This window comes from Klebsiella ornithinolytica, from assembly GCF_030505655.1.
Classification (GTDB): domain Bacteria; phylum Pseudomonadota; class Gammaproteobacteria; order Enterobacterales; family Enterobacteriaceae; genus Klebsiella; species Klebsiella ornithinolytica.
Map to the genome: position 1 here is coordinate 5,487,822 of NZ_CP130153.1, position 57,671 is coordinate 5,545,492.

The 57,671-nt window shown below is 53.4% G+C and carries 49 protein-coding genes, 2 tRNA genes and 3 rRNA genes (2 of these 54 cut by a window edge); 28 read left to right on the forward strand and 26 right to left on the reverse strand.

Annotated elements, in window-relative coordinates:
* Window positions 1-1,666 carry the 5' portion of a DNA polymerase I gene (gene polA / locus Q1L34_RS25935; RefSeq protein ID WP_004869269.1) on the reverse strand. It extends 1,121 nt beyond the left edge of the window, so 1,666 of the gene's 2,787 nt are visible here — the first part of the coding sequence; its start codon is at window positions 1,664-1,666; the stop codon falls past the left edge of the window.
* Window positions 1,667-2,062: 396 nt separating this feature from the next.
* Between polA and yihG the strand changes: the two genes are divergently transcribed.
* Window positions 2,063-2,971, forward strand: a complete 909-nt coding sequence (gene yihG, locus Q1L34_RS25940; protein WP_015585452.1) for a 1-acylglycerol-3-phosphate O-acyltransferase, YihG family — start codon at window positions 2,063-2,065, stop codon at window positions 2,969-2,971.
* 75 nt (window positions 2,972-3,046) lie between these two features.
* Here yihG and dsbA read toward each other — a convergent pair whose 3' ends face one another.
* The 3 genes from dsbA to Q1L34_RS25955 form a co-directional block, all read right to left on the reverse strand.
* On the reverse strand, window positions 3,047-3,670 hold the full coding sequence (gene dsbA, locus Q1L34_RS25945; RefSeq protein WP_004869264.1) for a thiol:disulfide interchange protein DsbA: 624 nt from the start codon (window positions 3,668-3,670) through the stop codon (window positions 3,047-3,049).
* 27 nt (window positions 3,671-3,697) lie between these two features.
* Window positions 3,698-4,684 carry a serine/threonine protein kinase gene (locus Q1L34_RS25950; RefSeq protein ID WP_211843877.1) on the reverse strand — a complete coding sequence of 329 codons (987 nt, stop codon included), beginning with the start codon at window positions 4,682-4,684 and terminating at the stop codon, window positions 3,698-3,700.
* A gap of 75 nt (window positions 4,685-4,759) precedes the next feature.
* Entirely contained in the window at window positions 4,760-5,029 is a 270-nt protein-coding gene (locus Q1L34_RS25955) for a YihD family protein (RefSeq protein WP_004869260.1), read from the reverse strand.
* Between the two features lie 71 nt (window positions 5,030-5,100).
* On the opposite strand from Q1L34_RS25955, the gene mobA reads away from it, so the two are divergent.
* Both mobA and mobB read left to right on the forward strand, forming a co-directional pair.
* The gene (gene mobA / locus Q1L34_RS25960; RefSeq protein ID WP_015585454.1) at window positions 5,101-5,682 is read left to right on the forward strand and encodes a molybdenum cofactor guanylyltransferase MobA; all 582 of its coding nucleotides are present in this window, start codon (window positions 5,101-5,103) and stop codon (window positions 5,680-5,682) included.
* The gene (gene mobB, locus Q1L34_RS25965; RefSeq protein WP_069476347.1) at window positions 5,679-6,194 is read left to right on the forward strand and encodes a molybdopterin-guanine dinucleotide biosynthesis protein MobB; all 516 of its coding nucleotides are present in this window, start codon (window positions 5,679-5,681) and stop codon (window positions 6,192-6,194) included. Before mobA ends, mobB begins: the two co-directional genes overlap by 4 nt.
* A gap of 127 nt (window positions 6,195-6,321) precedes the next feature.
* Here the strand turns inward: mobB and rrf are convergent.
* From rrf to Q1L34_RS25990, 5 genes are all read right to left on the reverse strand, one after another.
* Window positions 6,322-6,437 (reverse strand): 5S ribosomal RNA (gene rrf / locus Q1L34_RS25970).
* A gap of 93 nt (window positions 6,438-6,530) precedes the next feature.
* Window positions 6,531-9,436, reverse strand: a 23S ribosomal RNA gene (locus tag Q1L34_RS25975).
* A 206-nt stretch (window positions 9,437-9,642) separates the two neighbouring features.
* Window positions 9,643-9,718 (reverse strand) — tRNA-Ala (locus tag Q1L34_RS25980).
* A gap of 111 nt (window positions 9,719-9,829) precedes the next feature.
* Window positions 9,830-9,906, reverse strand: a tRNA-Ile gene (locus tag Q1L34_RS25985).
* Between the two features lie 71 nt (window positions 9,907-9,977).
* Window positions 9,978-11,517, reverse strand: a 16S ribosomal RNA gene (locus Q1L34_RS25990).
* Together the 16S, 23S and 5S rRNA genes with 2 tRNA genes alongside form the textbook arrangement of a ribosomal RNA operon.
* A gap of 477 nt (window positions 11,518-11,994) precedes the next feature.
* Here Q1L34_RS25990 and Q1L34_RS25995 point away from each other — a divergent pair.
* Complete coding sequence (locus tag Q1L34_RS25995; RefSeq protein ID WP_004869256.1) at window positions 11,995-12,696, forward strand: FadR/GntR family transcriptional regulator; 702 nt, start codon at window positions 11,995-11,997, stop codon at window positions 12,694-12,696.
* A 12-nt stretch (window positions 12,697-12,708) separates the two neighbouring features.
* The gene (gene mdtD / locus Q1L34_RS26000; protein WP_004869253.1) at window positions 12,709-14,106 is read left to right on the forward strand and encodes a multidrug transporter subunit MdtD; all 1,398 of its coding nucleotides are present in this window, start codon (window positions 12,709-12,711) and stop codon (window positions 14,104-14,106) included.
* Here the strand turns inward: mdtD and rbsR are convergent.
* The 7 genes from rbsR to kup all read right to left on the reverse strand — a co-directional run bounded on the left by rbsR (window position 14,103) and on the right by kup (window position 22,009).
* Window positions 14,103-15,086 (reverse strand): ribose operon transcriptional repressor RbsR, encoded by a 984-nt coding sequence (gene rbsR, locus Q1L34_RS26005; protein WP_004869251.1) that lies wholly within the window; start codon window positions 15,084-15,086, stop codon window positions 14,103-14,105. The two genes, mdtD and rbsR, sit on opposite strands and share 4 nt — an antisense overlap.
* A 12-nt stretch (window positions 15,087-15,098) precedes the next feature.
* A complete protein-coding gene (gene rbsK, locus Q1L34_RS26010; protein ID WP_004869249.1) occupies window positions 15,099-16,028 on the reverse strand; it encodes a ribokinase in 930 nt (309 codons plus the stop codon).
* Between the two features lie 102 nt (window positions 16,029-16,130).
* Window positions 16,131-17,021, reverse strand: a complete 891-nt coding sequence (rbsB, locus tag Q1L34_RS26015) for a ribose ABC transporter substrate-binding protein RbsB (RefSeq protein ID WP_004869247.1) — start codon at window positions 17,019-17,021, stop codon at window positions 16,131-16,133.
* Between the two features lie 27 nt (window positions 17,022-17,048).
* Entirely contained in the window at window positions 17,049-18,014 is a 966-nt protein-coding gene (gene rbsC / locus Q1L34_RS26020; RefSeq protein ID WP_004869245.1) for a ribose ABC transporter permease, read from the reverse strand.
* 5 nt (window positions 18,015-18,019) lie between these two features.
* Window positions 18,020-19,525 carry a ribose ABC transporter ATP-binding protein RbsA gene (gene rbsA / locus Q1L34_RS26025; protein WP_004869243.1) on the reverse strand — a complete coding sequence of 502 codons (1,506 nt, stop codon included), beginning with the start codon at window positions 19,523-19,525 and terminating at the stop codon, window positions 18,020-18,022.
* A 10-nt stretch (window positions 19,526-19,535) separates the two neighbouring features.
* Complete coding sequence (gene rbsD / locus Q1L34_RS26030; protein ID WP_163980659.1) at window positions 19,536-19,955, reverse strand: D-ribose pyranase; 420 nt, start codon at window positions 19,953-19,955, stop codon at window positions 19,536-19,538.
* A gap of 185 nt (window positions 19,956-20,140) precedes the next feature.
* A complete protein-coding gene (gene kup / locus Q1L34_RS26035) occupies window positions 20,141-22,009 on the reverse strand; it encodes a low affinity potassium transporter Kup (protein WP_004869240.1) in 1,869 nt (622 codons plus the stop codon).
* Between the two features lie 217 nt (window positions 22,010-22,226).
* On the opposite strand from kup, the gene ravA reads away from it, so the two are divergent.
* Together ravA and viaA are read left to right on the forward strand one after the other, a co-directional pair.
* Complete coding sequence (gene ravA, locus Q1L34_RS26040; protein WP_004869239.1) at window positions 22,227-23,726, forward strand: ATPase RavA; 1,500 nt, start codon at window positions 22,227-22,229, stop codon at window positions 23,724-23,726.
* Window positions 23,723-25,171, forward strand: a complete 1,449-nt coding sequence (viaA, locus tag Q1L34_RS26045) for an ATPase RavA stimulator ViaA (RefSeq protein WP_071359054.1) — start codon at window positions 23,723-23,725, stop codon at window positions 25,169-25,171. The genes ravA and viaA overlap by 4 nt, the downstream gene beginning before the upstream one ends.
* A 17-nt stretch (window positions 25,172-25,188) precedes the next feature.
* Here the strand turns inward: viaA and asnA are convergent, their stop codons facing one another.
* On the reverse strand, window positions 25,189-26,181 hold the full coding sequence (asnA, locus tag Q1L34_RS26050) for an aspartate--ammonia ligase (protein WP_327204323.1): 993 nt from the start codon (window positions 26,179-26,181) through the stop codon (window positions 25,189-25,191).
* Window positions 26,182-26,333: 152 nt separating this feature from the next.
* Between asnA and asnC the strand changes: the two genes are divergently transcribed.
* The 13 genes from asnC to Q1L34_RS26115 all read left to right on the forward strand — a co-directional run bounded on the left by asnC (window position 26,334) and on the right by Q1L34_RS26115 (window position 37,830).
* The gene (gene asnC / locus Q1L34_RS26055; protein ID WP_004869233.1) at window positions 26,334-26,792 is read left to right on the forward strand and encodes a transcriptional regulator AsnC; all 459 of its coding nucleotides are present in this window, start codon (window positions 26,334-26,336) and stop codon (window positions 26,790-26,792) included.
* Between the two features lie 91 nt (window positions 26,793-26,883).
* A complete protein-coding gene (mioC, locus tag Q1L34_RS26060; RefSeq protein WP_004869231.1) occupies window positions 26,884-27,324 on the forward strand; it encodes an FMN-binding protein MioC in 441 nt (146 codons plus the stop codon).
* 381 nt (window positions 27,325-27,705) lie between these two features.
* On the forward strand, window positions 27,706-29,595 hold the full coding sequence (gene mnmG / locus Q1L34_RS26065; RefSeq protein WP_032718450.1) for a tRNA uridine-5-carboxymethylaminomethyl(34) synthesis enzyme MnmG: 1,890 nt from the start codon (window positions 27,706-27,708) through the stop codon (window positions 29,593-29,595).
* Window positions 29,596-29,710: 115 nt separating this feature from the next.
* Window positions 29,711-30,334 carry a 16S rRNA (guanine(527)-N(7))-methyltransferase RsmG gene (gene rsmG, locus Q1L34_RS26070; RefSeq protein WP_004869227.1) on the forward strand — a complete coding sequence of 208 codons (624 nt, stop codon included), beginning with the start codon at window positions 29,711-29,713 and terminating at the stop codon, window positions 30,332-30,334.
* Window positions 30,335-30,948: 614 nt separating this feature from the next.
* A complete protein-coding gene (gene atpI / locus Q1L34_RS26075; protein ID WP_004869225.1) occupies window positions 30,949-31,329 on the forward strand; it encodes a F0F1 ATP synthase subunit I in 381 nt (126 codons plus the stop codon).
* An 8-nt stretch (window positions 31,330-31,337) separates the two neighbouring features.
* Entirely contained in the window at window positions 31,338-32,153 is an 816-nt protein-coding gene (gene atpB, locus Q1L34_RS26080) for a F0F1 ATP synthase subunit A (RefSeq protein ID WP_004869223.1), read from the forward strand.
* A gap of 47 nt (window positions 32,154-32,200) precedes the next feature.
* A complete protein-coding gene (gene atpE / locus Q1L34_RS26085; protein ID WP_000429386.1) occupies window positions 32,201-32,440 on the forward strand; it encodes a F0F1 ATP synthase subunit C in 240 nt (79 codons plus the stop codon).
* Window positions 32,441-32,494: 54 nt separating this feature from the next.
* Window positions 32,495-32,965 (forward strand): F0F1 ATP synthase subunit B, encoded by a 471-nt coding sequence (atpF, locus tag Q1L34_RS26090; protein WP_004869221.1) that lies wholly within the window; start codon window positions 32,495-32,497, stop codon window positions 32,963-32,965.
* Between the two features lie 14 nt (window positions 32,966-32,979).
* Complete coding sequence (gene atpH / locus Q1L34_RS26095; protein ID WP_004869220.1) at window positions 32,980-33,513, forward strand: F0F1 ATP synthase subunit delta; 534 nt, start codon at window positions 32,980-32,982, stop codon at window positions 33,511-33,513.
* A 12-nt stretch (window positions 33,514-33,525) separates the two neighbouring features.
* The gene (gene atpA / locus Q1L34_RS26100; protein ID WP_004869219.1) at window positions 33,526-35,067 is read left to right on the forward strand and encodes a F0F1 ATP synthase subunit alpha; all 1,542 of its coding nucleotides are present in this window, start codon (window positions 33,526-33,528) and stop codon (window positions 35,065-35,067) included.
* A gap of 50 nt (window positions 35,068-35,117) precedes the next feature.
* The gene (gene atpG / locus Q1L34_RS26105; RefSeq protein ID WP_004869218.1) at window positions 35,118-35,981 is read left to right on the forward strand and encodes a F0F1 ATP synthase subunit gamma; all 864 of its coding nucleotides are present in this window, start codon (window positions 35,118-35,120) and stop codon (window positions 35,979-35,981) included.
* A 26-nt stretch (window positions 35,982-36,007) separates the two neighbouring features.
* The gene (gene atpD, locus Q1L34_RS26110; RefSeq protein ID WP_004869217.1) at window positions 36,008-37,390 is read left to right on the forward strand and encodes a F0F1 ATP synthase subunit beta; all 1,383 of its coding nucleotides are present in this window, start codon (window positions 36,008-36,010) and stop codon (window positions 37,388-37,390) included.
* A 20-nt stretch (window positions 37,391-37,410) separates the two neighbouring features.
* Window positions 37,411-37,830: a F0F1 ATP synthase subunit epsilon gene (locus tag Q1L34_RS26115; RefSeq protein WP_004869216.1), complete on the forward strand. Its 420-nt coding sequence runs from the start codon at window positions 37,411-37,413 to the stop codon at window positions 37,828-37,830.
* A 406-nt stretch (window positions 37,831-38,236) separates the two neighbouring features.
* On the opposite strand, the gene Q1L34_RS26120 is transcribed toward Q1L34_RS26115, so the two are convergent.
* Window positions 38,237-40,408 carry a right-handed parallel beta-helix repeat-containing protein gene (locus Q1L34_RS26120; RefSeq protein ID WP_071359052.1) on the reverse strand — a complete coding sequence of 724 codons (2,172 nt, stop codon included), beginning with the start codon at window positions 40,406-40,408 and terminating at the stop codon, window positions 38,237-38,239.
* 345 nt (window positions 40,409-40,753) lie between these two features.
* On the opposite strand from Q1L34_RS26120, the gene glmU reads away from it, so the two are divergent.
* The 7 genes from glmU (at window position 40,754) to phoU (ending at window position 49,099) form a co-directional block, all read left to right on the forward strand.
* Window positions 40,754-42,124, forward strand: coding sequence for a bifunctional UDP-N-acetylglucosamine diphosphorylase/glucosamine-1-phosphate N-acetyltransferase GlmU (gene glmU / locus Q1L34_RS26125; RefSeq protein WP_004869214.1), 1,371 nt, complete (start codon window positions 40,754-40,756; stop codon window positions 42,122-42,124).
* Between the two features lie 185 nt (window positions 42,125-42,309).
* Window positions 42,310-44,139: a glutamine--fructose-6-phosphate transaminase (isomerizing) gene (glmS, locus tag Q1L34_RS26130; protein WP_015585459.1), complete on the forward strand. Its 1,830-nt coding sequence runs from the start codon at window positions 42,310-42,312 to the stop codon at window positions 44,137-44,139.
* Window positions 44,140-44,478: 339 nt separating this feature from the next.
* Window positions 44,479-45,519, forward strand: coding sequence for a phosphate ABC transporter substrate-binding protein PstS (pstS, locus tag Q1L34_RS26135; RefSeq protein WP_004869206.1), 1,041 nt, complete (start codon window positions 44,479-44,481; stop codon window positions 45,517-45,519).
* 134 nt (window positions 45,520-45,653) lie between these two features.
* On the forward strand, window positions 45,654-46,613 hold the full coding sequence (gene pstC / locus Q1L34_RS26140) for a phosphate ABC transporter permease PstC (RefSeq protein ID WP_004869204.1): 960 nt from the start codon (window positions 45,654-45,656) through the stop codon (window positions 46,611-46,613).
* Entirely contained in the window at window positions 46,613-47,503 is an 891-nt protein-coding gene (gene pstA / locus Q1L34_RS26145) for a phosphate ABC transporter permease PstA (RefSeq protein ID WP_004869202.1), read from the forward strand. Before pstC ends, pstA begins: the two co-directional genes overlap by 1 nt.
* A gap of 45 nt (window positions 47,504-47,548) precedes the next feature.
* Window positions 47,549-48,322 carry a phosphate ABC transporter ATP-binding protein PstB gene (gene pstB, locus Q1L34_RS26150; RefSeq protein WP_004869200.1) on the forward strand — a complete coding sequence of 258 codons (774 nt, stop codon included), beginning with the start codon at window positions 47,549-47,551 and terminating at the stop codon, window positions 48,320-48,322.
* Between the two features lie 51 nt (window positions 48,323-48,373).
* The gene (gene phoU / locus Q1L34_RS26155; RefSeq protein WP_004869199.1) at window positions 48,374-49,099 is read left to right on the forward strand and encodes a phosphate signaling complex protein PhoU; all 726 of its coding nucleotides are present in this window, start codon (window positions 48,374-48,376) and stop codon (window positions 49,097-49,099) included.
* A gap of 97 nt (window positions 49,100-49,196) precedes the next feature.
* Here the strand turns inward: phoU and yieH are convergent, their stop codons facing one another.
* Entirely contained in the window at window positions 49,197-49,862 is a 666-nt protein-coding gene (gene yieH / locus Q1L34_RS26160; protein ID WP_004869197.1) for a 6-phosphogluconate phosphatase, read from the reverse strand.
* Window positions 49,863-50,030: 168 nt separating this feature from the next.
* On the opposite strand from yieH, the gene Q1L34_RS26165 reads away from it, so the two are divergent.
* Window positions 50,031-51,368 (forward strand): NCS2 family permease, encoded by a 1,338-nt coding sequence (locus Q1L34_RS26165; protein WP_004869195.1) that lies wholly within the window; start codon window positions 50,031-50,033, stop codon window positions 51,366-51,368.
* A 46-nt stretch (window positions 51,369-51,414) separates the two neighbouring features.
* Here the strand turns inward: Q1L34_RS26165 and Q1L34_RS26170 are convergent, their stop codons facing one another.
* The 7 genes from Q1L34_RS26170 to yidC form a co-directional block, all read right to left on the reverse strand.
* Complete coding sequence (locus Q1L34_RS26170; protein WP_004869193.1) at window positions 51,415-51,981, reverse strand: NADPH-dependent FMN reductase; 567 nt, start codon at window positions 51,979-51,981, stop codon at window positions 51,415-51,417.
* 37 nt (window positions 51,982-52,018) lie between these two features.
* Complete coding sequence (locus Q1L34_RS26175; protein WP_463675789.1) at window positions 52,019-52,603, reverse strand: 4'-phosphopantetheinyl transferase family protein; 585 nt, start codon at window positions 52,601-52,603, stop codon at window positions 52,019-52,021.
* 308 nt (window positions 52,604-52,911) lie between these two features.
* A complete protein-coding gene (yidZ, locus tag Q1L34_RS26180) occupies window positions 52,912-53,871 on the reverse strand; it encodes an HTH-type transcriptional regulator YidZ (protein ID WP_327204324.1) in 960 nt (319 codons plus the stop codon).
* Window positions 53,840-55,024 carry an MFS transporter gene (locus Q1L34_RS26185; protein WP_327204325.1) on the reverse strand — a complete coding sequence of 395 codons (1,185 nt, stop codon included), beginning with the start codon at window positions 55,022-55,024 and terminating at the stop codon, window positions 53,840-53,842. The genes yidZ and Q1L34_RS26185 overlap by 32 nt, the downstream gene beginning before the upstream one ends.
* Before the next feature lie 118 nt (window positions 55,025-55,142).
* Window positions 55,143-55,547, reverse strand: a complete 405-nt coding sequence (locus Q1L34_RS26190) for a GNAT family N-acetyltransferase (RefSeq protein ID WP_004869184.1) — start codon at window positions 55,545-55,547, stop codon at window positions 55,143-55,145.
* A 181-nt stretch (window positions 55,548-55,728) separates the two neighbouring features.
* On the reverse strand, window positions 55,729-57,093 hold the full coding sequence (gene mnmE, locus Q1L34_RS26195) for a tRNA uridine-5-carboxymethylaminomethyl(34) synthesis GTPase MnmE (RefSeq protein WP_327204326.1): 1,365 nt from the start codon (window positions 57,091-57,093) through the stop codon (window positions 55,729-55,731).
* A gap of 83 nt (window positions 57,094-57,176) precedes the next feature.
* Window positions 57,177-57,671, reverse strand: partial view of a membrane protein insertase YidC gene (gene yidC, locus Q1L34_RS26200; protein WP_004869180.1) — the 3' portion only. 1,152 nt of this gene lie beyond the right edge of the window; the window shows 495 of its 1,647 coding nt (coding positions 1,153-1,647); its start codon lies off the right edge, out of view; the stop codon is at window positions 57,177-57,179.

The window sequence follows — 57,671 nt, forward strand, 5'->3', positions numbered from 1 at the left end:
AATGAGCGTGCAGTACAGCCGGATCAATGTTGACGCCGTTACGTTCCACGCGAGAGAGCACCGGTACCAGCGGCATCTCAATATGCTTAAAGATATTCAGCGGACCTTCATGCTGCTGCAGCTTCGGCCACATCTTCAGGTGCAGCTGCAGAGTGACGTCGGCATCTTCCGCCGCGTAGCGGCCGGCTTCTTCCAGCGCGATCTGGTTAAAGGTGAGCTGATTTTTACCTTTGCCTGCAATCTCTTCAAAGGTAATCGTTTTATGCTTCAGCCAGCGGTCGGCAAGGCTGTCCATATCATGGCGGCCCGCCACGCTATCAAGAATGTAGGATTCCAGCATGGTGTCAAAAGCGATGCCGCGCAGCTCAATATCATAGTTCGCCAGAATTCCGCGGTCATATTTCAGGTTTTGCCCGACCTTCAGCAGATTCTCGTCTTCCAGCAGAGGTTTCAACAACGTCAGTACGCGTTCGCGGGAGATCTGATCCGGTGCATCGAGATAATCATGCGCAACCGGTACATAGGCTGCAACGCCGGGCTCAATGGCAAACGACAGGCCGACCATATTGGCGGAGATATTATCCAGGCTGTCCGTTTCGGTATCAAACGCAAACAGCGGCGCTTTTTTCAGCTTCTCGATCCATTCGATCAGCGTCTGCTCATCAAGAATAGTGACGTAGTTTTCCGCAGACAGTGTCGCTACCACCTCGGCTTCTTCTTCCGCTACTGCCGCCGCTTCAGCCGGTTTTGCAGCTGGCTTAACGCCTTTTGACTGCATCCATTTGCCGGATTCAACATCGGTGATCCAGCGCTTAAATTCATATTTTTTGAACAGAGCCAACAGGTCATCCGCCGCCGGCGGCAGCACGTGCAGCTCTTCACAGCTCAGATCCAGCTCGACGTCGGTTTTAATCGTCGCCAGCTGATACGAGAGGTAGGCCACCTCTTTATTCTGCTCCAGTTTTGCCGCCATCGTTTTGGCGCCGCGGAAAGTCAAACCGGCAATTTTTTCTGGCTCAGCGTACAACGTATCCAGCCCACCCAGCCCCTGCAGCAGCGCCTGGGCCGTTTTCTCGCCCACGCCGGGTACGCCTGGAATGTTATCGGAGGAGTCGCCCATCAGCGCCAGGAAGTCAATAATCAGCTCTGGCGGAACGCCGTACTTCGTCACTACTTCTTCCGGGCCAAGAATGGTATTGGTCATGGTATTAATCAGGGTAATTCCCGGCGTGACCAACTGCGCCATATCTTTATCACCGGTACTGATGAGCACCGGGCGGCCCGCTTTTTCTGCTTCGCGCGCCAGAGTTCCGATCACATCGTCCGCTTCGACGCCAGGCACAGCCATCAGCGGCAGCCCCATCGCTTTCACCATAGTATGCAGCGGTTCGATCTGCGCCCGCAGATCGTCCGGCATCGGCGGACGATGGGATTTGTAATGCTCAAACAGTTCGTCACGGAAAGTTTTCCCTTTGGCATCAAAAACCACAACGGCGTGCGTGGGTTGATACTGGAGGATCAGGCTTCGCAGCATATTCAGCACGCCATACATAGCGCCTGTCGGTTCTCCGGCGCTGTTAGTCAGCGGCGGGAAAGCGTGATACGCCCGGTAGAGGTAAGAGGAGCCGTCAACGAGGATAAGTGGGTTTTCTGGGATCTGAACCATAATTTCCGTGCCTGTTTATCAGATTATGGGTAAAGGATGCCACAGACAGGCCTGAAAACCTGAATTTTTCCCGCATTTCACCAAAAAGATTCGTTGATCCGGTCGATCGTGCGGCAGTAATATCTGTGGATAACTTTGTGCATAGTTTTATAAGGATAGCTGTCTGGTCTGAAATAAAATAACAAAAAACATAATTTAAGTTTATTTATCATAAAGTTAATGATTGATCCTTGCTTTTAATACCTTTCTAATGACTCAATGTTCCATGTGGATATAAGATCCGCCGTTTTTTCTGTTCTGGTAAGACCCGTCATTTGCTGCGTTTTCTGGTAAAATCAGCCTCTTGCACGGTTTAACTGCGCTCTTTATCAGCCTAACTTTCTGAATAAACTAACTATGTCGAGATTACTCGCTGCAATAACACTTCCGCTGAGTATCGCCCTTACCATCTTAGTCACCATTATCTGTTCCGTACCGATAATCATCGCCGGGCTGATTAAACTTCTTGTCCCCATCCCCGCGGTATGGCGTGCGATTTCCCGTTTCTGCAATTTCATGATGTATTGCTGGTGCGAAGGGTTGGCACTGCTGCTCTATCTGAATCCCAGACTGACGTGGGACGTGCAAGGTCTTGAAGGGCTGAGCAAGAAAAACTGGTATCTGCTTATCAGCAATCATCACAGCTGGGCGGATATCGTGGTGCTCTGCGTGTTGTTTCGCAAGCATATCCCTATGAATAAGTACTTCCTTAAGCAACAGCTGGCGTGGGTACCTTTTATCGGGCTTGCCTGCTGGGCGCTGGATATGCCCTTTATGCGTCGCTACTCGCGAGGCTATTTAATTCGCCATCCTGAGCGTCGCGGTAAAGATGTTGAAACCACTCGCCGCTCCTGCGAGAAATTTCGCTCGCATCCGACGACCATCGTCAATTTTGTAGAAGGTTCGCGTTTTACCGAAGATAAGCAGCGGCAAACTCGTTCACCTTATCGTAATTTATTGCCACCGAAGGCCGCAGGTATCGCGATGGCGTTGAACGTGCTCGGTGCTCAGTTCGATAAGCTGTTGAACGTCACGCTTTGCTATCCGGAGAACAACCAGAGGCCATTTTACGATATGTTAAGCGGCCGACTGACGCGTATTGTTGTTCGCGTTAATCTCATTCCCGTGGCGGAAGATCTGCACGGCGACTACGTGAATGACAAAAACTTTAAGCGCCGTTTCCAGCGTTGGTTGAATGAACTGTGGGAAGAGAAAGACTGTCAGCTGACGGAAATCATGCGGACAAAAGGACGCGAAGAGCATTGAACCTGATAACCATGCCACCTCCACTGGCGGTTTAAGAGAGATATGAAAAAAGCCGGTCAGTGACCGGCTTTTTTTTTACTTCTTCTCAACCAGCTGCTTAACGCTATCCGCATACTGGGCGACAAAGGCGTCCATATTGCTGGTATCCATTCCCTGCGGGTTCAGCTGATATTTGCCGTCGACGTACATTGCCGGTACGCCCTGCAGCTGGAAGTCAGCAGCCGCTTTTTCCTGCTGAGCAACCAGGGATTTCACGACAAAGCTATTCCATGCCGCATCGTAGTCTTCGCCTTTCACGCCAGCGTCAACGAAGACTTTACGAATATCCGCCACGGTCTGCACGGTCTGGGTCTTCTGTACCGCTTCAAACATCGGCACGGTGATCTTATCTTCAACGCCCAGCGCCATCGCGACGGCCCATGCCTGGGTTAAGTCTTTACCCAAAGGTCCGAGGAATTCAACGTGGTACTTGGTCATTTTGGCGCCTTCCGGCAGCTTTTTCTTCACGTTATCAGAAACGTGCAGCACTTCTTCAAACTGATAGCAGTGCGGGCAGTAGAACGAGAAGAACTCAAGAACCTGAGGCGCGCCGGCTACGGGCTTATCAAGGGTGATGTACTGCTTACCGTCGGTGATCTGGGCCGCAGAAGCACTAAAAGCCAGAATCATACCAGCCAGCGCCAGCCAAATTTTTTTCATGTTTACGTCTCTCCTGGAAATATCTGATTAATACATTGGCGTTAACTGAAGAGGGGGTTCTTGCAGAACCTTCACCTGCTCAAGAAAAGTTGCTGTCTGCCCCCGCCAGTAATCTTCCCCGGTAAGCCAGGGGAAATTAATAGGGAAAGCAGGATCGTCCCAGCGCCTGAGCAACCATGCCAGATAATAAACTAACCGCATGGCGCGTAAAGGTTCGATAAGGGCGATTTCGTCTGAATTGAACGGACTGAATTCTTCATAAGCTTCAACAATCATCTCCAGCTGCATTCGCTGCTCGGCTTTATCACCGTTCAGCAGCATCCACAGATCCTGGATGGCCGGACCGTTGCGGGCATCATCTAAATCAACAAAAAGCGGACCATCGCGCCAGAGAATATTACCGGCATGACAATCGCCGTGCAGACGCAGAATGTCCGCGTTGCCGTGCCATTGAGCGATAACGGCAGCAATCAGCTTATCTGCGGCGCGGAGGAAGTCCTTCTTCAGAGCTGAGGGGATCAGCGTTGAGTGTTCAAAAACGTCCCGCGGCGCGAACAAATACTCATTCACGCCTATCTCAGGGCGCGCGACAAAACGCGCTTTGCGCCCGGTCTGGTGCAAGCGCCCCAGATAACGGCCGACGGACTCCATTTGATCGAGGTTATCCGATTCAAACTGGCGCCCACCTAAGCTGGGGAACACGGCAAAATAGAAGCCCTGATGCTGATGAAGAGTACTGTCATTGAAAAATAATGGCGCAGCAACAGGAACATCATCCTGCTTGAGCTGAAGGGTAAACAGGTGTTCCTCGAGGATCTGTTCGGCAGACCAACGTTCAGGACGATAGAACTTCACCACATAGCGATGGCGGTCTTCGTCCTGAAACTGGTAAACGCGGTTTTCATAGCTGTTAAGCGGAGTGAGCCCGGAGTCCACTCGCATCCCCAGATCGAATAGCCCATCGATGATGGTATCCGGGTTTAGCGTCTGAAAATTAAAAGCCTTATCGTGCATCCTGACATCCGATAATCTTAGGAATAGTTCAGGATATCATCTCATAACTCGTTCCGCGGCAGCACTTACAACCTTTTACTCTTTAATCACGCCGCGAGCGCGCAATAAGGCCGTTTTGAAATCCTCTTCGTAATCTTTCTGAATACCAGGAATAACGGCTTCTTTTGCCGAATCACGCATTTTCAGATGATAAATCAGGATATCGTCGGAAAGATCGACCAGCTCGCCGTCGTAACCGGCCTCTTTTGCGAGTTTCTGCAAAAATTGCATCAGGTTCAGCTCCGGCTCTTTCTGCCAGGCTGGCTGGAGGAGTTCAATTACTTCATTCAGACGTTTACATTTCATGGTCATGCTCCTTACTCTTGATAGCGACAACTTAACAGGGTCAATCCCACAATGAAAGAGGCGATATTGATATGCAAGGCGAGGTCATAACCGGCGTTATATTAGCAGGCGGAAGGGCCACGCGGATGGGAGGTGCGGATAAGGGATTGCAGCTACTCGATGGTAAGCCATTATGGCGCCATGTTGCAGATGCGTTGTCTCCTCAGGTGACCCACCTGGTTATCAGTGCCAACCGTAATCTGGAACGCTGGTATGAAAGCGGGTATCCGGTGTATTCCGACAGTCTCTCTGACTTCCCGGGGCCATTAGCCGGTATGCTATCCGTGATGCAGCAGACACAGAGCGAATGGTTCCTCTTCTGCCCCTGCGATACCCCCTTTATCCCCTCATTCCTGGCTGAGCGCTTTATACAGCAGAAACAGACCGCTCCCGTCGTCTGGGTTTACGACGGAGAACGCGATCATCCCGCTATTACCCTGATGCATCGATGTTTAATGCCCGATCTGGCGGCATATCTTGCCGCAGGCGAACGACGCGTGATGGCTTTTATGCGCAACAGCGGCGGGCATCGCGTTGATTTCAGCGATGTCCGCCCGGCCTTTATTAACGTCAATACCCTTGATGACTTGCAGGGTATACAGGAGCAATCATGATCCCCGTTCTCGCCATTTCCGCCTGGAGTGGTACCGGTAAAACAACGCTGTTAAAAAAATTAATCCCCGCATTGTGTGCTGCTGGCCTGCGTCCGGGTTTGATCAAGCATACCCATCATAATATGGATGTCGATCTGCCGGGTAAGGACAGCTATGAATTGCGTAAAGCCGGGGCAGCTCAAACGATTGTCGCCAGTTCACAACGCTGGGCGCTAATGACTGAAACGCCGGATGAAGAAGAGGTGGATTTAGCCTGGCTGGTTAGCAGGATGGATGCATCAACGCTGGATTTGGTTCTGGTTGAAGGGTTTAAGCATGAGCCGATAGCGAAGCTCCTGCTTTTTCGGCAACAGGGTGGGCATCGTGTCGAGGAGCTCGTCCTGGATGAGCATGTGATTGCGGTAGTCAGCGATACTCCATTAGAGACATCACTCCCGCAGTTAGATTTAAACGATATTCCGCAGATCGCGGCGTTTATTCTACGCTGGTTGGCAGAAGCGCAATGGCAGTGAGTATTTCAGCAATGGGCGTAATATAGCGCCCGTTCTGCGTTATTCCTGCGAGATTAGGCGTTGCGGATAAATAACGATAAAAACGCAAAAAGCCCATCCGTCAGGATGGGCTTTTTACTGATTTGATGCCTGGCAGTTCCCTACTCTCACATGGGGAGACCCCACACTACCATCGGCGCTACGGCGTTTCACTTCTGAGTTCGGCATGGGGTCAGGTGGGACCACCGCGCTATCGCCGCCAGGCAAATTCTGTTTTCACCCCGCATTCCTGCGTGATGATGAATCTGTAATCAAGCTGAACATTTCGTCTCTTCGCCAAAACAGCTTCGGCGTTGTAAGGTTAAGCCTCACGGTTCATTAGTATCGGTTAGCTCAACGTATCGCTACGCTTACACACCCGACCTATCAACGTCGTCGTCTTCAACGTTCCTTCAGGACCCTTAAAGGGTCAGGGAGAACTCATCTCGGGGCAAGTTTCGTGCTTAGATGCTTTCAGCACTTATCTTTTCCGCATTTAGCTACCGGGCAATGCCATTGGCATGACAACCCGAACACCAGTGATGCGTCCACTCCGGTCCTCTCGTACTAGGAGCAGCCCCCCTCAATTCTCCAGCGCCCACGGCAGATAGGGACCGAACTGTCTCACGACGTTCTAAACCCAGCTCGCGTACCACTTTAAATGGCGAACAGCCATACCCTTGGGACCTACTTCAGCCCCAGGATGTGATGAGCCGACATCGAGGTGCCAAACACCGCCGTCGATATGAACTCTTGGGCGGTATCAGCCTGTTATCCCCGGAGTACCTTTTATCCGTTGAGCGATGGCCCTTCCATTCAGAACCACCGGATCACTATGACCTGCTTTCGCACCTGCTCGCGCCGTCACGCTCGCAGTCAAGCTAGCTTATGCCATTGCACTAACCTCCTGATGTCCGACCAGGATTAGCTAACCTTCGTGCTCCTCCGTTACTCTTTGGGAGGAGACCGCCCCAGTCAAACTACCCACCAGACACTGTCCGCAACCCGGATCACGGGTCTACGTTAGAACATCAAACATTAAAGGGTGGTATTTCAAGGTTGGCTCCACGCAGACTGGCGTCCACGCTTCAAAGCCTCCCACCTATCCTACACATCAAGGCTCAATGTTCAGTGTCAAGCTATAGTAAAGGTTCACGGGGTCTTTCCGTCTTGCCGCGGGTACACTGCATCTTCACAGCGAGTTCAATTTCACTGAGTCTCGGGTGGAGACAGCCTGGCCATCATTACGCCATTCGTGCAGGTCGGAACTTACCCGACAAGGAATTTCGCTACCTTAGGACCGTTATAGTTACGGCCGCCGTTTACCGGGGCTTCGATCAAGAGCTTCTCCTTACGGATAACCCCATCAATTAACCTTCCGGCACCGGGCAGGCGTCACACCGTATACGTCCACTTTCGTGTTTGCACAGTGCTGTGTTTTTAATAAACAGTTGCAGCCAGCTGGTATCTTCGACTGATTTCAGCTCCACGAGCAAGTCGCTTCACCTACCATCAGCGTGCCTTCTCCCGAAGTTACGGCACCATTTTGCCTAGTTCCTTCACCCGAGTTCTCTCAAGCGCCTTGGTATTCTCTACCTGACCACCTGTGTCGGTTTGGGGTACGATTCGTTGTTACCTGATGCTTAGAGGCTTTTCCTGGAAGCAGGGCATTTGTTACTTCAGCACCGTAGTGCCTCGTCATCACACCTCAGCGTTAACAGAAGTCCGGATTTACCTAAACTTCCCGCCTACATGCTTAAACCGGGACAACCGTCGCCCGGCTAACATAGCCTTCTCCGTCCCCCCTTCGCAGTAACACCGAGTACAGGAATATTAACCTGTTTCCCATCGACTACGCCTTTCGGCCTCGCCTTAGGGGTCGACTCACCCTGCCCCGATTAACGTTGGACAGGAACCCTTGGTCTTCCGGCGAGCGGGCTTTTCACCCGCTTTATCGTTACTTATGTCAGCATTCGCACTTCTGATACCTCCAGCAACCCTCACAGGCCACCTTCAACGGCTTACAGAACGCTCCCCTACCCAACAACACATAGTGTCGCTGCCGCAGCTTCGGTGCATGGTTTAGCCCCGTTACATCTTCCGCGCAGGCCGACTCGACCAGTGAGCTATTACGCTTTCTTTAAATGATGGCTGCTTCTAAGCCAACATCCTGGCTGTCTGTGCCTTCCCACATCGTTTCCCACTTAACCATGACTTTGGGACCTTAGCTGGCGGTCTGGGTTGTTTCCCTCTTCACGACGGACGTTAGCACCCGCCGTGTGTCTCCCGTGATAACATTCTTCGGTATTCGTAGTTTGCATCGGGTTGGTAAGTCGGGATGACCCCCTAGCCGAAACAGTGCTCTACCCCCGAAGATGAGTTCACGAGGCGCTACCTAAATAGCTTTCGGGGAGAACCAGCTATCTCCCGGTTTGATTGGCCTTTCACCCCCAGCCACAAGTCATCCGCTAATTTTTCAACATTAGTCGGTTCGGTCCTCCAGTTAGTGTTACCCAACCTTCAACCTGCCCATGGCTAGATCACCGGGTTTCGGGTCTATACCCTGCAACTTAACGCCCAGTTAAGACTCGGTTTCCCTGCGGCTCCCCTATACGGTTAACCTTGCTACAGAATATAAGTCGCTGACCCATTATACAAAAGGTACGCAGTCACCTAACAAGTAGGCTCCCACTGCTTGTACGTACACGGTTTCAGGTTCTTTTTCACTCCCCTCGCCGGGGTTCTTTTCGCCTTTCCCTCACGGTACTGGTTCACTATCGGTCAGTCAGGAGTATTTAGCCTTGGAGGATGGTCCCCCCATATTCAGACAGGATACCACGTGTCCCGCCCTACTCTTCGAGTTCACAACGTGTGCATTTTAGTGTACGGGGCTATCACCCTGTACCGCCGGACTTTCCAGACCGTTCCACTAACACACGCGCTGATTCAGACTCTGGGCTCCTCCCCGTTCGCTCGCCGCTACTGGGGGAATCTCGGTTGATTTCTTTTCCTCGGGGTACTTAGATGTTTCAGTTCCCCCGGTTCGCTTCGTTAAGCTATGTATTCACTTAACGATAGTGTGACGAATCACACTGGGTTTCCCCATTCGGAAATCGCCGGTTATAACGGTTCATATCACCTTACCGACGCTTATCGCAGATTAGCACGTCCTTCATCGCCTCTGACTGCCAGGGCATCCACCGTGTACGCTTAGTCGCTTAACCTCACAACCCGAAGCTGTTTCGTAAAACAGTCCGCGTTGCGAAAATTTGAGAGACTCGAACACACCGCTTTTCCTTTCTTATTACGGAGAAAGGAAACAGTGTGTCGTTTCAATTTTCAGCTTGATCCAGATTTTTAAAGAGCAAAACTTCGCAGCATACCTTTTCAGGTACACTCTGAAGTTTTCTTGTTGTGCAGCAGTAAAGGATGGTGGAGCTATGCGGGATCGAACCGCAGACCTCCTGCGTGCAAGGCAGGCGCTCTCCCAGCTGAGCTATAACCCCATCGTAATGCTAAATCTCTTGTACCGGTAATTCAGACTGAGACAAGGCGTGGAAGGACGAAGCATACTGAAGTATGCGAGTCGTTTCACAACGCAGTATTCAGGATGAATTTGGTAGGCCTGAGTGGACTTGAACCACCGACCTCACCCTTATCAGGGGTGCGCTCTAACCACCTGAGCTACAAGCCTGCAGAGATTTTTTACTGCTTATTTTTCATCAGACAATCTGTGTGGACACTACAAAGGCAGGTTCTTTCAGGTAAGGAGGTGATCCAACCGCAGGTTCCCCTACGGTTACCTTGTTACGACTTCACCCCAGTCATGAATCACAAAGTGGTAAGCGCCCTCCCGAAGGTTAAGCTACCTACTTCTTTTGCAACCCACTCCCATGGTGTGACGGGCGGTGTGTACAAGGCCCGGGAACGTATTCACCGTAGCATTCTGATCTACGATTACTAGCGATTCCGACTTCATGGAGTCGAGTTGCAGACTCCAATCCGGACTACGACATACTTTATGAGGTCCGCTTGCTCTCGCGAGGTCGCTTCTCTTTGTATATGCCATTGTAGCACGTGTGTAGCCCTACTCGTAAGGGCCATGATGACTTGACGTCATCCCCACCTTCCTCCAGTTTATCACTGGCAGTCTCCTTTGAGTTCCCGACCGAATCGCTGGCAACAAAGGATAAGGGTTGCGCTCGTTGCGGGACTTAACCCAACATTTCACAACACGAGCTGACGACAGCCATGCAGCACCTGTCTCAGAGTTCCCGAAGGCACCAAAGCATCTCTGCTAAGTTCTCTGGATGTCAAGAGTAGGTAAGGTTCTTCGCGTTGCATCGAATTAAACCACATGCTCCACCGCTTGTGCGGGCCCCCGTCAATTCATTTGAGTTTTAACCTTGCGGCCGTACTCCCCAGGCGGTCGACTTAACGCGTTAGCTCCGGAAGCCACTCCTCAAGGGAACAACCTCCAAGTCGACATCGTTTACAGCGTGGACTACCAGGGTATCTAATCCTGTTTGCTCCCCACGCTTTCGCACCTGAGCGTCAGTCTTTGTCCAGGGGGCCGCCTTCGCCACCGGTATTCCTCCAGATCTCTACGCATTTCACCGCTACACCTGGAATTCTACCCCCCTCTACAAGACTCAAGCCTGCCAGTTTCAAATGCAGTTCCCAGGTTGAGCCCGGGGATTTCACATCTGACTTAACAGACCGCCTGCGTGCGCTTTACGCCCAGTAATTCCGATTAACGCTTGCACCCTCCGTATTACCGCGGCTGCTGGCACGGAGTTAGCCGGTGCTTCTTCTGCGAGTAACGTCAATCGCCAAGGTTATTAACCTTAACGCCTTCCTCCTCGCTGAAAGTACTTTACAACCCGAAGGCCTTCTTCATACACGCGGCATGGCTGCATCAGGCTTGCGCCCATTGTGCAATATTCCCCACTGCTGCCTCCCGTAGGAGTCTGGACCGTGTCTCAGTTCCAGTGTGGCTGGTCATCCTCTCAGACCAGCTAGGGATCGTCGCCTAGGTGAGCCATTACCCCACCTACTAGCTAATCCCATCTGGGCACATCTGATGGCATGAGGCCCGAAGGTCCCCCACTTTGGTCTTGCGACGTTATGCGGTATTAGCTACCGTTTCCAGTAGTTATCCCCCTCCATCAGGCAGTTTCCCAGACATTACTCACCCGTCCGCCGCTCGTCACCCGAGAGCAAGCTCTCTGTGCTACCGCTCGACTTGCATGTGTTAGGCCTGCCGCCAGCGTTCAATCTGAGCCATGATCAAACTCTTCAATTTAAGTTTGATGCTCGTGAATTAAACTTCGTAATGAATTACGTGTTCACTCAGAGACTTGGTATTCATTTTTCGTCCGAGGACGTTAAGAATCCATGTCACTTTGAGTGCCCACACAGATTGTCTGATAAATTGTTAAAGAGCAGTGCGACGGCGCTGAGCGCTCTGTCGCGAGGTCCCGTATAATACGTTTTCCTCATTCAGAGTCAAGCATTTATTTTTGCTTTTCTCTGCCGGCGTTCATCGCTGAACCCCGCTAACCCGGCGGCCTGTAAGCCGTTGTTCCGTGTCAGTGGAGGCGCATTATAGGGAGTTCTGAGACGTTGACAAGCCCTGTTTTAAAAAAACTTTTCAACCGTCTCTTTTTTCACCAAATCAGCCCGTGACGTGGCAAAAAACCAGCGTTTTGCTGTTTTAACCAACGAAATAGTCCACCAGATGGCATACTGATACAGATAAAAAGAGAAAGGAACGGCATATATGTCTTTAAGCGCACAGCAACTGGCGGCACAAAAGAACATCTCCTGGGTATTAGCAGAGAAACTGGCTCAAAAAATCCTGACCGGCGAATACCCGCCGGAAAGTATTCTTCCAGGCGAAATGGAATTGGGGGAACAGTTTGGCGTGAGTCGCACCGCGGTACGCGAAGCGGTTAAGACGCTTACCGCCAAAGGGATGCTGTTGCCGCGCCCGCGTATCGGCACCCGAGTCATGCCACGCAGTAGCTGGAACTTCCTCGACAAGGAGCTGCTCTCATGGTGGTTAACGGAAGATAACTTTGAAGAGGTGGTGAGCCATTTCCTGGTTATGCGCAGTAGCCTGGAGCCTCAGGCCTGTTTTCTGGCAGCCACCTTCGGTAACGCGGAGCAAAAGGCCGAGCTCAATACCTTAATGGAAGAGATGGGCCAGTTAAAAAAACGCTTTCTGCGCGAACGCTGGATAGAAGTCGATATGGCCTGGCATGAGCACATCTATGAAATGAGCGGAAATCCGTTCCTGATCGCTTTCGCATCTCTGTTTCATTCGGTCTACCACACCTATTTCACCTCTATTACTCAGAACGAAGTGGTTAAGCTGGATCTCCACCAGGCCATTGTCGACGCTATCCAGGATAGCGATGGCCCGCGCGCGCTAAGCGCCTGCCAGACGTTATTGAGCGCACCAAACCATTCAGGCAAGTAACAAGGGTTCCGCATGAGCGAAAAAAAAGGGCGCAGTATGGCCGGACTGCCGTGGATTGCAGCCATGGCTTTTTTTATGCAGGCGCTGGATGCCACCATTCTCAACACCGCCCTTCCCGCCATTGCGCATAGCCTTAACCGTTCACCGCTGGCCATGCAGTCCGCCATCATCAGCTACACATTAACGGTCGCTATGCTTATCCCGGTCAGCGGCTGGTTAGCTGACCGCTTCGGCACCCGTAAGGTGTTTATCATTGCCGTCGGCCTGTTTACGCTCGGATCACTGGCCTGCGCCCTCTCCAGTTCATTAATGGAGCTGGTTATCTTTCGCGTGATTCAGGGGATAGGCGGCGCCATGATGATGCCGGTGGCGCGCCTGGCATTATTAAGAGCCTACCCGCGCAGCGAACTGCTCCCCGTACTGAACTTCGTCACTATGCCCGGCCTTGTTGGCCCTATTCTTGGGCCGGTGCTCGGCGGCGTGCTGGTTACCTGGGCCAGCTGGCACTGGATTTTCCTCATTAATATTCCTATCGGCATTATCGGGATACTTTACGCGCGCAAATATATGCCGGATTTCACCACCCCGCGCCGGCGTTTCGATACCACCGGTTTTCTGCTGTTTGGATTGAGCCTGGTACTGTTTTCCAGCGGCATCGAACTGTTTGGCGAGAAAATCGTCGCAACCTGGATAGCCCTTTCGGTCATTGCCCTCAGCGTCATCCTGCTGCTGGCCTATATCCGCCACGCACGCCGCCACCCGACTCCGCTGATCTCGCTTTCTTTATTTAAAACGCGCACCTTTTCGGTCGGTATTGCCGGTAATCTGGCGACGCGTCTGGGAACCGGCTGCGTGCCGTTTCTGATGCCCTTGATGTTGCAGGTCGGTTTTGGCTATCCGGCGATCGTCGCAGGCTGCATGATAGCCCCCACCGCCATCGGGTCGATTATCGCGAAATCGACCGTGACGCAGATTTTACGCTGGCTCGGCTATCGGAAAACCCTGGTCGGCGTCACCATTTTTATCGGACTGATGATTGCCCAGTTCTCATTCCAGTCTCCGGCAATGCCTGTCTGGATGCTCTTGCTACCGCTGTTTGTGCTGGGGATGGCGATGTCTACCCAGTTCACATCGATGAATACCATCACGCTGGCCGATTTGACCGATGATAACGCCAGCAGCGGCAATAGCCTGCTGGCCGTGACGCAGCAGCTATCCATTAGCCTCGGCGTCGCCATTAGCGCCGCAGTGCTACGTTTTTATGAAGGGTTCGACAGCGCCAGTACCGTTGAGCAGTTCCACTATACCTTTATTACGATGGGGGCGATTACCGTGGTTTCGGCGCTGACATTTATGCTGTTAAGAGCGAAAGACGGCCGCAACCTGATTAAGGAGCGGCACAAGCGTTAGACGGAGCCGCGAACGACCAGTTCCGGGGTGAGCTGAACGCGCTGCTGCTTCTGACCCGGATCGGCCATGCGATGAATCAGCACATCGATGGCCAGTTCGCCCAGTTCATCTTTCGGCTGATGGATAGTGGTCAGCGGCGGCGTCATATAGCGCGCCAGTTCGATATCGTCATACCCCACCAGCGCCATATCCTGCGGAATTCGTAACCCGGCCTGATACAGCGATTGATAGGCTCCAACGGCCATCGCGTCGTTGCCGACGAACACCGCCTGCGGCCGCTCGGGTAAGGCGAGCAGCTTTTGCATAGCGCTAAATCCGCCGCCAAATTCGAAATCACTGGTAATGACATAACCTTCCATCACCGGAAGCCCGGCGCGCGCCATTGCCGCGTGATATCCCTCCAGGCGCAGGCGCGACGGCGTTTTATCCAGCGGCCCGGCAATGCAGGCCACGCGGGTATATCCTTTATCAATCAGATATTGGGTTGCCATATCGCCGCCCAGCAGCGAATTGTCCTGAATCAGATCGCTATCGCCGTCGAACGGCGCCCAGTCCATCATCACCGTAGGGACTGACGGGTAGCGCTGCATAATTTCCGGTGAAGGTTGATGCGTTTCGGTACACAGCAGCAGCAGACCGTCGACGCGTTTTTGCATCAGCGTCTCAAGATTGCGGTTCATACGCTGCTCATCGCCTTCGGTATTACACAGCACCAGACTATAACCACGCTCAAAACAGCTGCGCTCCACGCCGCGCACCAGTTCCGAATAAAACGGATTGGTACTGGCGGTGATCAGCATGCCAATGGTCCGGGTCTGGTTTAATTTGAGGCTACGCGCCAGCGCAGACGGCGCATAGTTAAGGTTTTTAATCGCCGCATCAACTTTGGCGGTAATCGCCTCGCTGACGAAGCGATCTTTATTAATGACGTGAGAAACTGTTGAAGTGGAAACGCCCGCCTCGCGGGCTACATCCTTCATGGTAGCCAAACGTTACCCCTGTTGACGTAAAAACTCGTCGATTTCTTCGCGCCATGGTACGGAAGGCTGTGCGCCTTTGCGGGTAACGGCAATCGCTGCCGCGGCATGGGCAAAACGGATCGCTTCGTCCAGCGCGGTTCCTTCCAGTAAGGCCGTCACAAAGGCGCCATTAAAGGTATCGCCAGCGGCAATGGTATCGACGGCCTGAACTTTAAAACCGGGAACCCGACGGCCTTGACCGTCATGGCTGACCCATACGCCCCGGCTGCCAAGCGTAATCATCACGATACCAATGCCTTTTTCATGCAGCACACGGGCAGCTTTAGCCGCATCGTCATCGTTTTCAACGCGGATGCCGGTCAGCTTCTCTGCTTCGGTTTCGTTAGGCGTAATAATATCTATCAGCGAAAGCAACTCATCTGGCAGGTCACGCGCCGGTGCCGGGTTGAGCACAACGGTGGTCTGATGCTGATGGGCGATTTTTGCCGCCGCCAGCACGCTTTCCAGCGGTGACTCCAGCTGCATCAGCAGCGCCTGAGCACCCGCAATACGCGCTTTTTCCGCCTCAACCTGCTCGACAGAGAGCGCGGCGTTAGCTCCGGCATGAATACCGATGACATTCTCACCTTCGGCGTTAACAAAAATCAGCGCCACGCCGGTCGATTGAGCGTTGACCGCACGCACCGGCGCAACATCGATACGATCGCGCTCCAGCTGGCGGCGAACGCGTTCGCCGATATCGTCATCACCGGTACAGGCAATAAACGCAATATCCGCGCCGCTTCGCCCGGCGGCGACGGCCTGGTTAGCCCCTTTACCGCCGAAAGCCACCTGATAATGATGACCGGTGACGGTTTCGCCCGGCGTCGGGAAAGATTCAAGGTTAAGAATGTGATCGGCATTGATGCTGCCAAGGACGACGAGTTTGCCTGCGGTTTTCATTATTTCTGTTCCCGGGAAAGCGCGCCACCGGACTCCGGTGGCGCATGCCCTGCTTTTCTTTTTTATATTGTCCCTCGGATCGTTTCCGAGCCGAATCGCATATTACTGCTTAATGACCAGCTTCAGCTCAACCGGATAGCTGGCATCCACTTTCTCACCCTTCAGCACTTTATCAGCAGTCTCCACGCCTTTCACGCCGATCTGCTCTGGCAACTGAGCGATGGTCGCTGCCAGTTTGCCACTATTTACGGCTTTTTCGCCATCCGGAGTACCGTCAAATCCAACCACCATCACATCGGATTTGCCTGCCGTTTGTAATGCGCGCAGCGCACCCAGCGCCATTTCATCGTTCTGCGCAAACACCGCTTTCACATCAGGATGGGCGGTCAGCAGGTTCTGCATGACGTTCAGACCTTTGGTTCGGTCGAAGTCCGCCGGCTGGCTGGCCAGCACATTGAATTTGTGCGCGGCAACGGCCTGCTTAAAGCCCTCACCACGTTCACGAGCCGCGGAGGTCCCTGCAATACCCTGCAGTTCAATCACTTTCGCGCCTTCACCGGCTTTCTTCGCAATGTAGTCGCCGGCCATCTTACCGCCCAGCACGTTATCAGACGCGATATGGCTGACAACGTCGCCTTTCGAAGCCTGACGGTCGAGGGTAATCACCGGGATCTTCGCCTGGTTAGCCATCTTCACGGCGTTACCTACTGCATCAGAATCGGTAGGGTTAATCAGTAGCAGCTTCGCGCCACGTACCGTTAAATCCTGCACGTTCGCCAGCTCTTTCGCCGGGTTGTTCTGCGAATCCAGTACGACAAGGTTGTAACCCAGTTTGTCAGCTTCTTTCTGCGCCCCCTCTTTCAGAGAAACAAAGAACGGGTTATTCAGAGTAGAGATAACCAGGGCGATAGTGTCTTTGGCCATCGCGTTGGCGCTGACGGTTGCGCTGAGAGCCACAGCAGAGACCAGGGTCGCCAGTTTTTTCATATTCATAGTTAAGATGTCCTGTAGAGTTCTTAGTTACTGCTTTTTGTTGTCTACCAGCACCGCCAGCAAAATTACCACCGCTTTCACGATCATCTGGTAATAGGATGAAACGCCTAATAGATTCAAACCGTTGTTCAGGAAGCCAAGGATCAACGCACCAATCAAGGTACCGACAATACGGCCTTTACCACCCGCCAGACTGGTGCCGCCGAGCACGACCGCCGCGATAGCATCCAGTTCATAGCCGGTCCCCGCCGTCGGCTGCGCGGAAGAGAGACGCGCCACTTCGATAATCCCCGCCAGCGAAGCCAGCAGGCCGCATAACGAATAGACGATGATTTTTACTTTATTGACGCTGATGCCGGATAAGCGAGTTGCCGCCTCGTTACCGCCCAGCGCATAAATATAACGACCCAGCCGCGTATGGTGCAGCATGTACCAGGCCGCCAGAAAGACGATTGCCATAATCCACACCGGCGTCGGAACCCCTAACGGGCGCCCGATACCAAACCAGCCAAACAGGTCGGCGTTATCAGTAAACCCGGTGTTCACCGGACTACCGTTGGTGTAGACCATCGTCACCCCGCGCAGGAGCAACATCATCACCAGGGTAGCGATAAAGGCCTGAACACGCCCTTTCGCCACAATCACGCCGGTCACTGCGCCAATTGCCGCGCCTAAAGCAAGCGCCGCGGCAATCGCCACCAGCGCATTAACCTCCAGCCCCACAATCGATGCCGCAACCGCGCCGGTCAGCGCCAGCAGGGAGCCGACGGACAGGTCGATCCCCGAGGTCAGAATGACCAGCGTCATTCCGACGGCCATAATGGCGTTGACCGACGTCTGCTGCAGAATATTGAAGAGGTTATTAACGGTAAAAAAGTTGGGGCTCATGGTCGAAACAATCGCTATCAGCACCAGCAGGGCAATCAACGACTTTTGCTCCATCAGCCATGCTTTTGTGAAATAGCGGCGACCAGTAACAGCCTGGGTTGTCATCTTTTTTACTCCTGATTCACACGGTTAAGCTTGCCCACAGCGGCAGCCATCAATACTTCCTGGGTGGCCTGCTCGCGTGTGAACTCACCGCCGAGATGCCCTTCATGCATCACGATGATGCGATCGCTCATGCCCAGCACTTCCGGCATCTCCGAAGAGACCAGAATGATGCTCAGACCATCGGCTTTAAACTGGTTGATCAGCTGATAGATCTCTTTCTTCGCCCCCACGTCCACGCCGCGGGTCGGTTCATCAAGGATCAGCACCTTCGGCCGCGTCATCAGCCCGCGGGCGATGGCCACTTTTTGCTGGTTACCGCCGGAGAGCAGACCTATTGCCTGTTCCATTGACGGCGTTTTCACATTGAACAGGCGGATAAAATCGCTCACCGCCTGCTGCTCATCTTTGTGTTTCAGGCGGCCACCAGCATGGCTGAAATAGCGCAGTGCCGTTAACGACATGTTTTCTTTCACCGACATACCGAGCACTAAGCCATCGCGCTTGCGGTCTTCGGAAATATAGACAATCCCGTTTGCCAGACCATCCTGAGGGGAACGGGTCACCACTTCATGGCCGTCGAGCGTGACGGAACCGCTGGTGCGCGGCAGCGCGCCGTACAGCACCTTCATCAACTCCGTGCGTCCGGCCCCCATCAGCCCGGCGACGCCGAGAATTTCGCCCTGACGAAGGGAAAAGGTCACATTTTCAACGCCCGGTCCGCACAGATTGTCCACCTTCAGACGAACCGTACCGGGCGCTTTATCCAGGTGCGGGTACTGATCTTCCAGCTTGCGGCCAACCATCATTTCGATCAGCAGATCTTCATTCAGACTGGCTACCTCGCGCTCGGCGATAAACTGCCCGTCGCGAAAGACCGTCACATCATCGCAAATCTCGAAGATCTCTTTCATACGGTGAGAGATATAGACAATTCCGCGCCCCTGCGCTTTCAGCTCGCGGATGACGCGGAACAGAGATTCCGTTTCGGTATCGGTCAATGCGTCCGTTGGTTCATCCATAATGATGACCTTCGACTCAAAGCTCAGCACCTTGGCGATTTCAACCATCTGCTGATCGCCAATCGACAGATCGCCCACCAGCTTCTGGCTGTTAAAGCGTAAATTCAGCTTTGCCAGCAGTTTGTCGGCTTCGGCATACATTGTTTTCCAGTCGATTTTGCCAAACCGGTTCACGAACTCACGACCGAGAAAAATGTTTTCCGCGATCGTCAGCTGTGGGATCAGATTGAGTTCCTGGTGAATAATGCCGATACCGGCTTCCTGGGAGGATTTCGGTCCGTTGAAGGTGATCTCTTTGCCGAGCCACAACAGCGAGCCGGCATCGCGGGTATAGATCCCGGTCAGCACCTTCATCATGGTGGATTTGCCGGCGCCGTTTTCGCCGACCAGCGCCATCACGCGGCCAGCATAGACATTGAGCGAGGCGCCGGAGAGCGCCTTAACGCCAGGGAACGCTTTATCGATCCCTTTTAATTGCAATAAGGCTTCCATATCGGCGACCTCAGAACGTCACGCCGGCACAGAGAATAACGTTCGCATACGGGGAACACTCCCCGCTGCGAATCACCGCCTGACTATCTGCGGTTTGTTTTTTAAACTGCTCATGACTGGTGTAACGAATTTCAATGGTGTTTCCCTGGTGTTGCTGCAGCAGCTCAAGGTGAGTGAGCAACGTCGTATGGAGCTGCGGATTATGAGTTTTTATCTCTTCCGCCAGGATCGCCGCCTCAACCTGCATTTCCGCCGTCACCACCTCCAGAACCTGCATAAAGGAGGGAACGCCCTGGGTTAATGCCATATCGATGCGCGCGCTGCTGCGGGGAACCGGTAAACCGGCATCGCAGACCACCAGCGTATCGGTATGACCCAGGCGGGAGATAACCGAAGAAATATCAGCGTTAAGTACGGTGCCTTTTTTCATTTTTCTCTTTTGCTCCATTAGCGAAACGTTTCGCTGTCGCAAGTATTGTCAATACACGCGCGAAAAACCATCACCAGAAGAGAGAAATGTGATCGCCATCGAAACGTTTCGCAAACGCCGGGAAGGAAAAGTGAAGCGGGGCAAAAAACCAAAAAAAGCCCTTCACGTGGAAGGGCTTCAGAGCATCAGATTTCGACCTGGGTACCGAGTTCAATCACCCGGTTTGGCGGGATTTCAAACTGGTCCGGCGCCCTCAGGGCGTTACGCTGCAGCAGGAGGTACAGTTTTCCGCGCAAACGCAGATACCATGGCCGTTTGCCGATAATCAGCGATTCATGCGACATAAAGAAGGAGGTTTCCATCATCCGACAGCTCAGGCCTTCCAGCCCGCAGCGGTGGAACACCTCTTCCACGTTTGGCGTTTCGCGCCAGCCGTAGCTGGCCACCACGCGCCAGAACGACGGTGAGATTTGCTCAATCTGCACCCGGCGGACGTTATGCACATAAGGCGCATCTTCAGTACGCAGCGTCAGCAGAATCACGCGTTCATGCAGCACCTTGTTGTGCTTCAGGTTATGCAGCAGGGCAAACGGAATCACGTTCAGCGCACGGGACATATATACGGCAGTCCCCGGCACGCGAACCGGCGGTGATTTCTCCAGGGAAGAGATCATCGCTTCCAGAGAGTTACCGTGTTCATGCATCCGACGCAGCAGACGGAAACGCTCGCTTTTCCAGGTCGTCATCACGGTGAACATCACCAGACCCAGGGTTAACGGCAGCCAGCCGCCGGAAACAATCTTATCGAGGTTGGCCGAGAACAGCGGAAAATCAATGCTCATAAAGGCGATAAGGAGCAGCGCGACAACGAACTTATTCCAGCGCCAGTTTTTACGCGCGACCGTAGTGAAGAGAATCGTGGTCAACACCATGGTTCCCGTTACCGCGATCCCGTATGCCGCCGCCAGGTTCGAAGAGTGCTCGAAGTTGATAATCACGATCACCACCGAGACATACAGCAGCCAGTTGATGAACGGAATATAGATCTGTCCGGACTCCATTTCCGAGGTATGAATAATCCGCATCGGCGACAGATATCCCAGACGAACCGCCTGGCGAGTCAGCGAGAAGACGCCGGAAATTACCGCCTGCGAGGCGATAACCGTCGCCAGCGCCGCAATGATCAGCATCGGAATCAGCGCCCATTCAGGGGCCAGCAGGAAGAAGGGGTTTTTGATCGCCTCCGGGTGCTGCAACAGCAGCGCTCCCTGACCGAAGTAGTTCAGCACCAGCGAGGGCAGCACCACCGAGAACCAGGCCAGGCGAATCGGAAGTTTGCCAAAGTGCCCCATATCCGCATACAGCGCTTCAACACCGGTAATGGACAGCACCACCGCGCCCAGCGCAACAAAAGAGACGGTTTTATATTCAAGGAAGAAATGAACCGCCCAGTAAGGGTTTAGCGCCTGCAGCACTTCCGGGTTGGCGATAATGCTGCGCGCGCCCAGCACCGCCAGCAGCAGGAACCAAATCAGCATAATCGGCGCGAACAGCTTGCCGACCATGCTGGTGCCGTGCTTCTGGATAGCAAACAGCAGCGTCAGCACGATAATGGAGATGGGGACAATCCAGGTATCCAGATTAGGGGCGATAATTTCCAGCCCTTCAATAGCCGACATCACCGAAATCGCTGGCGTAATCACCACTTCGCCATAGAAGAAGCTGCCGCCGATCAGGCCAAGAATAACCAGAACCGACGTCATTCGCGCGGACGTATTGCGGCCCGCCAGCGACATCAGCGTCAGGATCCCCCCTTCACCGGCGTTATCTGCGCGCATGACGAAGGTGATATATTTGAGTGATACGGTAAAGATCAATAGCCAGAATATTAGCGACAGAAAGCCAAAAACAGCATCACGTTCAACGCCAAACCCAAACTGACCAGACAGACATTCCCGAAGTGTATACAGCGGACTGGTACCGATATCTCCGTATACCACGCCGATAGCCGCCAGCGTTATTGCTGGCAACGATTGCTTATTATCAGTGCTCATAGACTAGTCTTTTCGTTTATAAAACAAATGTGTGCCTAGTCCCTTGGCCCACAAAAAGCGCACAGTATGCACGATTATTTGCTGAATCGTACCCCTAACGAACATCATATTAACCTGACTCAAAGAAAATAAATCGATTCTTCAGGCTATTACCATCCCTAATCAAACATCTATACTCGGATCAATAACGACACATGAAAAAGCACGCAACTCAATTATGGCTCAATCACATTTACTGGCAGAAAGAATTTCCCGGCTCAGCGCCTCCCTCGAAAAAGGTTTGTTCGAACGCAGTCACGCGATACGACTCTGCCTGCTTGCCGCACTCAGCGGCGAAAGCGTTTTTTTACTCGGTCCGCCGGGCATCGCTAAAAGCCTGATCGCCCGCCGCCTCAAATTTGCCTTTCAGCAAGCCCGCGCCTTTGAATACCTGATGACCCGCTTTTCCACTCCGGAAGAGGTTTTTGGTCCACTCTCCATCCAGGCGCTGAAGGATGAAGGACGCTACGAACGCCTGACGACAGGCTATCTTCCGGAAGCCGAAATTGTCTTCCTCGATGAAATCTGGAAAGCCGGGCCGGCTATCCTCAACACCTTACTGACGGCAATCAACGAACGTCATTTCCGCAACGGGGCGAAAGAAGAAAAAATCCCCATGCGCCTGCTGGTGGCGGCCTCAAACGAATTACCGGAAGCGGACAGCAGCCTTGAAGCGCTGTACGACCGTATGCTCATCCGTTTATGGCTGGATAAGGTTCAGGATAAAACGAACTTCCGCTCAATGCTGATAAGCCAGCAGGATGAAAACAGCAACCCGGTCCCCGCCAGCCTGCAGGTCAGCGACGAAGAGTTCCGGCAGTGGCAGCAGGATATCAGCGCCGTGAAGCTTCCGGATAGCGTGTTTGAGCTTATCTTCCAGCTCCGCCAGCAGCTGGATACGTTACCAGGTTCGCCTTATGTCTCGGATCGGCGCTGGAAAAAGGCCATTCGTCTGCTGCAGGCCAGCGCCTTCTTCAGCGGCCGGGATACTATTGCTCCTATCGATCTGATTTTGCTGAAAGATTGTCTGTGGCACGATATCGAAAGCATGAATCTGATGTCACAGCAGCTGGAAACCTTGATGACCAGCCATGCCTGGCAACAGCAGGCAATGCTGACCAAACTGGGCGCCATAACCCAAAGACGCATCCAAATCCAACAGCAGCACAGCGACAAAACCGCGCTGAAGGTCACGCGCCTCGGCGGGATGTTCAGCCGTAAACCGCATTATGAATTACCGTCAGAACTCAAAGATACCACGCTGACTCTGCTGCTCCAGCAGCCGCTTAAGCTGCACGATATGGAAGTGATTCATATTACCTTCGTCCGCGAAGAGCTTTCGCACTGGCTGGAAAAAGGCGGTGAAATCCGCGGCAAGCTTAACGGCATTGGTTTCGCCCAGCAGCTGAATATCGATGTCGATGCCAGCCAGCATCTGGTTGTGCGCGACGTCAGCCTGCAAGGATCCCGTCTTTCGTTGCCCGGCAGCGAATCGCAAGAAAACATGCCGGCAGAAATCCGCCAGCAGCTGGAAGCGCTGGATGACGAGTGGCACCAGCAACATAACCGCTTTAGCGAACAGCAAAAATGTCTGTTTATTCCCGGTGACTGGCTAGGACGTATTGAAGCCAGCCTGCAGGACGTCGGCACGCAGATTAAACAGGCGCGACAGCCATGACGCTGGATATGCTGAATGTCATGCTGGCAGTCAGCGAAGAGGGGATGATCGAGGAGATGCTGCTGGCGCTGCTGGCCTCTCCTCAGCTTGCCGTGTTCTTCGAAAAATTTCCGCGCCTGAAGAATATTATCGCCGCCGATATTCCACGCTGGCGGCAAGCCGTCAGAGCACGACTCAAAGAGACGCCGATCCCGCCGGAGCTGGATATTGAAGTACAGCACTATCAGCGATCGCAGCTGCTCTCCACCTCGCAGTTCATCGTGCAGCTCCCGCAGATCCTTGGCCAGCTGCATCAGCTGCACTCGCCGTTTGCAGCCCAGGCGCAGCTGCTGGTGGATGACAATGCGACCTTCACGCCCGCACTACATACCCTGTTTTTACAACGCTGGCGTCTGAGTCTGGTGGTGCAGGCAACCACACTCAACCAGCAGCTACTGGATGAAGAACGCGATCAGCTGCTGAGCGAAGTCCAGGAGAGGATGACGCTGAGCGGGCAGCTGGAGCCGGTGCTGGTGGAAAACGATAACGCCGCGGGCCGGCTGTGGGATATGAGCGCAGGTGAGCTGAAGCGCGGTGACTATCAGCTGATCGTTCGCTACGGTGACTTTCTCAGCCAGCAGCCGGAGCTGATGCAGCTGGCTGAACAGTTAGGCCGCTCGCGGGAAGCCAAATCGGTACCGAAAAAGGATGCGCCGATGGAAGCCTTTCGCAGCCTGGTGCGTGAGCCGGCAACGGTACCGGAACAGGTTGATGGCCTACAACAGAGCGACGATATCCTGCGCCTGCTGCCGCCGGAGCTGGCGACGCTGGGGATCACTGAACTGGAATTCGAGTTCTATCGCAAGCTGGTAGAAAAGCAGCTGCTGACCTATCGGCTACATGGCGACGCCTGGCGGGAAAAAATCACCGAGCGGCCGGTGACCCGACAAGATGTTGACGAGCAGCCGCGCGGACCGTTTATCGTCTGCGTCGATACTTCCGGCTCGATGGGCGGTTTCAACGAACAGTGCGCCAAGGCATTTTGCCTGGCATTAATGCGGGTGGCGCTGGCGGACAATCGCCGCTGCTTGATTATGCTTTTCTCCAGTGAAGTCGTGCATTACGAGCTGACGGGCCCGCAGGGTCTGGAGCAGGCGATCCGCTTCCTGAGCCAGCGTTTTCGCGGCGGTACGGATTTAGCCAGCTGTTTCCGTTCGATCATTGAGCGAATGCAAAATCCGCAGTGGGTCGATGCCGATGCGGTGGTGATTTCCGATTTTATTGCCCAGCGGCTGCCGGACGAGGTGATCAATAAGGTGGGGGAGCTACAGCGCAAGCATCATCATCGCTTTCATGCGGTGGCGATGTCTGTACATGGCAAACCCGGCATAATGCGCATCTTCGATCATATCTGGCGCTTTGATACCGGGTTACGTAGCCGCCTGCTGCGACGCTGGCGGCGTTAACGGATCTCTCCGGGCAATTAAAGGAGCGAAGTCACGCTCTCACGAACCTGCGACGGCCATACGCCGCACTGCACCTGGCCGATATGATCCAGCTGCAGCAGCAGCATGGTAAGACGGGATTGACCAATGCCGCCGCCAATAGTCTGCGGCATTTCACCGCGCAGCAGCGCCTGGTGCCACTCCAGTTTCAGGCGATCCTCATCACCGGTGATCGCCAGCTGGCGCTTCAGGGCCTCGGTATCCACGCGGATCCCCATAGAGGAGAGCTCGAAAGCGTCTTCCAGCACCGGGTTCCACACCAGAATATCGCCGTTCAGGCCGCTAAAGCCTTCCTCAACCGACGTACTCCAGTCATCATAATCCGGCGCACGAACGTCGTGACGCTGACCATCAGAAAGCTTACCGCCAATCCCTATCAGGAATACGGCTCCCAGCTCTTTGGCAATCGCCCGCTCGCGGCCTTTGGCATCGAGATCCGGATAACGGCTCAGCAGCGTCTGGCTATGGACAAACTGAATCTGTTCCGGAAGGAACGGCGTCAGGCCGAACTCTTTACATACGGCGGCCTCGGTCGCTTTGATCCCGGCGTAGATAGCCTCTACGGTTGATTTTAATGTGCCGACATGACGTTCATCATCACCCATCACGCGTTCCCAGTCCCACTGGTCGACGTAAACGGAGTGAATGGCGGTCAGTCGGTCTTCATCGGGGCGAAGGGCCTTCATGTGCGTGTACAGCCCTTCGCCCGCGCTGAAGTCGTGTTGTCCCAGGGTTTGACGTTTCCACTTCGCCAGTGAATGAACCACTTCGAACTGGGCGTCTGGCAGTGTTTTCACTTTCACCTGAACCGCTTTCTCGCAACCAGACAGGTTGTCCTGAGTCCCGTCTCCTACGCGGCTTAAGATAGGTGCCTGGACTTCAATCAGACCAAGCTTCTCTTCCAGCTGGCGGGAAAAGTGAGACTTAACGAAACTAATCTGGCGTTGTTTTGCGATGTATGCGGTTTTCATTTTTTATTACTCCTGCGTCCTGTTGATATTGATTAAGCAACAAAAACGACCACCAATTCAATAATCAAACAACAAAAAGCCATGTTCACTTTTGATTCATTAAAATATATGGCTAATATAGAAAGAATCATCAAACATCATAAGAAAAACCTATGGAAAATTATCAGATCGACAATCTGGACCGCGGCATCCTGGAAGCCTTAATGGCCAATGCTCGTACCGCCTATGCTGAACTGGCCAAACAGTTTGGCGTCAGCCCGGGGACGATTCATGTTCGTGTGGAGAAGATGAAACAGGCGGGCATCATCACCGGTGCCCGTATCGACGTGAACCCCAAACAGCTCGGTTACGACGTCTGCTGCTTTATCGGCATTATTTTGAAAAGCGCCAAAGACTATCCCTCTGCGCTGGCCAAACTCGAAAGCCTCGACGAGGTTACCGAGGCCTACTACACCACCGGGCACTACAGCATCTTTATTAAGGTGATGTGCCGCTCGATCGATGCCCTGCAGCAGGTACTTATCAACAAGATCCAAACAATCGATGAAATTCAGTCCACCGAGACCCTGATCTCCCTGCAGAACCCGATCATGCGGACCATCCGCCCGTGATCGGGCTTTTTTAATCCCACATTTTCCACAGGTAGATCCCAGCTCTCACACAGCGTACAATGTGCCACTCTGAATAATTGAGCAGACGATCATGGCAGACATTACGCTTATCAGCGGCAGTACCCTGGGCAGTGCGGAATATGTAGCGGAGCATCTGGCTGAAAAGCTGGAAGAGGCGGGCTACAGCACCGAAATCCAGCACGGTCCGTTGATCGAGGATCTGCAGGCTGAAGGGATCTGGTTAGTTATCTCCTCGACACATGGTGCGGGCGATATCCCTGATAATCTGCTGCCGTTCTATGAAGCGCTTCAGGAAAAGCAGGCAGACCTGTCCGCCGTTCGTTTTGGCGCCGTAGGTATTGGTAGCCGCGAATACGACACCTTTTGCGGCGCCATCGACAAAATCGACAGCGCATTGAAGGCATGTGGTGCCCAACAGATCGGCGAAACGCTGAAGATAAATGTCCTGGAACATGAAATTCCGGAGGATCCGGCTGAGATTTGGGTCGGATCCTGGAAAGATTTACTCTAAGTTTTGTAAAGATCGTCCGATCTTCTGTGGATAACTACAGTTAAAAGCTCTGATCAACCGGTAGTTATCCAACGTATAACCAGTGGCTGCTTTTTGACCTGTGTATAACCCTTCATTTTGATCCCAGCTTATACGGAACAGGATCACCGATCATTCACAGATAGTGATCCTTCTTAAGCATTTGATCTTAAAACGCGGATCCGGCTTATCCACAGAAAGGTTCGATCCTAATAAGAGATCACAATAAAACAGATCTCTAAATAAAAGATCTTCTTTTTAATACTCAAGATCCCGGAGCTTTCTCGATCGACTAAAGTTGAGTAGAATCCACGGCCCGGGCTTCAATCCATTTTCAAACCGCTTTATGCGAGGCATACCACCATGTTTTATCAGGATCCTTTTGACGTCATCATCATTGGCGGGGGTCATGCAGGCACTGAGGCCGCGATGGCCGCAGCGCGAATGGGTCAGCAGACCCTGCTTTTGACACACAATATCGACACGTTGGGGCAGATGAGCTGCAACCCGGCGATTGGCGGCATTGGGAAAGGACACCTGGTAAAAGAAGTGGATGCGCTTGGCGGACTGATGGCGAAAGCGATCGACCAGGCAGGCATTCAGTTTAGGATACTAAACGCCAGCAAAGGCCCGGCGGTACGGGCGACACGCGCTCAGGCAGACCGCGTGCTCTATCGTCAGGCGGTGCGCACTGCGCTGGAAAACCAGCCCAACCTGATGATCTTCCAGCAGGCGGTTGAGGATCTGATTGTTGAAAACGATCGGGTTGTTGGTGCCGTTACCCAAATGGGTCTGAAATTCCGCGCCAAAGCGGTGGTCCTGACCGTCGGCACCTTCCTTGACGGCAAGATCCATATCGGACTGGATAATTACAGCGGTGGTCGCGCAGGCGATCCGCCGTCCATCCCCCTTTCTCGCCGATTACGTGAGCTGCCGCTACGCGTCAGCCGCCTGAAAACCGGTACGCCGCCGCGTATTGACGCCCGTACCATCGATTTTAGCGTTCTGGCGCCGCAGCATGGTGATAACCCCATGCCGGTCTTCTCGTTCATGGGCAATGTGGCTCAGCATCCGCAGCAGGTACCGTGCTATATCACGTATACCAACGAGAAAACCCACGACGTGATCCGTAATAACCTCGATCGTAGCCCAATGTATGCCGGGGTGATTGAAGGGATCGGACCGCGTTATTGCCCGTCGATCGAAGATAAAGTGATGCGTTTTGCCGATCGTAACCAGCATCAGATCTTCCTCGAGCCAGAAGGGCTGACATCCAACGAAATTTATCCAAACGGTATCTCCACCAGCCTGCCGTTTGACGTACAAATGCAAATTGTTCGCTCTATGCAAGGCATGGAGAACGCCAGAATCGTTCGCCCAGGCTACGCTATTGAGTACGACTTTTTCGACCCGCGGGATCTGAAGCCGACGCTGGAAAGTAAATATATCCACGGTCTGTTCTTTGCCGGACAGATTAACGGCACCACGGGTTACGAAGAAGCTGCCGCCCAGGGGCTGCTTGCCGGTCTGAACGCCGGTCGTTTCTCTGCGGAAAAAGAGGGATGGGCGCCGGCGCGTTCGGAAGCCTACCTCGGCGTGCTGGTCGACGATCTGTGTACTCTGGGGACCAAAGAACCGTACCGGATGTTTACTTCACGCGCCGAATATCGTCTGATGCTGCGCGAAGATAACGCCGATCTGCGTCTGACGGAACAGGGGCGTGAACTGGGTCTGGTCGATGATGAACGCTGGGCGCGTTTCAACGAGAAGCTGGAAAGCATTGAGCTGGAGCGTCAGCGTCTGAAATCCACTTGGGTTTATCCGGCGGCGGACAGTGCGGAAGAAGTGAATGCTCACCTGACTGCACCACTTTCTCGCGAAGCGAGTGGAGAAGATTTACTTCGTCGTCCGGAAATGACCTATGAGCAGCTGGTTCAGCTGTCGCCGTTCGCGCCGGGCCTCGAAGATGTGCAGGCCGCAGAACAGGTCGAAATCCAGGTGAAGTACGAAGGGTATATTGCTCGTCAGCAGGAAGAGATCGAAAGACAGCAGCGTAATGAGAATACGATCCTGCCGGCAACGCTTGATTATCGTCAGGTGATCGGGTTGTCGAATGAGGTGATTGCCAAGCTCAACGATCACAAACCGTCTTCAATCGGTCAGGCTTCGCGTATTTCCGGCATCACGCCAGCGGCGATCTCTATTTTGCTGGTCTGGCTGAAAAAGCAGGGGATGCTGCGCCGTAGCGCCTGATTGCCCTGACAGGCGGAATTTGGCGGATAGCAGGCTGCTTCTCCGCCCTTTTTGATTCACCGGCCCGGTAAGCGTCATCGCCTCCGGGCTCATTATTTCTGGACAGGTACTGAACGTGCTCAACAAACTCTCTCGTCTGCTGGCTGAAGCCGGTATTTCGCTCACCGATCACCAGAAAAACCAGCTGGTGGCCTACGTTGGCATGCTGGATAAGTGGAACAAAGCCTACAATCTGACTTCCGTTCGCGATCCGAATGAGATGCTGATTCGCCATATCCTCGATAGCATTGTTGTTGCGCCGTACCTGCAGGGAACGCGTTTTATCGATGTCGGAACAGGGCCAGGACTACCGGGAATCCCGCTGGCGATAGTTCTCCCGCAAGCACATTTCACGCTGCTGGACAGCCTCGGTAAGCGCGTGCGTTTTCTTCGTCAGGTCCAGCATGAGTTAAAACTGGAGAATATCGCCCCGGTTCAGAGCCGCGTGGAAGATTTCCCCGCTGAGCCGCCGTTCGATGGCGTCATCAGCCGCGCATTTGCCTCGTTGAATGACATGGTCAGCTGGTGTCATCATCTGCCGTCGGAAACCGGCTGCTTCTATGCGTTGAAAGGGGTGGCCCAGGAAGATGAAATGGCAAATCTTCCCGAAGGATACACCGTCAGCGAGATCATCAGGCTGCATGTTCCTGAGCTGGAAGGGGAGCGTCACCTGGTGGTTATTAAGCCAAAAATGATTTAGTTTTTATCAAAAAATGTGAAAAAAATGAGACCGCCGCATGTTACAAAAATAAATGTCACTGCGAGCTATTCCCGGCGTGTTTTAACCATGTTTTTACTATGGGTTATCTCGAAGTTAACTTTAACGGTTGGTTAACCCATAAAATAGTCAACATTGAAAATATCAGTACGCTAAAAATCGAGCAGTTGACAGGGCATACGGATGTTAAATATTTATTATAAATGTCAATAAAAGGTTTTCATTGTATGCGCGGTTGTTTTATAAAAACTGCTCATTTTTTATCTTTAATATCAAAAAGATGAAAACAGACAATTTATGAGCGGAATTAATTCGCTTTACTCTAAAATGTTTAATATGTGATCTGGTGCACGCTTTAATCTCTGTGTTTTCTCAGTATTTGCAGTTTCGTATGACGGCTCACAGATTGGCAAAATGCAGGAAAAGTTGCCTGCTGGAAAATAATTAAACATTTATTCACTATTTTGCTACTTATTGTTTGAAATCACGGGGCGTCACCGTATAATTTGTCCGCTTTTTGATGCTTGACTCTTCGTCTTAAAGGACGTTTTATACGACACGCGACATACCTCGAAGGGAGCAGGAGTAAAAACGTGATGTCTGTGTCGCTCTTGAGTCGAAACGTTGCTCGTAAGCTTCTGTTTATTCAGTTACTGGCAGTAATAGCAAGTGGACTGCTGTTCAGCCTAAAAGACCCCTTCTGGGGCGTCTCCGCAGTATGCGGAGGTTTGGCGGTTGTTTTGCCAAACATGTTGTTTATGATTTTTGCCTGGCGTCATCAGGCGCATACACCATCTAAAGGCCGAGTGGCCTGGACCTTCGCCTTCGGCGAAGCTTTCAAGGTGTTGCTGACCTTTGCCCTCCTCGCGGTGGCGCTGGCCGTATTCAAAGTGGTATTCATGCCGCTGATAGTGACGTGGGTTTTGGTGCTGGTGGTACAAATTCTGGCACCAGCTGTAATTAACAACAAAGGGTAAAAGGCATCATGGCTGCAGAAAATATGACGCCGCAGGAATACATAGGCCACCATCTGAACAACCTTCAGCTGGACCTGCGTACTTTCTCGCTGGTGGATCCGCACAACCCCCCGGCCACCTTCTGGACGCTCAACATTGACTCCATGTTCTTCTCAGTGGTGCTCGGTCTGTTGTTCCTTACCATTTTCCGTAGCGTTGCGAAAAAAGCGACCAGCGGTGTTCCTGGTAAACTCCAGACGGCTATCGAGATGACCATTGGCTTCGTCCATGGCAGCGTCAAAGACATGTATCATGGCAAGAGCAAGCTGATTGCTCCGCTGGCCCTCACCGTGTTCGTCTGGGTATTCCTGATGAACCTGATGGACCTGCTGCCAATCGACCTGATTCCGTATATTGGCGAACACATTTTCGGCCTGCCTGCACTGCGCGTGGTTCCGTCTGCTGACGTGAACATCACCCTGTCGATGGCGCTTGGCGTGTTTATCCTGATTCTTTTCTACAGCATCAAAATGAAAGGCGTGGGTGGGTTCGTTAAAGAACTGACGCTGCAGCCGTTCAATCACTGGGCGTTCATTCCTGTCAACTTAATCCTTGAAGGGGTAAGCCTGCTGTCCAAACCGGTTTCACTTGGTCTGCGACTGTTCGGCAACATGTATGCCGGTGAGCTGATTTTCATTCTGATTGCTGGTCTGCTGCCGTGGTGGTCACAGTGGGTTCTGAATGTGCCATGGGCCATTTTCCACATCCTGATTATTACGCTGCAAGCCTTCATCTTCATGGTTCTGACGATCGTCTATCTGTCGATGGCATCTGAAGAGCATTGATTTTTACCAACATACTACGTTTTTACTGAAACAAACTGGAGACTGTCATGGAAAACCTGAATATGGATCTGCTGTACATGGCTGCCGCTGTGATGATGGGTCTGGCGGCGATCGGTGCTGCGATCGGTATCGGCATCCTCGGGGGCAAATTCCTGGAAGGCGCAGCGCGTCAACCGGATCTGATTCCTCTGCTGCGTACTCAGTTCTTTATCGTTATGGGTCTGGTGGATGCTATCCCGATGATCGCTGTAGGTCTGGGTCTGTACGTGATGTTTGCTGTCGCGTAGTAAGTTGTTCGAAAGAAACCTAAGCCACAGAGTTAATTTAAGAGGTATTGTGCTGTGAACATGAACGCAACAATCCTCGGCCAGGCCATCGCGTTTGTTCTTTTCGTATGGTTCTGCATGAAGTACGTATGGCCGCCGTTAATGGCTGCCATCGAAAAACGTCAGAAAGAGATTTCTGACGGTTTGGCTTCTGCAGAACGCGCTAAGAAAGATTTGGACCTTGCACAGGCCAACGCGACCGACCAGCTGAAAAAAGCGAAAGCGGAAGCTCAGGTCATCATCGAGCAGGCGAACAAGCGTCGCTCTCAGATGCTGGACGAAGCTAAAGCTGAAGCAGAACAGGAACGCACCAAAATCGTCGCACAGGCGCAGGCTGAAATCGATGCCGAACGTAAACGTGCTCGCGAGGAGCTGCGTAAGCAGGTCGCAATCCTGGCTGTTGCTGGCGCCGAGAAGATCATCGAACGTTCCGTGGATGAAGCTGCTAACAGCGACATCGTGGACAAACTTGTCGCTGAACTGTAAGGAGGGAGGGGCTGATGTCTGAATTTGTAACGGTAGCTCGCCCCTACGCCAAAGCAGCTTTTGACTTTGCCGTCGAACACAAAAGTGTTGAACGCTGGCAGGATATGCTGGCGTTTGCCGCTGAAGTGACCAAAAACGAACAAATGGCAGAGCTTCTGTCCGGTGCTCTGGCGCCGGAAACGCTCTCTGACGCGTTCATTGCGGTATGCGGTGAGCAACTGGACGAAAATGGCCAGAACCTGATTCGGGTTATGGCTGAAAATGGTCGTCTGCAAGTGCTCCCGGATGTTCTTGAGCAATTTATTCACCTGCGCGCTGCCAGTGAGGCAACCGCAGAGGTAGATGTTATTTCTGCCTCCCAGTTGAGTGAAGCACAGCTTGAGAAGATCGTCGGCGCGATGGAAAAACGTCTGTCACGCAAAGTTAAGCTGAATTGCAAAATCGATAAGTCTGTTATGGCAGGTGTTATCATCCGTGCGGGTGATATGGTCATTGATGGTAGCGTACGCGGCCGTCTTGATCGCCTTGCAGACGTCTTGCAGTCTTAAGGGGACTGGAGCATGCAACTGAATTCCACCGAAATCAGCGAACTGATCAAGCAGCGCATTGCTCAGTTCAATGTGGTGAGCGAAGCTCACAACGAAGGTACTATTGTTTCCGTCAGTGACGGTGTTATCCGCATCCACGGCCTGGCCGATTGTATGCAGGGTGAGATGATTTCCCTGCCGGGTAACCGTTACGCTATCGCACTGAACCTGGAGCGCGACTCCGTAGGTGCAGTAGTCATGGGTCCGTACGCTGACCTCGCCGAAGGCATGAAGGTTAAATGTACTGGTCGTATCCTTGAAGTTCCGGTTGGCCGTGGCCTGCTGGGTCGCGTGGTGAACACCTTGGGTGCACCTATCGACGGTAAAGGTCCGGTTGAGCACGATGGCTTCTCGCCAATCGAAGTTATCGCTCCGGGCGTTATCGAACGTCAGTCCGTCGATCAGCCGGTACAAACCGGTTATAAATCCGTCGATGCCATGATTCCAATCGGCCGTGGCCAGCGTGAGCTGATCATCGGTGACCGTCAGACCGGTAAAACCGCGATGGCAATCGATGCGATCATCAACCAACGTGATTCCGGTATCAAGTGCGTCTACGTTGCTATCGGCCAGAAAGCGTCCACCATTTCTAACGTGGTACGTAAACTGGAAGAGCACGGCGCGCTGTCCAACACTATCGTTGTTGTGGCGACCGCTTCTGAATCTGCTGCACTGCAATACCTGGCACCGTATGCCGGTTGCGCAATGGGCGAATACTTCCGCGATCGCGGTGAAGATGCGCTGATCGTTTACGATGACCTGTCTAAACAGGCTGTTGCTTACCGTCAGGTTTCCCTGCTGCTCCGTCGTCCGCCAGGACGTGAAGCATTCCCGGGCGACGTGTTCTACCTCCACTCCCGTCTGCTGGAGCGCGCATCCCGCGTTAACGCGGAATACGTTGAGAAATTCACCAAAGGTGAAGTTAAAGGTAAAACCGGCTCCCTGACCGCACTGCCGATTATCGAAACCCAGGCGGGTGACGTTTCTGCGTTCGTTCCGACCAACGTAATCTCCATTACCGATGGTCAGATCTTCCTGGAAACCAACCTGTTTAACTCCGGTATTCGTCCTGCGGTTAACCCGGGTATCTCCGTATCCCGTGTGGGTGGTGCTGCTCAGACCAAGATCATCAAGAAACTGTCCGGTGGTATCCGTACCGCGCTGGCACAGTATCGTGAACTGGCTGCGTTCTCTCAGTTCGCATCCGATCTGGATGAAGCAACCCGTAAACAGCTGAGCCATGGTCAGAAAGTAACCGAGCTGCTGAAACAGAAACAGTATGCACCTATGTCTGTAGCACAGCAGGGTCTGGTCCTGTTTGCTGCTGAACGCGGTTACCTCGAAGATGTGGAACTGGCGAAAATCGGTAGCTTCGAAGCCGCTCTGCTGGCTTACGTTGACCGTGACCACGCTCCGCTGATGCAAGAGATTAACCAGACCGGTGGCTATAACGACGAGATCGAAGGCAAGCTGAAAAGCATCCTCGACTCCTTTAAAGCAACCCAGTCCTGGTAAAGTCTGGCGGCTTGCCTTAGGGCAGGCCGCAAGGCATTGAGGAGAAGTTCATGGCCGGCGCAAAAGAGATACGTAGTAAGATCGCAAGCGTCCAGAACACGCAAAAGATCACTAAAGCGATGGAAATGGTCGCCGCTTCCAAAATGCGTAAATCGCAGGAGCGCATGGCGGCCAGCCGTCCTTATGCAGATACTATGCGCAAAGTGATTGGTCACCTTGCAAACGGTAATCTGGAATATAAGCACCCGTACCTGGAAGAACGCGACGTTAAACGCGTGGGCTACCTGGTGGTGTCGACCGACCGTGGTCTGTGCGGCGGCTTGAACATTAACCTGTTCAAGAAAGTGCTGGCAGATATGAAAGTATGGTCCGATAAAGGCGTTCAGTGCGACATCGCAATGATCGGCTCTAAAGGCGTATCTTTCTTTAGTTCCGTCGGTGGCAATATTGTCGCCCAGGTGACTGGCATGGGAGATAACCCATCGCTGTCCGAACTGATCGGCCCGGTAAAAGTGATGTTGCAGGCCTATGATGAAGGCCGTCTGGACAAGCTGTACGTTGTCAGCAACAAATTTATTAATACCATGTCCCAGACTCCGACCATCACTCAGCTGCTGCCGTTACCGGCATCAGAAGATGCTGAGCTGAAGCGTAAATCCTGGGATTATCTGTATGAGCCAGACCCGAAAGCGCTGCTGGATACCCTCCTGCGTCGTTATGTCGAGTCCCAGGTTTATCAGGGCGTGGTAGAAAACCTGGCCAGCGAGCAGGCCGCACGTATGGTGGCGATGAAAGCCGCAACCGATAATGGCGGCAGCCTGATTAAAGAGCTGCAGTTGGTATACAACAAAGCTCGTCAGGCCAGCATTACTCAGGAACTCACCGAGATCGTCGGTGGTGCATCCGCGGTATAACCAGGTTAATTCGTAGAGGATTCAAGATGGCTACTGGAAAAATTGTCCAGGTAATCGGCGCCGTGGTTGACGTCGAATTCCCTCAGGATGCCGTACCGCGCGTGTACGATGCTCTTGAGGTACAGAATGGTAATGAGAGCCTGGTGCTGGAAGTTCAGCAGCAGCTCGGCGGTGGTATCGTACGTGCTATCGCCATGGGTTCTTCCGACGGTCTGCGTCGTGGTCTGGAAGTTAAAGACCTTGAGCACCCGATCGAAGTCCCGGTTGGTAAAGCAACTCTGGGTCGTATCATGAACGTGCTGGGTCAGCCGATCGATATGAAAGGCGACATCGGCGAAGAAGAGCGTTGGGCTATTCACCGTGCAGCTCCGTCCTATGAGGAGCTGTCCAGCTCTCAGGAACTGCTGGAAACCGGCATCAAAGTTATCGACCTGATGTGTCCGTTCGCTAAGGGCGGTAAAGTTGGTCTGTTCGGTGGTGCGGGTGTAGGTAAAACCGTAAACATGATGGAGCTGATCCGTAACATCGCGATCGAGCACTCCGGTTACTCCGTGTTTGCGGGCGTAGGTGAACGTACTCGTGAGGGTAACGACTTCTACCACGAAATGACCGACTCCAACGTTCTGGATAAAGTATCCCTGGTTTATGGCCAGATGAACGAGCCGCCGGGAAACCGTCTGCGCGTTGCTCTGACCGGCCTGACCATGGCTGAGAAATTCCGTGACGAAGGTCGTGACGTTCTGCTGTTCGTCGATAACATCTATCGTTATACCCTGGCCGGTACTGAAGTATCCGCACTGCTGGGTCGTATGCCTTCAGCGGTAGGTTATCAGCCGACCCTGGCGGAAGAGATGGGTGTTCTGCAGGAACGTATCACCTCCACCAAAACCGGTTCTATCACTTCCGTACAGGCCGTATACGTCCCTGCGGATGACTTGACTGACCCGTCACCAGCCACCACCTTTGCTCACCTTGATGCAACCGTGGTACTGAGCCGTCAGATCGCGTCTCTGGGTATCTACCCGGCCGTTGACCCGCTGGACTCCACCAGCCGTCAGCTGGATCCGCTGGTTGTGGGTCAGGAGCACTACGACACCGCACGTGGCGTACAGTCCCTGCTGCAACGTTATCAGGAACTGAAAGACATCATCGCCATCCTCGGTATGGATGAACTGTCTGAAGAAGACAAACTGGTGGTAGCTCGCGCACGTAAGATTCAGCGCTTCCTGTCCCAGCCGTTCTTCGTGGCAGAAGTATTTACCGGTTCTCCGGGCAAGTACGTCTCCCTGAAAGACACCATCCGTGGCTTTAAAGGCATCATGGAAGGCGAATACGATCACCTGCCAGAGCAGGCGTTCTACATGGTCGGTTCTATCGACGAAGCCGTGGAAAAAGCCAAAAAACTTTAACGCCTTAATCGGAGGGTGATATGGCAATGACTTACCACCTGGACGTCGTCAGCGCGGAGCAGCAAATGTTCTCCGGTCTGGTCGAGAAAATCCAGGTAACGGGTAGTGAAGGTGAACTGGGTATTTACCCGGGTCACGCACCGCTGCTCACCGCCATTAAGCCTGGTATGATTCGCATCGTTAAACAGCACGGTCATGAAGAGTTTATCTATCTGTCTGGCGGCATTCTTGAAGTGCAGCCTGGTAGCGTGACCGTTCTGGCTGATACGGCAATTCGTGGCCAGGATCTCGACGAAGCGCGAGCCCTGGAATCGAAGCGTAAAGCGGAAGAGCACATTAACAGCTCTCACGGCGACGTGGATTACGCTCAGGCGTCCGCGGAACTGGCCAAAGCGATCGCCAAACTGCGCGTTATCGAGTTGACCAAAAAAGCGATGTAACACCGGCTTGAAAGTTAAAAAGCCAGTCTGGTTTCCAGGCTGGCTTTTTTTATGGCTTCGTTTCAAATTTATCAAAACTAAAATGGCATTTTAATTTTTTGTGATGAGCATCTCATTTTTGTTGATCGGTTAAAAAATGAAGCGTAGACTTGTTTTTGTGATGTAAGTCACAAAACAAATTTACCAGAACACATTCTTTATCCAGGAAGTCATCATGAAACTGCTTAACAAAATCATCGCTTTCTTCAGTGCTATGAACGTCACTTTCGGTACCTTCAATCACTAAGTCGCCAGCCTCTCTGCATTTGCGCTGTACCGCTAACGAAAACGACAACACCTGCGGTGCGAAGCAGAACGAAAAAGGTCGCCCGAGGGCGGCCTTTGTGTTTTTCTCAGCCGGATATTGCTATCTACGGTTGAGAAAGTCTCCGGTAGCAAAACTGCCATCGGCATGACGCAGCAGCGGATCCGGTAGCGCCAGGGTTTGATAATCGGTGCTCAGAATGGTTTTCCCCTCTGCATTGACGCTTTTTGCCCCGCGAATAAAGTAGTTGTTATCTTCAATATTCCCGACAACGGCATCATCATATTTTCCGGGCTGGCTGCGCAGCGACAGATTGTCGCTGAAGTTGCCTTGAGTCTCTGGCTTACCGTATGGGCTGGGGCGGAAGAGATAGTTAAAGCGCTGGTTATCTACCGCGACGTTATTGACCACCACCAGCTTGCCGGGATTGAAATTATCAGTGAACCCGTCCAGATGGTTACCGATAGCAATGCTGTTACGTATTTCGTGGGCAACCGGCTGCCCTTCCCCACCGAGTTTAAAACCGTTACTGGTGTTATTGCGGGCAATTGAATTCTCGATCACCACAACGCCATTGGCACCGTCTTCGATTTTGTTAAACAGGTCGAATCCGTCATCGATATTGTCGTGTGAGTAGCAGCCTTCCAGGCGATTACCTTCCCCTACCCGCATTTTTACGGCGAAACCATCGGCGTTAATCTTACCGGGATCCTCATTACCGTAGGATTCTGAGTTCACGACCCGGTTGTAGCTGGCCCATAGCGGGCGATCGGTTTTGTCCGGGGAGGAGATCTGGATCCCGGTATCCTCGTTTTTGTAGGCGGTGACGTTCTCGATCAGGTTATGGCTGCCCTGTATGCGCAGGCTCTTGTCTGTTATTGAGATACCCTTGATATGCCAGTAGTTTGCATCCAGCAGCAGGCCATGAATAACCGCCTTGTCGTCGGCCTGCAGCGTTTTTACCTTTTCTCCGAGCCCGCTGGCCTGTAGCGGAATCACCGTTTGCGGATAATCCCCGGCGGCTAAGATAATTTTTCCGCCCGGAGGCAACAAATCGACCGCGGTGGAGAGATCGAGCGGAGAATCAAGCGTCCCTTTCGCGTCAGACAGCCCCTCAGGGGAGACATGTAGCGTACTCCCTTCAATGCGGTGGCTGCGTTCAACCGTCAGGCTTTGTGTGATGGGTTTTTGGCTGCTGGTGGGTGTAAAAACAATCTCAAAGGTACTTTTCTCTTTGAGCGTCGCGGGTTGAGTAAACATCTCACCGGCCTTGACCTTTTTATTCATCCCAATCGTCACCTCATCCTGACGAACCGTGAAGTTACCGTCGCTACTGGCCCGGGCCTGCAATACGTAATCTGCGCTCTGGCTTACTGCGCCTGAGGCGATTTGCATCACAACCGGCCAGGTTTTGGCAACATAGGGCTGTGAAGCAACGGTATTCGCCGGGGATGTCACCAGAGATGCATGGCTGACGGTGATTTTGGCGTTACGAGAGGCAAAAAAGCCAACGTAGTAGCTATCTTTATCCTGTTGGGTGATCAGATCGGCATGAGGCACTTTTTGGCTCACCCACTTATCGCTGCCGACTGGCGCCCATGATGTTACAAATCCTTCGTTGGTTCGTTCGAGTCTGAGCTGGAAGTCCGGTGTCTGTTTAAGATCGATATTCTCTTTATAACTCAGCCGGTTGATAGTCGAACCTGCGTTTCCCCACGGTTGCGCGATCCCTTCCCGGGTGATGGCCTGGAGTTTGACGTGCGAGCGATCTTTTTTATCCTGGGTCATAATCGCGTTCATGACCATATTGGATGCCGCCGGAAACTCTTCGTAGCCAACCACCAAAGGCTGCTGCCGCGGATGGCCGATGATATCGCGTACCAGCAGCCCGGCGCCCTCCTGTGCAGCCGGAAGGGCGCCATTTTCTGGACCAAATTGATCCACCGTCACCGTGGCCTGCAGGATGAAATTCTGTCGGGCCGGTAGTTCGGTATAAAAGAAGGTCAAACCGTCGTGCGAATTGGCTATTTTTCCGCCGCGGCTCTCAATGGTGATGGGGGCCTGGAGGTTGGCAGTATCCTGCGGAGCCAGTTTTTTGCCTGCTATCGTTACGTCGTTAACGCCGATCTTTTCCGGCAGCACGTTGGAGGAAAAATTCACGTCAGTTGATTGACCAAAAGCGATGCCTCGCCAGACATGCTGCTCGTCAGCCTGCAGCGGTAATGCGATAATTGTGCTGCAAAGGGCTAATGCCAAAGGTATTTTTTTATTCATTTTTGTCTCCTGGGTAATTATTGAGCAGTATTATCATAATAATGAAATGGCGTTTCTATTTGATGCGTCACAATTAATGAATATTGAAACTATGTTTTATTTTATTGATTTGCTTTATTCAGGTGTCAAAAAAACAGGAAAAGCAGTGGGATAGCAGGGATTTATCTCCCTTATGCGCTTTTTCAGGAGATAAACTCATTTACAGCGGTGAAAAATAGCACCATAAAATGGTGTATATCGTTGAGCCTGAGCGTTTTATCCTCGTCTCGTTTCATGATGAAAAATATGTAGATATTTCAACGTGAAAGGCTTTTACTTTTCGTTCTAATTGTTGTCAGGATGCGTATGTCAAACAGTGCGATGAGCGTGGTTATCCTTGCCGCAGGCAAAGGAACCCGCATGTATTCCGATCTTCCTAAGGTGCTGCACTCCCTGGCCGGGAAGCCAATGGTGCAACATGTTATTGATGCGACTAAAGATCTCGGTGCTTCGGCCGTACATCTGGTGTACGGGCACGGTGGCGATTTGCTGCGCCAGACGCTGCATGAAGATAATCTTAACTGGGTCTTACAAGCTGAACAGCTCGGTACCGGCCATGCTATGCAACAGGCGGCGCCGTTCTTCCATGATGATGAAGACATCATGATGCTGTACGGCGATGTTCCGCTGATTTCCGTTGATACGCTACAACGCCTGCGCGCGGCAAAGCCGCAGGGCGGCATTGGCCTGCTGACGGTAAAGCTGGACGATCCGAGCGGATATGGTCGCATTACGCGTGAAAACGGTCAGGTAACCGGCATCGTGGAGCATAAAGATGCCAGCGATGCGCAGCGTCAGATTCAGGAAATTAACACCGGTATTTTGATCGCTGGTGGGGCGGATTTAAAACGCTGGCTGGCGAAGCTGACGAACAACAATGTGCAGGGCGAATACTACATCACCGATATTATCGCCATGGCGTATCAGGAAGGGCGTGAAATCGTTGCCGTTCATCCGCAGCGCTTAAGCGAAGTTGAAGGGGTAAACAACCGCCTGCAGCTGTCGCGTCTGGAGCGCGTTTATCAAGCCGAGCAGGCGGAAAAACTGCTGCTGGCGGGCGTGATGCTGCGCGATCCTGCGCGTTTTGATCTCCGTGGTACCCTGAAACATGGGCGTGATGTGGAGATTGATACTAACGTTATCCTCGAAGGCAACGTGGTTCTGGGTGAGCGCGTGAAGATCGGCGCCGGCTGCGTGATCAAGAACAGCACCATTGGCGATGATTGTGAGATCAGCCCGTACTCGGTGGTGGAAGATGCTCATCTGCAGGCCGCCTGCACCATCGGGCCGTTCGCACGTCTGCGGCCAGGCGCCGAACTGCTGGAAGGTGCGCATGTCGGCAACTTCGTAGAAATGAAAAAAGCGCGACTGGGTAAAGGTTCGAAGGCAGGGCATCTCTCCTACCTCGGCGACGCGGAAATCGGCGACAACGTGAACATCGGCGCCGGTACCATTACCTGTAACTACGATGGCGCAAATAAATTCAAAACCATTATCGGCGATGATGTGTTTGTCGGTTCCGACACTCAGCTGGTGGCGCCGGTGACCGTGGGTAAAGGCGTCACGATTGCCGCCGGTACGACGGTCACGCGCGATATCGCCGACAACGAACTGGTTTTAAGCCGTGTGCCGCAGGTCCATAAACAGGGCTGGCAGCGTCCGGTGAAGAAGAAGTAATTTTTGGCTTATCGCCGGGGGAAACCGCCCGGCGAACCAGGATGAGAGGATCAATATAGGTCCCCGTCCGCAGGCAGTACCATAAAAATAACCCCACTCTCTACAAGGCTCGGGGCGCCCGTAACGCGGGCAAATACAGGTCAGCGACAACGCATGGCATAACGCCATTATCAGGAAATTTAACTATGTGTGGAATTGTTGGCGCAGTCGCGCAGCGTGATATTGCTGAAATCCTTCTCGAAGGTCTACGTCGTCTGGAATACCGTGGATATGACTCTGCCGGTCTGGCAGTGGTTGATAACGCAGGGCATATGTCCCGCGTTCGTCGTCTCGGTAAAGTCCAGATGCTGGCTCAGGCGGTAGAAGAACACCCGTTACACGGTGGTACGGGGATTGCCCATACCCGCTGGGCAACGCACGGTGAGCCGTCTGAAGGTAACGCGCATCCGCATGTTTCTGAACACATTGTGGTGGTCCATAACGGCATCATCGAAAACCACGAGCCGCTGCGCGAAGAGCTGAAAGCGCGCGGTTACACCTTCGTCTCTGAAACTGACACCGAAGTGATTGCTCACCTGGTGCACTGGGAGCTGGAGCAGGGCGGCACGCTGCGTGAAGCGGTACTGCGAGCCATTCCTCAGCTTCGCGGTGCCTACGGTACGGTGATCATGGATTCCCGCGATCCGTCCACGCTGCTGGCAGCGCGTTCCGGTAGCCCGATGGTTATCGGTCTGGGTATGGGGGAAAACTTTATTGCCTCCGATCAGCTGGCTCTGCTGCCGGTTACCCGTCGCTTTATCTTCCTGGAAGAAGGCGATATCGCGGAAGTGACTCGCCGCAATGTGACCGTATTTGATACCAAAGGCGCGCAGGTGAAACGTCAGGAGATCGAATCTAATCTGCAGTACGACGCAGGCGACAAAGGCACTTACCGCCACTACATGCAAAAAGAGATTTACGAACAGCCGAATGCGATCAAAAACACCCTCTCCGGGCGCATCAGCCATGGCGAAGTGGATCTCAGCGAGCTGGGCACGCATGCTAACGAAATGCTGTCTCAGGTTGAACATATCCAGATCGTAGCCTGTGGCACTTCGTATAACTCCGGCATGGTTTCTCGCTACTGGTTTGAAGCGCTGGCGGGCGTGCCGTGCGATGTTGAAATCGCCTCTGAATTCCGCTATCGCAAATCGGCGGTGCGTCGCAACAGTCTGATGATCACGCTTTCCCAGTCCGGTGAGACCGCGGATACGCTGGCCGCGCTGCGTCTGTCAAAAGAGCTGGGCTACCTCGGATCGCTGGCTATTTGTAACGTGGCGAGTTCTTCTCTGGTCCGCGAGTCCGATTTATCGCTGATGACCAAAGCGGGCACTGAGATCGGCGTGGCCTCGACCAAAGCCTTTACCACTCAGCTGACCGTATTGCTGCTGCTGGTGGCAAAACTGGCGCGCCTTAAAGGTCTGGATGCCGCCGTTGAGCATGATATCGTTCATGGGCTGCAGGCGTTGCCGAACCGTATTGAGCAGATGCTGTCGCAGGATAAGCGTATTGAGGCGCTGGCCGAGAACTTTTCCGATAAGCACCATGCGCTGTTCCTTGGCCGTGGCGATCAGTATCCGATCGCGCTGGAAGGGGCGCTGAAGCTCAAAGAGATCTCTTATATCCACGCGGAAGCCTACGCGGCCGGTGAGCTGAAGCACGGCCCTCTGGCCCTGATTGACGCCGAAATGCCGGTGATCGTCGTGGCGCCGAATAACGAATTGCTGGAGAAGCTGAAATCCAACATTGAAGAAGTTCGCGCGCGTGGCGGCCAGCTGTATGTCTTCGCCGATGGCGAGGCGGGTTTTAGCAGCAGCGACAATATGCACATTATTGAAATGCCGCATGTTGAAGAGGTCATTGCGCCGATCTTCTACACCGTGCCACTGCAGCTGCTGGCCTATCACGTTGCGCTGATTAAAGGCACTGACGTTGACCAGCCGCGTAACCTGGCAAAATCGGTCACCGTAGAATAAGCCAACACGCATCAGACAAAGGGCTGCCATCCGGCGGCCCTTTTTTATTTCCCGCGATCGTTTTTCAGCGCTCTGCTGAAAAATGCTGCTGCGCGGGTTTATGACAAACCGTCATCTTCGACTACGATTTTAAGTGTCATAAAAAGAAAATTTTTCTGCAATCTTACGGTCACTTAAATAATTAACATTATGATTTATATTGTTTTTATTTTCGCCAGTCCGCTATCTTTTTGGGTGTCATGAAACTGTAATAATTCGTACATTTTACTGTCACCTCTTTGTCCTATTTTGCTCACCATAGCCTCGAAACAACGATTTACGAATCCAGCAGGAGACATTATGAACGTTATGCGTACCACCGTCGCAACAGTTGTCGCCGCGACCTTATCGATGAGCGCTTTCTCTGCATTTGCAGCTGCAAGCCTGACTGGCGCGGGCGCAACTTTCCCTGCACCGGTGTATGCCAAATGGGCTGATACCTATCAGAAAGAAACCGGCAATAAAGTGAACTACCAGGGCATTGGCTCTTCCGGTGGTGTCAAACAAATTATTGCTAACACCGTTGATTTCGGTGCTTCTGATGCTCCTCTGGCCGATGACAAACTGGCTCAGGAAGGCCTGTTCCAGTTCCCGACCGTTATCGGCGGTGTGGTTCTGGCAATCAACCTGCCTGGCGTGAAGTCGGGTGAGCTGGTTCTGGACGGTAAAACTCTGGGTGATATCTACCTGGGCAAAATTAAAAAGTGGGATGACGAAGCGATCGCTAAACTCAACCCGGGTATGAAGCTGCCGTCTCAGAATATCGCCGTGGTTCGTCGCGCCGATGGTTCCGGCACTTCCTTCGTGTTCACCAGCTACCTGGCGAAAGTGAACGAAGAGTGGAAATCTAAGATTGGCGCGGGTTCTACCGTTAACTGGCCGACTGGTCTGGGCGGTAAAGGTAACGACGGCATCGCCGCGTTCGTTCAACGTCTGCCGGGCTCCATTGGCTACGTAGAATACGCCTATGCGAAGCAGAACAACCTGGCTTACACCAAACTGCTTTCCGCAGATGGCAAGCCGGTCAGCCCGACGGAAGATAACTTCGCTAACGCGGCTAAAGGTATCGACTGGAGCAAATCCTTCGCACAGGATCTGACTAACCAGAAAGGTGAGAATGCATGGCCGATCACCTCAACCACCTTTATCCTGGTACACAAAGCTACGAACAAGCCAGAACAGACTGCTGAAGTGCTGAAGTTCTTCGATTGGGCGTACAAAAATGGCAGTAAAGAAGCCAACGCGCTGGATTACGCAACGCTGCCGGAAAGCGTGGTTGAGCAGGTTCGTGCTGCATGGAAAACCAACGTGAAAGACAGCAGCGGTAAAGCGCTGTACTAAATACCCGTCATACTTCGAGCCGCAGCTGCGTTGGCTGCGCTTGCTGCAACTCGAATTATTTAGGGTATAGCATTACGTTAGCCTGGAGGCACGGTAAAATGCGCGCTTCCAGGCCCAAACAGAAAGAGTAATCTATGGCTGCAACCAAGCCGGCATTTAACCCTCCGGGGAAAAAGGGTGACATAATTTTCGGCGTGCTGGTCAAACTGGCGGCGCTGATTGTGCTATTGATGCTGGGCGGCATCATCGTTTCCCTCATCATCTCTTCATGGCCAAGCATTCAGAAGTTTGGTTTTTCCTTTTTGTGGACCAAAGAGTGGGATGCGCCCAACGAAATTTTCGGTGCGCTGGTGCCGATATACGGGACGCTGGTGACCTCATTTATAGCGCTGCTGATCGCCGTTCCGGTGAGCTTTGGTATCGCACTGTTCCTGACGGAGCTCTCTCCTGCCTGGCTGAAACGTCCTCTTGGCATCGCCATTGAACTGCTGGCGGCCATCCCGAGTATCGTTTACGGCATGTGGGGCCTGTTTATCTTTGCTCCGCTGTTTGCCACCTACTTCCAGGAACCGGTAGGCAACGTCCTGTCGACGATCCCGTTTGTGGGAGCGCTGTTTGCCGGTCCGGCATTTGGTATCGGTATTCTGGCGGCGGGCGTCATTCTGGCCATCATGATTATTCCGTACATCGCCGCCGTCATGCGCGATGTGTTTGAACAAACGCCGGTGATGATGAAAGAGTCGGCCTACGGTATCGGCTGTACGACCTGGGAGGTCATCTGGCGTATCGTCCTGCCCTTTACCAAGAACGGGGTTATCGGCGGCGTGATGCTCGGTCTGGGGCGCGCGCTGGGGGAAACCATGGCGGTGACCTTCATTATCGGCAACACTTACCAGCTGGATAGCGTTTCACTGTATATGCCGGGGAACAGTATTACTTCCGCTCTGGCGAATGAGTTTGCCGAAGCGGAAACCGGGCTGCACGTGGCGGCGCTGATGGAGCTGGGGCTGATTCTGTTTGTGATTACCTTTATTGTTCTGGCCGCATCGAAGTTTATGGTGATGCGTCTGGCGAAGAGTGAGGGGGCGCGCTAATGGCCACGATTGAATTGCAAACCAGCACCGAGCTGGCTGAATCCCGTCGTAAGATGCAGGCTAAACGCCGGCTGAAAAACCGTATCGCCCTGACCCTGTCAATGGGAACCATGGTCTTCGGGTTGTTCTGGCTTATCTGGATCCTGATGTCCACCGTTACCCGCGGTATCGATGGCATGAGTCTGGCGCTGTTTACCGAAATGACGCCGCCGCCGAACACCGCGGGCGGTGGTCTGGCGAATGCCCTGGCGGGCAGCGGCCTGCTGATCCTGTGGTCGACGGTTTTCGGTACGCCGCTGGGCATTATGGCGGGTATCTATCTGGCGGAATACGGGCGTAAGTCCGCGCTGGCGGAAGTGATTCGGTTTATTAACGATATCCTGCTTTCCGCGCCATCCATCGTCGTGGGTCTGTTCGTCTATACCATCGTGGTTGCACAGATGCAGCACTTTTCCGGCTGGGCTGGGGTTATCGCCCTGGCGTTGCTGCAGGTGCCTATCGTGATTCGTACTACCGAGAATATGCTGAAACTGGTGCCGGACAGCCTGCGTGAGGCGGCCTATGCGCTGGGCACGCCGAAGTGGAAAATGATTTCTGCGATCACGCTGAAGGCCTCGGTGTCCGGCATCATGACGGGGATCCTGCTGGCTATCGCGCGTATCGCCGGGGAAACGGCGCCGCTGCTGTTCACCGCGCTCTCCAACCAGTTCTGGAGCACCGATATGATGCAGCCGATTGCCAACCTGCCGGTGACTATTTTCAAATTTGCCATGAGTCCGTTCGCGGAGTGGCAGCAACTGGCATGGGCCGGGGTACTGCTTATCACCCTGTGCGTATTGCTGCTGAACATTCTGGCGCGCGTGGTTTTCGCGAAGAATAAACACGGTTAATTTTTGCGGCGCGGCGAAATGCGGCGCCGAATGAGGAAGAGATTGATGAGTATGGCGAATGCGACCCCGGGTAAACTTTCAGTTCGTAACCTGAACTTCTACTACGGAAAATTCCATGCCCTGAAAAATATCAACCTGGATATCACCAAAAACCAGGTTACGGCGTTTATCGGCCCGTCAGGCTGCGGTAAATCGACCCTGCTGCGGACGTTCAACAAAATGTTCGAGCTCTACCCGGAGCAGCGCGCGGAAGGCGAAATCCTGCTGGATGGCGATAATATTCTGACCAATACTCAGGATATCGCTCTGCTGCGTGCCAAAGTCGGCATGGTTTTCCAGAAGCCGACGCCGTTCCCGATGTCGATTTATGACAATATTGCCTTTGGCGTTCGCCTGTTTGAAAAGCTGTCGCGTGCCGATATGGATGAGCGCGTGCAGTGGGCCTTGACCAAAGCCGCATTATGGAACGAAACCAAAGATAAACTGCATCAGAGCGGATATTCTCTCTCCGGCGGTCAGCAGCAGCGTCTGTGCATCGCGCGCGGTATCGCGATTCGTCCGGAAGTGCTGTTACTGGATGAACCGTGTTCAGCGCTGGACCCGATCTCCACCGGGCGCATTGAAGAGCTGATCACCGAACTGAAACAGGACTACACCGTCGTTATTGTTACCCACAACATGCAGCAGGCTGCGCGTTGTTCAGACCATACGGCATTTATGTATCTTGGCGAGCTGATTGAATTCAGTAACACGGACGATCTGTTTACGAAGCCCGCGAAGAAACAAACTGAAGATTATATTACTGGCCGCTACGGTTGATTGCCCTTCTGCTTTCACAGGATCTAACCCGTTGGGCATTCAGGAGACACCATGGACAACCTAAATCTTAACAAACATATTTCTGGCCAGTTCAATGCAGAACTGGAGTATATCCGCACTCAGGTGTTGACCATGGGTGGGCTGGTGGAACAGCAGCTGTCTGATGCGATCACCGCGATGCACAATCAGGACAGCGATCTGGCAAAACGCGTGATTGACGGCGATAAGCAGGTCAACATGATGGAAGTGGCCATTGATGAAGCCTGCGTGCGCATCATCGCCAAGCGTCAGCCAACCGCCAGCGATCTGCGTTTAGTCATGGCGATTATCAAGACTATCGCCGAGCTGGAACGTATCGGTGATGTGGCGGATAAAATTTGCCGCACCGCGCTGGAGAAGTTCTCCCAGCAGCACCAGCCGCTGCTGGTGAGCCTGGAATCACTGGGGCGTCATACCGTGCAGATGCTGCATGACGTGCTGGATGCCTTTGCTCGCATGGATCTTGACGAAGCGGTGCGTATCTATCGCGAAGATAAGAAGGTGGATCAGGAATATGAGGGCATCGTGCGTCAGCTGATGACCTATATGATGGAAGATTCACGTACGATTCCAAGCGTGCTGACCGCGCTGTTCTGCGCCCGTTCAATCGAGCGTATCGGCGACCGCTGCCAGAATATTTGCGAATATATTTTCTACTTCGTTAAAGGTCAGGATTTCCGCCACGTTGGCGGCGACGAGCTGGATAAGCTGCTGGCGGGTAAAGATCCGAAAGAGTGATCCGCCGTAAAATACCCGCAGGCGCTACGCTTACCGGGTCGACAAAACCCCGGATCCTGGAGGCCGGATACGCGCTCGCGCTATCCGGCTTTTTTCATTAACGCGTAATATGCCATCCACGGGCTTTCCACAGCGCAGGCAGCTGTGCCAAATCAGTAAAGGTCGTCACTTTTGGATGAACTATCGGTTTGTTGTGCGGATCGGCGCAGAAGTAAAACACTTCCATTCCTGCCTCAATCCCGGACTGAGCGCCTGCACTGGAATCATCCACCAGAATGCAGTTTTCGACGTTAACGTTCATCGCCTTTGCTGCATGGAACATCAGTGCCGGATCGGGTTTCCAGCGCTGAATATCGTAACCGCTGTACAGGCGGTCGGGAAAATGGCGCAACATGCCGGTTCTTCCCAGCGAGTGCTGCATTTTACTGACCGGGCCGTTAGAGACCACGCACATCGGCACGCTGATCGTATCCAGCAGCGTTTCCGCTCCGGCAATCGCTTCCAGTTCAGAATCAAACAGGCGTGCGACTTCGGCACGGTAGAGAGGTTCGAGCTCTGGTTTTTGTAGATTAACGCCGTGCTCCTGGTTGATGGTATCAATGATTTCGTAGAGCTTTACGCCTTTGAAACGCTTAAAAATCTCGTCTAAATCCAGCGTAATGCCGAACGCTTTGAACATGTGAACATAGGCGCGGGAACAGATCACTTCGCTGTCGACCAGCGTGCCGTCGCAGTCGAAAAACAGGGCTTCTATTTGGGACATGCCGTTTCCATTTTAACAAGTTAACGTTTTCGTCCTGCCTATTCACAAGACGCAATCGTTGCCGTATAAGCAAATTCAATGAAAAAAATTACCATACAACTGCCCCCGGTGTCGCATTTTGGTATAGGATAGCGACGAATTTTCCCTCCTTTTGTTCGGAAACCGATAATGAGTCAACAACAAACCAGCCAGTCTTCTGGCCAGGGTCTGCTGGAGCGCGTATTCAAACTACGTGAACACGGCACGACGGCACGTACCGAAGCGATAGCAGGTTTCACCACCTTTTTGACAATGGTCTACATTGTTTTCGTTAACCCACAAATTCTTGGCGTAGCGGGTATGGATACCAGCGCTGTCTTTGTGACGACCTGTCTGATCGCCGCCTTCGGTAGTATTTTGATGGGGTTGTTTGCTAACCTGCCGGTTGCGCTGGCGCCGGCAATGGGGCTGAATGCCTTCTTCGCCTTTGTCGTCGTCCAGGCGATGGGGCTGCCGTGGCAGGTGGGGATGGGCGCTATCTTCTGGGGCGCCGTTGGTCTGCTGCTGCTGACTATTTTCCGCGTACGTTACTGGATGATTGCCAATATTCCCGTCAGCCTGCGGGTGGGGATCACCAGCGGTATCGGGTTGTTTATCGGCATGATGGGGCTGAAAAATGCCGGCGTGATTGTCGCAAACAAAGACACGCTGGTGAGCATCGGTAACCTGACCTCCCACAGCGTGCTGCTGGGGATTCTCGGCTTCTTTATTATCGCTATTCTCGCCTCCCGTAACATTCATGCTGCGGTGCTGGTCTCCATCATCGTCACGACGCTGCTGGGCTGGATTCTGGGTGATGTCCACTACACCGGTATTGTTTCCGCTCCACCGAGCATTACGTCGGTGATTGGCCATGTTGATTTGGCTGGCTCATTTAATCTCGGTCTGGCGGGTATCATCTTCTCCTTTATGCTGGTGAACCTGTTCGACTCCTCCGGAACCTTGATCGGCGTGACTGATAAAGCCGGTCTGGCCGATGAAAAAGGCAAATTCCCGCGGATGAAACAGGCGCTGTTTGTCGACAGTATCTCATCGGTGGCCGGTTCCTTTATCGGCACCTCTTCTGTGACCGCCTATATCGAATCCTCCTCCGGTGTTTCCGTGGGCGGGCGTACCGGTCTGACGGCGGTGGTCGTGGGGATTCTGTTCCTGCTGGTTATCTTCCTGTCGCCGCTGGCGGGCATGGTGCCGGCGTATGCCGCAGCAGGTGCGCTGATCTATGTGGGCGTACTGATGACATCCAGCCTGTCGCGCGTGAAGTGGGACGACCTGACGGAAGCGGTGCCGGCCTTTGTGACCGCCGTGATGATGCCGTTCAGCTTCTCAATTACCGAAGGGATTGCGTTAGGCTTTATCTCTTACTGCGTGATGAAGATTGGTACCGGTCGTCTGCGCGATCTCAGCCCGTGCGTGATTATCGTCTCGCTGCTGTTCGTGCTGAAAATCGTGTTTATCGACGCGCACTAAGCGTCGAGCATAATAAGAAAGCCCGGCAGCGCTGCCGGGCTTTTTTTTACGCTTTCACTCGCTGAATATACTCGGCAAAGGCGCTCAGCTGTCCACTCAGATGGTCGAGCGTGCTCTGATCGACCACCTCTCCCGACTGCGGATCGACCTTGTTCTGAATCACGCCGCCCATAAACTCAGGCTTGTTCATCACCATCGCATCGAGGAACACCAGAATTTGACGCAGGTGATACTGGCAGCGTGCGCCGCCAATTGCGCCCATGGAGCTGGTTTGAATCAGGACCGGTTTCCCGGACAGCGGTTGTTCAGGCAGGCGCGACAGCCAGTCAATCGCGTTTTTCAGGCCGCCGGGAACGGAATAGTTATATTCAGGTGTAACGATAACAACGCCGTCGGCTTCGCGAATCTGTTGTGCAATATCCTGCACGCTTTGCGGAAACCCGTCTTCCTGCTGGATATCCGCGTCATATAACGGAATGTCGCCAATCGATGGCAATGCGGAGATCTCCATGCCCGCCGGCGCAATGCCAGGCAGGGTGCGCGCAACCATGCCATTAAAAGACCCCTTGCGCAGACTTCCGAGTAGCGTAACAACTTTCAACGTATCAGACATGATTGCTCCTTTGCATCATGATAGCCGGACAGACCGGTCAGTTGAGGGAGAGTGCTTTTTCTGTGGGCAGGCTGGTAAAGCGCATCAGACGGGCAGAGGGCTCCTTCGCTCGCATCTGTGCGTCCGGCAGGCTACGCCAGCCTTCCTGACAATTGTATTCCCAGACTTTAAGCTGGCCGATGGCCGGCGTGGCGGCAATCGACCAGACCAGTATCGGTTCCGCATCGCACAGGGCTTCAACAGGTTGCATGTTGGTGGTCCGTAGTCGCCCCGCGCCGGGTAGCAGCTGCAGACGGACGGGCGCTTCACCGGTCAACTTCAGCACGCTCCTGCGCAGCGCCACCAGCTGGGCGCGCGCTTCGTCAGGGTCATGCTGGATGTTAATCCATAAATTCTCATTGCTGTTGAACACGTAGCGGTTGGCGTCGTGCAGCGGGTGGACGCCGCGCGAGGCGTGCTGAAGCTCCATATCCAGCCCACAATCGCCTTCCGTCGTCAGGCTCACGCCGACAATGTTTCCGGCATAGGAAATGGAAAATCGCGGCAGGTGGGGATCGCGAAAAACGGGTCTGCCGTTCTCTTCGCTGATGATTTCGGGGAGCTCGCTAATGCCATACAGCATAAACAACAGTTCGGCGAGCAGCGAACGTGATGCGCGATAGCGGGTCTGTCGGTATTCTGGCAGGCGCTGCGCGGATTGATGACAGGCCGCGGACAGTCGTGTCGATAGCGGCTCCCTGGTGCTGAGTATCCCTCTTGCAAAATGCGTTGCCATTCGTCGCTCCGTGATTAATGGTCAGAGAAAAAGTTGGGGGTCTATTATCACCTGGTATTGATAGGTTTTAATGCGGAAATCCCCCCTTGAAAAGGGATTTGCGCGATTTTTACAATTTCTTGCGCAGTCAGGCGGGGATGGCAGGAGAAAACACGTCAGAGGGGGTCCGCATAGAGTCGCTTAAACGTTTCTCTGAGCCAGACTATCTTCGGGTTGTCGCTGTTGCGTTTGTGCCATAGCAGGGTAAAGGGCACCCGCGTTTTTTCCAGCAATAGCGGCTCCAGCGGAAGCGGCCGCGACACCAGCGGCAGGTGGTGCTGCCGGTTATAGTGATGGCAATAACGCGGCGCGGTGGCCAGCATCGTGTGATTCGGCTGGGCGGCCATAAACAGCGATTGTTCAAACCCCGGCAGGGTTAACGCAACGGTGCGTTTATGCCCCAGCTCGTGGAGAACATCATCCAGCGCCCAGGTATCACTCTGTTCCCAGCTGATATTGATATGCGGATAGCGTAAAAAGGTCTCCAGATTCCACTCTTCGTTGAGCGCCGGGTGATCCGCGCGCAGCCAGACCTGAGGCAGGTCGGTAAACAGGACTTCAAAATCGATATACCACGGCAGCTGGCTGAGTTGCTCCCGTGAACGCGGATGTGTTTCACGTCCGCAAAAGCCGATATCGACTTCACCGCGAATGATCGCATCCAGCGAGTCATAGTCCCAGTTGCGCAGGCGAATCAGCGCCTGGGGATAGCGCTGGTAGATTTGCTGCGACAGCGAATTAAACAGAATCATCAGCAGCGGCGTTTCCGCCGCCAGTTCGAACTTCAGACCGCTCGGCATGATGTGGTGGGGTTTATCGAGGATCTGATTGCCCATCTGCATCCAGTCCGCCAGATCCTGCTCCATGCTGGTCATCAATGGCGTCGGCGACAGACCGAGCGGCGTTTTGACGAATAGCGGATCGTCAAACCAGGCGCGCAGTTTAGCTAATGATTTACTCACCGCCGACGTCGAAACGTTCATGCGCTTCGCCGTGCGGGTGACGCTGAGCTCCTGGGTCAGAAGCTGCAGACAGAGTAATAAATTAAGATCGAGACTCGACAGGGATTTCTTCATTATGTTGCGCAGCCCGGACAGAGGAAGCGGCCAGAATCAGAACAATACTCACTATGCTACAGGCAATGAGAATCCCGATCAGCATATTCATGGCACTTAACCCGATGATGGCAGCGAGCCAAATCCACAGTGAAGAGCCGCAAACCTGAGCAATCCCCAGTACCGAACTGGCAACCCCAGCCCGCAGAGTAAATGGCCCCAGGGCCTGGCTCATGGCAACGCCAAAGCCCACAGAGAAGCCTGCGCAAATGAGCGCCAGACCCAGCATGGTTACCGTCTGGCTGGTGGCAAGGCAGAGCAAAGCCCCGGCCGTAAAGAACATCACCTGTGACGTCAGCATCAATGTACGCGGTTTAAACAGGGTGAGCGCAAAGGGCGTTGAGAACGACACCGTCATGCTGACCAGCGCCATTAAGGCCATCGCCATCGAGTATTGTCCACGATCGAACCCCATCTCCTCCATCATCAATACCGGGGAGACGTTAACGTAGGTGAGGATCGCCGTTACGCTGAGGGTAGTAATGACGATACGGCTGAGGAAAAAGCGGTTCAGCAGTGATTCCGTGGCATTTTTCTGCCCGGCAAGAGCCGGTGAAGGGGCTGCCGGCCGCGTTTCCCGCAGCATAAAGACCGAGAGCAGGCCGACCATCACCCCCATGCCGGTCATGGTGTAGAACAGGCTCTGCCACGGGTATTTCAGCATAATCAGGTGGCCCAAAACGGGAGCCAGGACCGGGATAATGCAGGTGATGCCATTTAACAGCGACAGCACCCTGGCGCGACGACGATCGTCGAGCGTATCGCGCAGGACGGCAAAGGCGACGACGTAGCAGCTCCCCGCCCCGATGCCCTGAATAAAACGCCCGACCAGGAAGAGATCGCTGCTCTGCGCGTGCGCGCAGAGCAGCGAGGCCAAAATAAATGTCGTCGAACCGAAAATGGCGACCGGCTTACGTCCGGATTTATCGGCTGCTCTGCCGGCAAACAGCATCGCGGCGGCCATGCCCGCAAGGTAAACCGAGAATGCAATATGCAGCTGTGCTTCGCTGGCGCCGAGGTCCTGCGCAATACGCGGCAAACCAACCAGATACATATCGATGCCGGATGGATAGAGTAAAACCAGCGCAAAACTGCAGATAAGAAAGCGTGCCATAGAACCCCCGCGAGAATAGAGGCGTACAGAGTAATGGCTATTGCGCGGCAGTACGAGTTGCCATTTGGACAACAATGATTTCCTGAGAGGAAAAACCCTCGCTGCGTTCTGCGATGAACTACCAGACTTTGGCCATGCCATCGCTGGCCGGGCGCACGGAAGTAAAACCAAACTTCGCATACAGCTCGGGGACATCGGCAACCAGAGAAACATACGCGCCCTGAAAGGCATTGGCATCCAGCCAGCGGACAATATTCTCCATAATCAGTCTACCCAGCCCTTTTCCCTGGTGCGCCGGATCGACCGCGACATCGACTATCTCGAAATTCACGGCGCCATCACCGACGATGCGACCCATGCCAACCGGAATTCCCTGCCAGAGAATATGGACGCCGTAGCAGCTGCGCGGCAATCCGGCTATCACGCCCTCCAGCGGGCGCGGTGACATGCCGGAGATCCGTCGTAAACGGCAAAAATCCTCTGCCGACGGGACGGTCTCGATAACGGCGTAATCAGAAGTCATGGCGGTATCCTGCTGTGGGAGGCTCATGACATTTAATGATGCCACGTTGTAGGAAGCAACCTTGCGTCGGTGAGATCGTGAGATGAAAGGAAAAACCTCCGGTCAGGAAAATAAAAAAACCTGCATAAACATTAAGTTGATGCAGGTTAGTTCATGCTCACCAAGGTATATTGATGATGCGTTATTTACCGATACAGAAGCTGGAGAAAATGCGCCCCAGCAGGTCATCAGAGGTGAATTCGCCGGTGATCTCGCTCAACGCCTGTTGCGAGAGCCGTAGCTCTTCGGCCAGTAGTTCACCGGCCCAGGCGCCAAGCAGCTGCGCTTTGCCCTGCTGGAGATGACTGGCGGCTTCTGACAGCGCCTGCAGGTGACGACGACGGGCGAGGAAACCGCCTTCCATGTTGGTATCGAAGCCCATGCTCTGCTTGAGATGGTTGCGCAGGACATCTACGCCCTCACAGGTTCGCGCCGACAGTCGAATCAGTGAGTGGCCATTCACTTCACTGATACCCAACGTTTCGCCGGTGACGTCAGCTTTGTTTCGGACCACGGTAATCGGCAGTTTCGCCGGTAAACGCTCGATAAAGTCTGGCCAGATTTCCGCCGGGTCGACGGCGCTGGTGGTCGTACCGTCCACCATGAACAGTACCCGGTCAGCCTGCTCGATTTCCTGCCAGGCACGTTCAATACCAATGCGCTCAACCTCATCATTGGCATCGCGGAGTCCTGCGGTATCGATGATATGCAGCGGCATGCCGTCGATATGGATATGCTCGCGCAGTACATCGCGGGTGGTTCCGGCAATATCGGTCACGATCGCCGCTTCGCGCCCGGCCAGCGCGTTCAGCAGGCTCGATTTCCCGGCGTTCGGGCGGCCGGCGATCACCACTTTCATCCCTTCGCGTAGCAGGCTGCCCTGGCGGGCCTCGGCGCGAACGGCATCAAGATCGGCAATCACGCCGTTGAGCTGGGCTTCGATTTTACCGTCGGAAAGAAAATCGATTTCCTCATCCGGGAAGTCAATAGCGGCTTCGACATAGATACGCAGATGGGTCAGCGCTTCCACCAGATGATTCACCCGGGCAGAGAAGGCGCCCTGCAGCGAGTTCAGCGCCGAGCGTGCTGCCTGCTCGGAACTGGCGTCTATCAGGTCAGCAATCGCTTCAGCCTGGGCGAGATCGAGCTTATCGTTAAGAAACGCGCGTTCAGAGAACTCCCCGGGCCTGGCTATACGCACGCCCGGCAGCGTCAGGATTCGTTTCAGGAGCAGATCCAGAATCACCGGGCCGCCGTGGCCCTGGAGTTCCAGCACATCTTCACCGGTAAAGGAGTTTGGGCCGGGGAACCATAGCGCAATACCCTGATCCAGCGGCGTGCCGTCGGTATCTTTAAAGGGCAGATAATCGGCGTAGCGCGGTTTTGGCAGCTTGCCGAGAACCGCTTGCGCGACGTCGCGTGCTTTGAGGCCGGAGATGCGCAGGATGCCCACACCACCGCGTCCCGGTGGGGTTGCCTGGGCGACGATAGTGTCGTTATGGCTCATGATGACTCTCTATGTAAATGTAAAAAAGGCGGTCTATTGACCGCCTTCTCTGGCATTGATGCTACTGCGGTTTAAGCAGAGTATCAGCTCTTTTTCTTCTCGCGGCTATGCAGACCACGCTTCTCGAGACCACGGTAAATCAGCTGCTGCTGAATAATGGTCACCAGGTTGCTGACGATATAGTAAACCACCAGACCTGACGGGAACCACAGGAAGAACACCGTAAAGATGACCGGCATAAAGGTCATGATCTTCTGCTGCATCGGGTCGGTCACGGTGGTCGGAGACATCTTCTGAATGAAGAACATCGTCGCGCCCATGATGATCGGCAGGATGTAGTACGGGTCTTGTGCTGACAGGTCGTGGATCCACAGGATAAACGGCGCATGACGCAGTTCAACCGAGGCGCTCAGCATGTAGTACAGCGCAAGGAAGATTGGCATCTGAATAATCAGCGGGAAGCAGCCACCCAGCGGGTTGACCTTTTCTGCTTTATACAGGGCCATCATTTCCTGGCTTTGACGCTGTTTGTCATCGCCCAGACGCTCACGCATTGCCTGAATCTTCGGCTGCAGCAT

Coding starts and splice junctions, on each gene's coding strand:
- Q1L34_RS26165 (WP_004869195.1), top strand. CDS start 50,031: ATGAGTCAACAACAAACCAGCCAGTCTTCTGGCCAGGGTCTGCTGGAG.
- glmU (WP_004869214.1), top strand. CDS start 40,754: ATGTCAAACAGTGCGATGAGCGTGGTTATCCTTGCCGCAGGCAAAGGA.
- viaA (WP_071359054.1), top strand. CDS start 23,723: ATGACGCTGGATATGCTGAATGTCATGCTGGCAGTCAGCGAAGAGGGG.
- atpA (WP_004869219.1), top strand. CDS start 33,526: ATGCAACTGAATTCCACCGAAATCAGCGAACTGATCAAGCAGCGCATT.
- asnC (WP_004869233.1), top strand. CDS start 26,334: ATGGAAAATTATCAGATCGACAATCTGGACCGCGGCATCCTGGAAGCC.
- mnmG (WP_032718450.1), top strand. CDS start 27,706: ATGTTTTATCAGGATCCTTTTGACGTCATCATCATTGGCGGGGGTCAT.
- ravA (WP_004869239.1), top strand. CDS start 22,227: ATGGCTCAATCACATTTACTGGCAGAAAGAATTTCCCGGCTCAGCGCC.
- Q1L34_RS26170 (WP_004869193.1), bottom strand. CDS start 51,981: ATGTCTGATACGTTGAAAGTTGTTACGCTACTCGGAAGTCTGCGCAAG.
- atpI (WP_004869225.1), top strand. CDS start 30,949: ATGTCTGTGTCGCTCTTGAGTCGAAACGTTGCTCGTAAGCTTCTGTTT.
- Q1L34_RS26115 (WP_004869216.1), top strand. CDS start 37,411: ATGGCAATGACTTACCACCTGGACGTCGTCAGCGCGGAGCAGCAAATG.
- mobA (WP_015585454.1), top strand. CDS start 5,101: ATGCAAGGCGAGGTCATAACCGGCGTTATATTAGCAGGCGGAAGGGCC.
- pstS (WP_004869206.1), top strand. CDS start 44,479: ATGAACGTTATGCGTACCACCGTCGCAACAGTTGTCGCCGCGACCTTA.
- Q1L34_RS26185 (WP_327204325.1), bottom strand. CDS start 55,024: ATGGCACGCTTTCTTATCTGCAGTTTTGCGCTGGTTTTACTCTATCCA.
- atpE (WP_000429386.1), top strand. CDS start 32,201: ATGGAAAACCTGAATATGGATCTGCTGTACATGGCTGCCGCTGTGATG.
- mioC (WP_004869231.1), top strand. CDS start 26,884: ATGGCAGACATTACGCTTATCAGCGGCAGTACCCTGGGCAGTGCGGAA.
- pstA (WP_004869202.1), top strand. CDS start 46,613: ATGGCCACGATTGAATTGCAAACCAGCACCGAGCTGGCTGAATCCCGT.
- atpH (WP_004869220.1), top strand. CDS start 32,980: ATGTCTGAATTTGTAACGGTAGCTCGCCCCTACGCCAAAGCAGCTTTT.
- Q1L34_RS26190 (WP_004869184.1), bottom strand. CDS start 55,547: ATGACTTCTGATTACGCCGTTATCGAGACCGTCCCGTCGGCAGAGGAT.
- mdtD (WP_004869253.1), top strand. CDS start 12,709: ATGAGCGAAAAAAAAGGGCGCAGTATGGCCGGACTGCCGTGGATTGCA.
- phoU (WP_004869199.1), top strand. CDS start 48,374: ATGGACAACCTAAATCTTAACAAACATATTTCTGGCCAGTTCAATGCA.
- rbsK (WP_004869249.1), bottom strand. CDS start 16,028: ATGAAAACCGCAGGCAAACTCGTCGTCCTTGGCAGCATCAATGCCGAT.
- glmS (WP_015585459.1), top strand. CDS start 42,310: ATGTGTGGAATTGTTGGCGCAGTCGCGCAGCGTGATATTGCTGAAATC.
- rbsA (WP_004869243.1), bottom strand. CDS start 19,525: ATGGAAGCCTTATTGCAATTAAAAGGGATCGATAAAGCGTTCCCTGGC.
- rbsC (WP_004869245.1), bottom strand. CDS start 18,014: ATGACAACCCAGGCTGTTACTGGTCGCCGCTATTTCACAAAAGCATGG.
- Q1L34_RS25955 (WP_004869260.1), bottom strand. CDS start 5,029: ATGAAATGTAAACGTCTGAATGAAGTAATTGAACTCCTCCAGCCAGCC.
- mnmE (WP_327204326.1), bottom strand. CDS start 57,093: ATGAGCCATAACGACACTATCGTCGCCCAGGCAACCCCACCGGGACGC.
- Q1L34_RS26120 (WP_071359052.1), bottom strand. CDS start 40,408: ATGAATAAAAAAATACCTTTGGCATTAGCCCTTTGCAGCACAATTATC.
- yidZ (WP_327204324.1), bottom strand. CDS start 53,871: ATGAAGAAATCCCTGTCGAGTCTCGATCTTAATTTATTACTCTGTCTG.
- Q1L34_RS25995 (WP_004869256.1), top strand. CDS start 11,995: ATGTCTTTAAGCGCACAGCAACTGGCGGCACAAAAGAACATCTCCTGG.
- atpB (WP_004869223.1), top strand. CDS start 31,338: ATGGCTGCAGAAAATATGACGCCGCAGGAATACATAGGCCACCATCTG.
- rbsR (WP_004869251.1), bottom strand. CDS start 15,086: ATGAAGGATGTAGCCCGCGAGGCGGGCGTTTCCACTTCAACAGTTTCT.
- pstB (WP_004869200.1), top strand. CDS start 47,549: ATGAGTATGGCGAATGCGACCCCGGGTAAACTTTCAGTTCGTAACCTG.
- kup (WP_004869240.1), bottom strand. CDS start 22,009: ATGAGCACTGATAATAAGCAATCGTTGCCAGCAATAACGCTGGCGGCT.
- Q1L34_RS25950 (WP_211843877.1), bottom strand. CDS start 4,684: ATGCACGATAAGGCTTTTAATTTTCAGACGCTAAACCCGGATACCATC.
- atpG (WP_004869218.1), top strand. CDS start 35,118: ATGGCCGGCGCAAAAGAGATACGTAGTAAGATCGCAAGCGTCCAGAAC.
- dsbA (WP_004869264.1), bottom strand. CDS start 3,670: ATGAAAAAAATTTGGCTGGCGCTGGCTGGTATGATTCTGGCTTTTAGT.
- atpD (WP_004869217.1), top strand. CDS start 36,008: ATGGCTACTGGAAAAATTGTCCAGGTAATCGGCGCCGTGGTTGACGTC.
- asnA (WP_327204323.1), bottom strand. CDS start 26,181: ATGAAAACCGCATACATCGCAAAACAACGCCAGATTAGTTTCGTTAAG.
- rbsD (WP_163980659.1), bottom strand. CDS start 19,955: ATGAAAAAAGGCACCGTACTTAACGCTGATATTTCTTCGGTTATCTCC.
- pstC (WP_004869204.1), top strand. CDS start 45,654: ATGGCTGCAACCAAGCCGGCATTTAACCCTCCGGGGAAAAAGGGTGAC.
- mobB (WP_069476347.1), top strand. CDS start 5,679: ATGATCCCCGTTCTCGCCATTTCCGCCTGGAGTGGTACCGGTAAAACA.
- Q1L34_RS26175 (WP_463675789.1), bottom strand. CDS start 52,603: ATGCTGTATGGCATTAGCGAGCTCCCCGAAATCATCAGCGAAGAGAAC.
- yihG (WP_015585452.1), top strand. CDS start 2,063: ATGTCGAGATTACTCGCTGCAATAACACTTCCGCTGAGTATCGCCCTT.
- yieH (WP_004869197.1), bottom strand. CDS start 49,862: ATGTCCCAAATAGAAGCCCTGTTTTTCGACTGCGACGGCACGCTGGTC.
- rbsB (WP_004869247.1), bottom strand. CDS start 17,021: ATGAATATGAAAAAACTGGCGACCCTGGTCTCTGCTGTGGCTCTCAGC.